Here is a 57671-nt window from a genome sequence, read left to right as displayed (position 1 = left end):
CAAAAAAATAAATACTTCGCTCGCACTTGAAACCATTCGTGTACATGCCCCCATCTCACGCGCCCAAGTCGCTGAGCTTACAGGACTTAATAAAGCAACCGTATCGAATCTTGTAAGCGATCTTCTCGAGCAGCAGCTCGTGACGGAGATCGGCCCAGGGCAATCAAGCGGCGGACGCAAGCCTTTGCTTCTGCTGTTTAATCGCAATGCTGGATACTCGATTGGCATTCATCTTGACGTACGCACTTTCTCCATTGCCCTTTGTGATTTATCTGGGCAGATTGTTCTAGAGAAGCTGGATCAACGCTTGTCCAGTTCTGATCCTGAACAGGTCACCGATCAGCTAGCGCTTGCCATTCAAGATCTGACCGATCAAGCGCCGCCTTCTCCATATGGAGTGATCGGCATCGGGATTGGAGCTCCCGGCATGGTTGATGAGCAGGGATGCGTGTTGTTCGCGCCTAACCTTGGATGGGAGCAGATTCCCCTTCAGCAGTGGCTGCAGAATCGTTTCCCAACCATCCCCATTCTTGTAGACAACGAAGCGAATGCAGGAGCCTTAGGCGAGTATGAATATGGGGCAGGCAAAAATGTACAGCATCTTATCTATGTAAGTGCAGGTGCCGGAATCGGTGCGGGCATGATGATTCATGGAGAGATTTATCGCGGGGCAGCCGGGTATTCCGGAGAAATGGGGCATATGACCATTGATGTGCACGGTCGAAAGTGCAGCTGCGGCAATCGCGGTTGCTTGGAACTGTACGCTTCAGAGAAGGCCATTCTCGATCAGCAGAAGAGCCTTCCCTTTCACAGTCTCCATGAAGCGATACAGCGTGCGGAACAAGATGACGCCGATGCTCTTCATACCCTCCAACAGCTTGGAGAATACTTAGGCATTGGAATAGCCAATCTAGTAAATGGGTTCAATCCTGAGCTTGTCATCATCGGCAATCAATTCGCCCATTTTGAACGATGGATTGGTGCTGCCGTAGAGCGAAGCGTCAAGCAGCGGGCTCTCCGGTCTCATCAGCAAGGATTGCACATCGTGTATGCGCCATTAAAGCAGCGCTCCACCCTGCTTGGAGCAGCCAATCAAGCCATCCGATCATTTGTCGGGCGAGCAAAGGTGACAATGTAGCAACGCGAGTGGTTCGCTTTCGCCAAAAATAAAGCGCCTTGCCTTCTTCCTCACTGCATCCAAGCAGGTTGAGAAAGCAGGCTTGACGCTGTCATCTATTCGACGCAAGCGTAACCAGCTTGCGTATCGTGACCCACCTTCCCGCACCGCCATCCGTGCGGTGAAGGAATTAGAAGGTTGCATTCAGGGCGATAGGTATTGTCAGATCTTTAACTCCCCAAGCTTGATCAGCTCGACTACCGCTTGCGACCGACCCTTCACGTTTAATTTCTGCATCACATTCGTGATGTGTTCTGAAGCGCACATGGTCGTTGATAAGTCGCATACACCTCGACATGCCCGCAACGATCCACGGTTATCCGCTCAATCCAATGTCGGATAAGCCGTTCAGCTTCTTCCGTTGAAGCCCACTGCTGTAGATCAAAGCGCAGCAACCCTTCAAGCTTCCGATGGATATCCGCTTCAAGGCTGCCCTGCTCTTCATGGTCAGCTGCAGGTTGCTGACCTTGTTCCCATTGAAGCTCACAGAGGCGAAGCTCCTCTTCAAACCTTTGCTTCTCATACGCGTACTGCTTGGCATCCATATTGCCCTCCAGTTTGGACTTTCGAAGCAGGTAGAGCGCTTCACGATAGCGGTCGATCTTCGCCTGGAGTGCGTGTTCTTCCTTCAAGCGGCTGCCCCATAGGGCGCTTGGATTATACTCCCCTTCTTTCTGACGATAGTACTCCAATAGCTCTTCAACAGACGCCAATTGCCGCATCATGGAGGATAACCTTTCCCTGATCGCCTGATAGAAGGCATCGTACGAGAGGTAGTAGCCGTTAGAGCAGCCTGCTTCCCCCTGCCGTCTTCGCTTCGAGCATACGAGATAACGGTAGCTCCCGCCGCTCTTATGATTGGACTTCATGTTTACCATCGCAGAGCCGCACTCCTTGCAGGTCATGTACCCTGCAAACACATTCACCTTGCGGCGTACACCGCCTCGTCTGCCTCCGCTGCGCTGATATCTGATTTGCTGTGCCCTTTCAAACACTTCCTCCTCAATGATGGGCTCGTGCGTTGCGCCCATCATAGACTGCTCCCATAGAGCTCGATCCCGCTCCACAAGCCGCTTTTTTCGATGATGCAGATTGTTTAATTGATGGACCTTGATAATCTCGTATTTGCTAAAAAAAGTTACGCCCGTATATACAGCGTTTTGCAACATACGCTGAACCGTGGTAATCCCCCACAGGCCTCGCTTGGGTGATGGAATGGCTCGCTCATTCAAATACTGAACGATCGCCTTTTCGCCGAATTGATGCTCGGTATACAGCCGGAATATTTCTCTGACGACCTCTTTTTTTTCAGGATCTGGAGTCAATGTCTTTCGGCCATTCACGGTTACCTTCCGGTAGCCGTACGGCGCAAGGCTTCCAGTGAAGTTGCCCTTCAAGCCGGATTGGCGAAGCCCTCTTCTAGAGCTTAGACTAATAAGCTCGCTTTGCTTCTGATTCACCGCCGCAAAGATCTGAAACTTGAATTCATCATTATCAATGAAGGAATCAAAGTTCTCGTCGATAGAGATCAAGCGAATGCCAAGGGAATCAACCAGCAACCGCTTAAGCATCAAGGAGTCCATCATATCCCTTGAGAAGCGAGACAACGAGGCGAAGAGAACGGCTTGAAACACTCCCTGCTTCGCGTCATCCATCAACTGCCGTATCGCAGGCCGATCGATAATGCTCGTTCCGGTATCCCGATCCTCATATACGAGTTCATCGGGTTGGTCAAAGTCCAACAGTCTTGTTTTCTCCCGACAGATGCCAAGCTGATGCTCAGGACTGTCGCGCTGGCTTTCCTTCGTCGTGCTGACTCTGACATACACCGCAGCCTGCACTTGATGAAGCTGCTCATGCTTGCTCATCTCCAGCGAACCTCCTTTATGATGCAATTCATGATGAATGAAATAAGGATGCTTGGAAATCCAAATCTATTTCCCCTTACGCCGATTGCCCTTTGATTCATGGACAGCTCGCTTAATCATTGTTTTGGCTAACTCGTGCAGTAGTTTCCTTGCATCCTGTGTGCCTTCATGCACCTGAATCGTAAATGGAGGCTTTCCCTTCGCCATGTTCATCCCTCCTTGGTTGTTTCTACAACCTATTCGAGGGTGAGCTTGGCCTATGCGATTCCAGATACTTTGCATCTGTTTTGATCCTTATTGCTGCGGCTAACAGATCATAATATAAAAAGCTGCTCTATTAGAGAGCAGCTTTCCATCCAATCTCTGATATTCCATTGTCACATTGCGGAAGCGCTGCTTCCCTCTTCCTTATAATAATACACGTCCTCTGTGACAGAGCCCTTCCATGGCGTCCACCATTGACTGTCCAAATGAACAACGATCAGCATCGTTTCTCCGCCAATTTGCTGAAGCGCTTGAAACATGTTTTTCGACTTGTAGCAATCGTGCACGTCTTCCCGGTTGTCGTATACTTGAACAATTTTACGGAAAATATGCTTTGCACTATTCATGGAAGTGACCGGAGAATGCTGATACGAATCACACAAAGTTAGATTTTTGAGCTTCTTAGGCTTCATGTCCATCCCCCTCAACTTTGTCCCTCATCGCTCAGATATATTTTTCGATCTTAACGCCTTTCATCTCCAACCAGCCAATGAGGAAGGAGAAGCCGTCCATGGACAGCTGAATACTTTCCTTCTGATCATCGCCTGTCATCATGTCGATCCGAATGGTGCCGTCGAACTCATTGTAAATCACCGAATAATTGACGTCCTGATTGTCGAGTTGGTCATTCCATTTGCACATAATGCTGCTTTCGACGTTCCTCATCTTTTTACGCTTCAGTTCAAGTTCAAGCTCCTGATTGATTCGTAAAGGGTCATTGGTAAATGACCGTTCTTGATTCGACGCAGTCTGTACAGATGCTGTCATGTTCATCCCCCTCGCATAATGTTCATCCTTGCTTTCATGGATAAAGTCCTGCGCCGATCGACCGCCATGATCAACCGTGCTATTCATTCTTGCAGGATTCGCGCTCCGTGATTCGATTAGCGGTTCCATCATTGTCGCAGCGGCTTGACTGGAAGCCGTCATAAGCTCTGTTTCTTCATCGTCATGATAAGCTTCTTCCGACGAGAACAGTTGAAGCGTCTGCTGTTCATTCAGCCTCTGATCGGTGCCGCCATTTGTCGGATGCATGCGTGTTTCAACAGCTAACCATTCCTCTTGATCACCATGTACCTGCTTGTCACTCGACTTTCCTGATGCTAACGGAGCCGAATTCTCGCCGCCTATTGTTGCAGCATATATGCCAGAAGCAGCCTCTGCTTGCACCGTGCTGAGTTCAAGCTCAGCTGCCAACGGCTCTGTATGAAGCTCATCCATCGACATCGAGATCGTGCTAGCACCAACAGCATTTTCTTCCACGCTGGCGAGAAGCTGTTGAAGCTCCTCTGAGGTTAGGGGCTTTGCCCAATCTGAAGCATCTTCATATGACGCCTCATGCTCAATTCGAACATTACCATCGCCAAAGCGAGGTAAGAACGTCTCGGCTTCAGTCCGCTGATCCTCACCAAATGCTGCCGCAGCCGGGTTCTCTAATTTTGGCTGTTGTTCAAGGAGAGAACCGAATTCCTCCTCTGCTGCAGGCTTGGCCTCCTCATTTCCTGCTAGCAGCGTCTGCTCCACATCCAACTCAAACTTATGCCCAGACTCCGACTGTTGAACACCCGTACGATGAAGCCCATCTCCTGTCTGATCCACAACCGAAGCTCTAGAAGGTTGATCTACTGAAGAATCCTGCCTTACCGAGTAATGCTGATCAGCTTGTGAGCTATGTATGGCTTCAGTCTCCTGTCGTTCAGCACTTCTTGTGAACAATCGCTCCTCCTGCTGATTCCTTGTTTCGAGCACCGCCTGGTCAACCATCGCAGCCTTTCGCTCCGCCGCTTCCCTATCCTCTTGCTCCTTCCGCACAAGCTCCTGACTGTTGCGAATCAAAGGCATGACCTCATCAATGACTTCATTTACACGTTCAGGCTCAAATGGCTTCATCACATATTGATTAGCCCCCGCCTTAAGCGCCTTGGAGATTAGATCCCGTTGACTCATAGCCGAGCAGATCAGAATGACGGAATGGGGATTAATTCCACGAATTTCTTTTAATGCTGTAATACCATCCATCTCCGGCATGGTGATATCCATGATGACAAGATCCGGCCTTAGATCACGGTACATCTCTACACCGATAAGTCCATTCTCTGCCTGACCTACAACCTCATAACCGGATTTTGTTAAAATATCCGTAAGCATTAGACGCAAAAACTTGGTATCATCAACGATTAAAATGCGAAGTGACATCGCAGATTCACCCTCCCTCTTTAAGGTTCTGATGGATTGCTCACAGGTATAGCGGAACGAATAGGAACCTTCTTGCCGCTAGGTGCTGGGAATATGCCGGGCGGCAGTTGCTCTTCGATTCCTTGGAACGCTGGCACAAAGAATGTCGTAAAGGATAGTGAATACTTATTCTTCGTGTCATCAAATGAGATGGAGTCCACCTTGATGATCCGCTCCATCGCCTCTATCGACTTTAAAAAGCTGTTGAACTTTACATAGCTTGGGGCTTCAACTTCCAGATTGACACCAAGCTTGATCACTTCCAATGCAGGAAGGGCAGCCGCTTGCGATGGCTGAGACCCATCTCCACCCGCTGACGGTTCGGCCTGTGATTCACCAGCTGCTTGTTCTTGCTCCGTATTCGCGGCTGGAGCAGAAGATGCTGGCGCACTTCCACCTTGTGCAGCCTCCGCTTCTGGATCACCGATCACTTGGTACAGCTCTGTCGTGGTCGTTGGAGTTGTGGCAAAGGAGTAGTTTGTTATCACGCTGCTTGTATCCTGCTCTCTTATGCGCAGCTCCATGATTAGAAGATCCGTGAAGGCTTCTACGGGTATCTTTTTTTGGAGCTCAACAAGATCCTCTTCGCTTTGTTGATTGGTATGGGTCTGCACTTGAAGCGTCTCCAATATTTTTTGATTCGTCTTAAGCTCTTCCTTTTTAGCGGTAATACTTTTCTTGATAGGCTGAATGCCGTACATGTAATAGAGGGACAGCCCTAATACGATCACTATGGAAGCCGCGATTAGAATCACCATTCGCAGCTGCTTCGCATTCATCATCGGACATCCTCCCCTCTAAGCAAGAATGCCTCGCGATTCACTTCGACCAAGAAGGTACCTTCATATTCGCCTTGGCTTGCTTCTGTACGTTCCTGCTTCACAAGTGAGCTGATCTCAACCTTGTCTACCCACTCGGCGTACGTTAAGTGATGCACATATTGGGCGGCCTCTGCCGAATTATCGAACTTCACCACAATGTTTATGACGCCTGGCTCAACATAGGAGTACGATTTAAAAAATCCATTCGTAGGCAGCATGCTGGATATTTGGTCAATGATGAGTCCGGTATTCAGCGGAAGCCGTTCTACCGCCTCTACAATCTGCCCATATTGATCCATGATTGAAGCACTGACTCCCAACAGAAGCTTCGATGTTGCAACTTCAATTTGCTTCTGCAGCTGTTTCGCCTCCTGCTCGACTCGTCCCTGTTCTTGCTTTAGAACATATTGATAGACTATCAAGCATGATGACCCTAGCACGACAATCGCAGCAAGAATAAGGACTGCGATGACGAAAAAGAAGCTTCGCTGTTCTCGTTGGGGCAGCAGGTTAATATCGCTTAGCACTTTACACTCCCCCCTTAAGCGCAAGACCTAAGGCAAGGTAATACTTGGGCTCAATCAAGTCCTTTGACTGTGTCTCAAAGAGCTCTTTCGAAAAGGTAATGGGGAGCTTGCCGAAGCTCTCCTGCATGGTAAGCGCCAGATCATCAAGATACGGATAGTCCCCCGTTAGAATAATTTTATCGATCTCATCCTCATGTTGATGAGTCACCGAGCGATAGAAGCTGATCACACGCTGAATCTCACTAATCATGACGTTAATTTCATAGTTTAAATAGCTCTCATCGCCAGTCCATACGGGAGTTAGAACCCCTCGCTTATTGAGCTCTCTTTCCCAGTTGTCAATTGACAAGTTCATCTTGAACTGTCGGAGCAGCATCACCTTATGCTTGTGAATGATGCTCACCATAACCGTCTGCAGATCGAACTGGATCGACAGCATGGGAGCTGCTGCATCCTGTTCCTGATCCAAGCGATCATTGACCTTGTAGAGCAATCGATAGACAGCGAGAGAAGATACATCGGCTGCAGCAGGCTTGAGTCCTGCGCTTGTCAGCATTTGTGCATATTCCTTGACGACCTGCTCTGGTGCGGCAAACAGCAGGATCTCATGCTTGTCTTCATGACGCTCGATGTAATCGATATCAAATACTGGATCGTCAAAAGGAAGATGAATGCTCGTCCCAAGCTCCAAATACAAGTAGCCCTTTATCTCTTCATCCGGGATTTCAGCTGGAATTTCGAGCTTGCGTACAATGACGACCGAATCCGGGACGATGAATTGTACTTCCCGATCCTTGAGCTTCCACTTCTGTACGCTTTCCTTGAGCAATGTGCGGAATCTCTCCGGCTCAGCAATGCGCCCATCCTGTACCATGCCTGATGGAAGATAGATCTCTCCAAAGGCAGTTGCCCCATATAAACTAGGTCTCTTGGCATCGATATACCGAATGACATGATCTTTAATGACAAGGCTGACCATTTTCTTTTTAGGCGCTTTGCGTTCAGCAAGCTTCAGCCCCTTGCCACGGCGATCCTGACGATGCTTGCCTCCAACATCCGGCCAAACTGCTTTCATCCCCTCACCCCCCTATCATGAGATAACCTCTAGTTGGCCTCTCGATGATGAGTGACCGTGGTTAGAGGCTGGTTTATCGCAAAAAATGTTTAATATTCCCCGTACGAAATTACATAAATTCTTATTTGCTTACAAAAGCTGAAAATACCACATCAGCAGTCGATCTCCCCACAAGTAGGACGTCATGGTGCCTAGAGCAATCGCTGGACCGAACGGCATCGGCTGTCCTTTTCGGACTTTGCCGATGACCATGCCACCAACACCAATGAGCGTTCCATAGCATGCAGAAAATAAAAAGGCGAGCAATACTCCCTTCCAGCCTAAAACAAGGCCGAGCACGGCAAAGAGCTTGATATCTCCGCCGCCCATTCCATTTTTGCTTACGATTGCAATAAGGAGCAGCAAGGAAAAGCCCACAGCGGCACCAAGGGGAATGTCCCACCAAGGGCCTGAAGGAATCACTATCCGTAACGCAACAAACAAGATCGCAAATACAAGCAGGATCTTGTCTGGGATAAGCATATACTGTAGATCTGTAATGCAAATGAGAATAAGCAGCGAAATTAACGCCCATGCCACGATTACCTCAGGCTTCCAGCCAATAAGCATCGGCATGGACACAAACATAGCCGCGGTTCCGATCTCCGTCAGTGGATACAGGATGGAGATGGATGTGCCGCATCCTTTACAGGTTCCCTTTTGGACAAGATAAGAAAAAAAAGGGACCAGCTCGCCTGCCCCTAATGTCCGTTGACATGTCGTGCAATGCGAGCGTGGCCGAATGATCGATTCACCTATCGGAACACGTAAACCTACCACATTATAAAAGGAGCCCAGCAATAAGCCTGCTATTGCAGCATAGATGAAGTACAGTGTGGTCATGGTTTAGCCTCCTGTGGAAATGTCTAGCCCCCGAAAGGGGGCGCTTATAAAACTCTGCTTATTAACAAGATTTATTTAACATTTTCTCTTGTGACGCTTGCCTCAGCCGTAAAAGCTTTAAACCCTCTAGTAGCGTTAGCCAATAGCACCTCATAAGTGAGGGCACCATTGTTTGAAGCTGTTACCTTTACTCCTGCTGAGGTAATAGCTGTAGAACTAGGATCTGCAGATCCACTAGGAGGAGTAGTAGGAACACCAGCATAAGTACCCCCGTCTGGATCGCGTAATGTATCGATATAGCCTTTTTCAATTAACCATTCTGCCGAAATGTAGAGTGTCCCATTTGCTGCAGGGCGTGCTTTTGCATCACCAGCAGTTGCAATTTTTGCTGAGTGAATCAATTGCATAGCATTTGCAACGTGCGCATCCTTCTTGCTGTTGTCGATAATTCCACCAATCGCAGGAATCGCGATTGCCGCTATGATGCCGAGAATAACAACGACCGCGAGCAGCTCGATCAAGGTTAAACCCTTTTCATTTTTGACCTTCTTCATGACCATCTGTACCATCTTTTTTGTTTCCTCCCTTGAACATGCAATTATTTATTATAGTGTTGCACTATAACCTACTTGACGTGGTTGAAGATGTCGAACATCGGCACGATGATCGAGAGCACGATAAATCCTACGATGCCTGCAAGCGTAATGATCATGATCGGCTCTATCAACCCTTTCAACGAATCCGCCGTCGCATCGACTTCCTTCTCATAGAAGTCGGCGATCTTCTCAAGCATGTAGTCGAGGGAGCCTGACTGCTCCCCGATCGAGATCATCTGCGTAACGAGCGGAGGAAATATCCAATGATCCTTCATCGGACCCGACAGCGTTTTTCCATCCTGCAAGGAGGTTCTGGATTCACGCAGCACACGGGACATGACCTCGTTCATCACGACCTTTTCCACGATAGTGAGCGCGTCCAGTATGGGGACAGAGCTCTTGAACAGAGAGCTCAGCGTACGCGTCAGCCTTGCGATCATCGACTTTTGGACCAGCTTGCCGAAGATCGGAATGCGCAGAATCGCGTGATCAAGCACATATTTGCTCGTCGGATTGCGCCTTGCAGCAACAAATCCAGCTACGATGCCTATCAAAATGAGTATGATCAGCCACCAGAACGACTGCATCCAATCGCTGATTGCAAGCACCATCTTCGTAATCCACGGCAGCTCGGCATCGAACTGCATGAACATGGATGCAAAGGTCGGCACGATATTTGTCAATAAGAAGATGACAACCCCGATCGCCACGATCGTAATCGCAATCGGATAGGTGAGCGCAGACTTTACTTTTTGAACCGTATAATGCTGCTTCTCAAAATAAGTCGCGAGGCGATCCAGCGTCTCGTCCAGATCTCCTGTCGCTTCCCCTGCCTGTACCAGATTGATAAACATCGGAGGGAAAATCTTCGAATGCTCCGCTGCTGCAACAGATAGCGGCTTGCCAGAGCGTATCTCTTCCTCGACCTGAAGCAGCGCCTTCTTCAGCGCTTTGCTTGCGGTCTGCTGCCCAAGAATTCGCGTCGCTTCCGCAACCGAAACGCCTGCAACAATAAGCGTGGAGAACTGCCGCAGATAGATGACGAAGTCCTGTGTCTTTACGGGACTTCCGATAGAGATATCTTGATTCAAAAAGCTGGTCTCAATCTCGACGATATCTGAGACCGCGATTCCTTTTTCCCGAAGCGCCAGGACCACTTCCTTGCGGGTCGCCCCTGTTGCCTTGCCCTTGCGAGCCTTGCCCAGCCGGTCTCGCCCCACATATTCAAACTGAGCCATTAACTCATCTCCCTAAAGTATGGTGCGGCAACCTCTCTCGTAATGATCTTCTTGTCGATAAGCTCGTTCATCGACATCTCGAGCGTATGCATACCGAACGATTTGCCCGTCTGCATAAAGTTGAAGATCTGATGCACCTTCTCGTTGCGAATGAGATTCGCGACCGCGTGGTTATTGATGAGAAGTTCCGTCGCCACTCTTCTCGACCGGTTATCGATCGTGGGGAATAAGCGCTGAGACAGAATCGCAATGAGCACCGATGCCAGCTGAATGCGGATTTGTCCCTGTTGGTTCGCAGGAAACACGTCCAATATTCGGTCGATCGTCGCAGGCGCATTCGGCGTATGCAGTGTCCCGAATACCAGGTGGCCGGTCTCTGCAGCGGTAATCGCAATCGAAATGGTCTCCAAATCCCGAAGCTCGCCTACAAGGATCACGTCCGGGTCCTGCCGAAGCGCAGCCCTTAAGCCGTTCGCAAAGCTATGGGAGTCTTGTCCAATCTCCCGCTGGTTGATGACCGAAAAATGATTTTGATGCAAATACTCGATTGGGTCTTCCAGCGTAATGATATGCTTGCGCATCTTCTTGTTCATATGGTTGATCAACGAAGCCAATGTCGTTGACTTCCCGCTTCCCGTCGGCCCAGTGACAAGAATCAGTCCTTGAGCCTTTGTGCAGAGCTGCTGCAGCGTATCCGGCACATGCAAGGAATCAAGCTCTGGAATCCGTGTTGGGATCAAGCGCAGTGCTATCCCAATATTGGACCGCTGATGATACACATTGACGCGAAACCTCGTAAGGTCTTTAATCCCAAAGGAGAAATCCAGCTCCTTCTTTTCGAGCAGAGCCTCCCACTGATCCTTTGTCATGATGCTTTTGGCCATTCGCACCGTATCCTCCGGTGTTAGTGGCACCTCGCCGTGCTGCTTCAAATCACCATTGATGCGAATCATTGGAGGGACCCCAACGGTCAAATGCACGTCCGATGCTTTTTGCTCAAAGGCGAGTTGAAGCAGTTGATCCAAGCGTTCCATCATTTCCCTCCTAATCATCTATGGCAACGCGCAATACTTCCTCTGTGGTCGTAAATCCATCCTTAACCTTCATCAGCCCGTCATCGATCAAGAAGATTGTCCCTTTGCTTAGCGCCACCTGCTTGATCTGCTCGATCGAACGGTTGTCCATAATCATTCTCCGAATCTCTTCATCTATGATCAGGATTTCATGAACGGCAATCCTGCCCTTGTAGCCGGTCATATTGCACGTTCCGCAGCCTTTGCCTCTGGCAATGACGTCAAGCGTCATGCCTCTCTTCTCAAATATTTCCCGCTCGCGCTGCGAAGGCGCCTCCATCTGCTTGCACTCTGGACATATCCTCCGAACAAGCCGCTGAGCCACGATGCCTGATAGCGAAGCAGCAACGAGAAACGGCTCAATTCCCATATCCGTCAAGCGGGTAATCGTGCTAATCGCATCATTGGTATGAATCGTGCTCAGTACCAAATGACCTGTAAGGGAAGCGCGAACCGCGATCTCTGCGGTTTCCGTGTCCCGAATCTCCCCGACCATGACGATGTTCGGGTCCTGCCGGAGGATGGCCCGAAGACCCTTCGCGAAAGTCATGCCTGTGCTCGTGTTCACCTGCACCTGATTGATTCCCTCTAAGCGGTACTCCACCGGATCTTCAACGGTAATGATGTTCACCTCGGGCGAGTTTAGCTCGCTAAGCGCTGAATACAGCGTGGAAGATTTGCCTGAACCCGTAGGACCTGTAATGAGCACGATCCCCGTTGGCTTCCCAATCATCTGAAGGAAGCGCTCATAGTTTGTGGGATGAAAGTTCATCCGCTTTAAGTCTATGGCCGAGCTTCCCAGATCAAGGATACGCATAACGACCTTTTCTCCGTACACCGTAGGCAAGGTAGACACGCGAAGGTCGACTGGATTGCCATCCAGGATAATCTTGATTCGGCCGTCCTGCGGCACTCTGAATTCCGTAATATTCAAGTTCGAAATGATTTTGATGCGGGCAACAAGCATGCTGAGCATATTCCTAGGGAATTTGCGTTCGGTCCGTAGTATTCCGTCTACCCGGTAACGAACCACAACTTCGCCTTCGCGCGGGTCGATATGAATGTCGCTCGCCCGCTGCTGATAGGCAGCAAGAATAAGCTGATTGACAAGCTTCACAATCGGCGAGTCCTCATCGATCACCGTGTCTTCTTCTTTGCCCTTGCCCTTTTTAAAATCCTCGCCAATCAGGTCTTCCATGTTCTCAACGAGACTGTAGTACTTGCTGATCGCCTTGTGGATATCTTCCTTCGTCGCTATGGACACTTCGATTTGGAAGCCTGTGGATAATCTCAAATCGTCAATCGCGTAGAAATCCATCGGATCTGCCATCGCGACATACAGCTTGCTGCCCTCTTTCTTGAGCGGAATGCATTTATTCCGTTCTGCGATCTCCTTCGGAATCATGCTTAATAGCTTCGTATCGATCGGATACTTGAACAAACTGACGTATGGAATGCCAAGCTGGAACTCCAGCACCTCAATCAAGCGCTGTTCTGTTATAAAGCCAAGCTGCATCAGTGTTTCTCCAAGGCGCTGATTCGGCTTTTTTTCCTTCAGGGCAAGCTGAAGCTGTTCTTCTGTAATGAGTCCATGCTCTACTAACAAATCTCCAATTCTTTTGCGAGATTTATTGATCATTTCATCACCCATATCCGCTTATGATGGTTCGAGCTTTGGTTCATGATTTCAAGGTGCTGACTTATAGGCAATGGCCGTAAAGGATGTTGAGCCATCCGTAGTCATGGAGATGTTCTTAAGCTGCATATTGAGCAGCGTGATGTCGGATGTAACGTTGAAGCGTTGATCGTCAAGATCGCTCGTGATGGTGTAGGTTAATCGGTTAAGATCCTGTTGTTGAAAATTCATGTGGTAGGTCATGGTGCGAGTAGGCTTTGTGGTTAGTAAAGGCACAGTCTGATAGGCTGTCCCACTTAAAAAGGTGTGCTGGATCGTATCATGAGCAGCACTTGTGCAAATGTATTCAAATCCATTTGTCGGTGTGATTGGGCAGGCGCTGAGCAGTGTTACCTCGTCAGCATAACGAAGCTTGTCTGTGATGATTTGCGATGCAAGTCGTACCTGATCCTGCAGCTCGCTTTGCTGATCGGCTCTCTGAAAGGATTGAATGCCAAAGGAGTACGCCATAAAGGCCAAGGCTAGAAAGATCATCAATAATGTCATGGAGGCCAGCAATTCGATAATCGTAAAGCCTCTCTGATCAAGCCTCAAACGCATCACACTATTGCACTCCCATCCTTAACGTATTGGCTTGCTTTAATTAAAGCGCATTAATCGATTAGGGCGACAGCACACTCCACTCTTTGCCGATACCCGGAGCATTGCCGGCATTAGCGGTATGTGGAATCTTGCAAATATAATTGACCTGGTTGTATCTCACCTTATCGTCAAGCGTATAAGACGTTCCACTTATCCATAAGGGAGGCGTCGGAATAAAGAGCGTAATCTTGCTGCTCATTGTAGCATTGATATGCGCTTCAACTTTCTCGCCTGATATGCTCAGGCTGTCCGCGCCATTTCGATTAGGCACCAATAAGGTCTCTGTCATACCGCTTGCCGCTCGCTCAACCGTTGTGCGTGTGGCGTGCATATTCTCGCTTCGTACGCCCATCTTCGTAATCGAGCTATAGCCGTTCAGAAAGATGCCAATCACGAGTGTGGCCATCATCGCGAGCAGAACAAAAGCAGCAAGCACTTCTAGCAGGGTAAACCCTCGCTCGGATTTTAAAAATCGCAGTGCTATCCCCTCCTTAAGCCGAGCTCCAATGATGTCGTTCATACCTTCTCGTTTCTTTGATCAGGTTGGCGAATTCGGCATCGTAGTGGATAGAGATACTTCCCTTAAGTTCTGTAATATCCCCGATGACCATTGCCCCTCTCTGAATCTGCAAGGTGCCGACCACATTGGAATAATTGACGCTCGGAGCGAAGATTAACACGCCATGCAGCGTGCCGCTCCCACTTAAATTAATCGATGAGCTGACATGAAGAATGACCTTCTTGTAGCTCGAATTCATGATATTGAAGGAGGATAAGTCGAGCTTGTCCATATACAAATGAACGATGCCGTCGCCTGGTCCTGAGACATTGATCGTCAAAAGCCCTTGATTCAAGCTGCCAGCCATTTTTCCTACTACGTTTTTGAATACAATATGCATCTCACGATGATCGTTTACTACAATATTAAAGGATTGGGAACCTGCAACTTCAATCGAATCATATCGACCCGATTGGCTCATGCTCATGCCGTTCTTAAAGCCAAGAACGGGCCACTCGCTGACATCCGGTGCAGGCAGCGGACTTGGAAAGTCAACGGTTGATGAGGCCTCTTTAGACCCGCCACCTGAGAAATGAATGGGTGGATTGTCATTGATATGATTCTTGGCTGCGACATCTCCGCCGTTATGAATCACGATAGATGCATTGGTATTGATATTATTGCCTGATAGAATCGCATGGGTCATCGTCTCTGCTGGAGCATCCATTGCAAGTGTCAGTGCTGTTTGGTTTTTGACGCTGCCTACTTGTCCAATAGATAAAATCTTTACTTCTTCGGTGTTTAAGTCTTTCGTAATCGTTGCGCTAAAGGTGCCTGAGCCTAGAGGTATGTTCTTCAGATAATTCTGATTGAGGTTATGTATGGAGGTCTGATTCAAGGTGACTGGGTTATAACGATCGATGATGTGTGAAGCAACAGCATCTGCACCTGACTTGGCCAGGTAGAAGGCTTGCTCTCGCTTCTCTTGCTGAACGGTTCGGGTCGCTTGATTGACACTAACGCCGAGTAAGGTGATGCCTAATAGCGTAAGGGCCGTAGCGAATATCAGCACCATAGGCAGTGCGAATCCACGTTCATTCTTTAACATGTCTATCCCTCATCTACAGCTATTACCCCATATATATCAACTATGGTTACCGCGATTATAGCAGACAAATTCTAGAAGCGAAATATCAAAAATAACATTTTGTTAAATAATGACTAAAAAAGAAGGAAATTCTCGCCGCTATTCGTCACATTTCGGACAAAACGAAGTGAGCCTCGCCGTGTGCTTCAAACCACATGACATTCGAGATATGATTGCGCACAGTTTTTTCACTGATGAAGAGCTGCTGCGCGATGTCGCGGGTCGTCTTGTCTTGTACTAAGAGTTCGAAGACCTCACGCTCACGGTTAGTCAACAGGAATTTGCTTTTATGATCGCTACCCTTCAAGTGTCACCCCTCCTTGCCCAAGTTTTTGTTATATAACAAGGTTAAGGGATACAGTCAAGGTTATACTATGAAAGGCGCAGGCACTTGGTGCGATGCATCAGAAAAATAGGCTAGCGCACCTGTCGATATACCCGGTCGTGCTTAAGGGCAAGGGCTCAGGCAGACTAGCCTATTCGTTACCAGTAACAATTATCTATTCATTGGTGCTCGATTGTTTGCTGCGTTTGTTGGGAACAAACGACTGACCATATCTTGGAATCCATGAAGAGGACGACCTTCGCGAACAAATCCTGCGTACTCGTTCATACGATCTACGAAGTTAGCGTCAGCTGACACGTAGATGTTTCTCACGCTTGGGTCCGCCTTTTTGACGATGCCTGCGATCTTAGACTTCAGGTTTGCAGGGAGATTGTCATTTTGCGTTCTTGTATTTTTTGCGTTCAGATACGTACGGTCATTTCCTGCATACTTCATCTTTGTGTTCATTTTCGATTCTGTCGTAACCGCAACATAGGCATTGTTATCGGTAATCAACACATTAGCTGTGTTAACTCCATTAATCTTAGAGATTTGGTCTGCAATTTTTTGGCTCATATGCATGTTGCCGCGATCCATCCCATTGCGGTCAGTACTATTGGTATTGTAATTGTTCATTCCAAGGCCGTTTGTTCCATTCATACCGTTAGTGCCGTTCATTCCGTTCATGCCATTTGCACCAAAATTATTCACGCCGCCCATACGGTTTGTATTATAACCGTACGTATCAACGGGATACCGACCATTCATACGGTCACGATCCTGCATGGAATAGATGCCGCGGTCATTTACATTGTAGGTGTTCGCATTGCCTGTGCCATAACGGTTCAGACGTCCATCGTAAGTCACGTTGTTTGTACGAACTCCCTTGGCTGTCATATCTCTGTTCGTACATGCTGTAAACATGGATGTCATCATCAATGCTGCAGAAACAACGAGGAAAGCGGATTTAATCTTCATAATGGCCTCCTTCAAGATGATCAAATTTGTCATGACTTCATCCCTTAGAATGCTCGGGGCCAAATGATCTTATCCTTCATCATCCTTCCTCTCCATGCACCTTCCTCCTGCTTATTGACTTGTCCTTTCTATGGGGTAAAATGGAAGGGATTTGGGAAATTGTATACTAACCAAAAGGAGCGTGTTTCATGTTATCGAAGCTGCATACGAAAGCCCATATCACAGCTTTTGGCATGTATGTGCCTGACCAGCGAATCACCAATGAAGATCTGTCAAAGCTTGTGGATACGAACGATGAATGGATCGTTCAGCGTACAGGAATGAAAGAGCGAAGACAAGCAGCAGCCGGGCAATATGCCAGTGATCTTGCCGTAGAAGCGGTACGCAGCATGGAATCACGTTACCCAGGATCTCTCGATGGTATTGATGCGATCCTTGTCGCAACGACGACACCCGATACCTTCTTTCCAAATACAGCGGCCTTAGTGCAAGCGAAGCTTGAACTTCACAACAGTATGGCGCTCGATGTATCCAATGCCTGCGCAGGCTTTGTCAGTGCCATGCAGCTTGCTATTGGGCTCCTTGATGCAGGCATGCACCGCAAGCTGCTTATTATCGGTACAGAAGTACTGACGAAGACGGTCGATTACACAGATCGTTCCACATGCATCTTATTTGGGGATGGAGCCGGTGCCGTTATAATGGAGAATAAATTCGATTCAGAACCATCCTTTATTGCATCATATTCCTTAACAGAAGGCGATATCGGCGGGTCTTTATACCGAGCTGCTGTCAGCCCTGTGATTGGAGATATTACATTGAAGTCGGATTCCCTTCTATATCAAAATGGACGAGAAGTGATGAAGTGGGCGCTTCGCAAAATCCCTGAGGGCATTGATCGCATCCTCTCCTTTATGGATTATAAGCCTGAGGATATAGACATCTTTGTTCCGCACAGCGCAAACCTCCGCATGATCGAAAGCATTTCGGAGCGTTCTAATATTCCCGTGGAACGCATTCTAACGAGTGTGGAATATTTCGGCAATACGTCTGCCGCAAGCATCCCGCTTGCCATTGAAAATGGATTGTGCGCAGGTTCGCTTAATAAGGGAAATATGACCCTGTTGTACGGCTTCGGGGGAGGCTTGTCTCAAGCAGCTCTTCTTATGCGCTGGACCTTGTAAGCTGATACATTTTATACATCATCATAAAAAGCTCCCTTTTCAGCCACACTACATCATGTAGTACGGGAAAGGGAGCTTTCTGCAATCATTCCAGTTGGGAACATTCGAATCTAAACCCACAACCATCTTGAATCGAACGAATCGTCTGGACCTAAGAAGCGCTTATTCGGTTAGTGTCCACGGCTGAACCTTAGGATCAGGAAGCTGCAAGGCTTCTATCTTGGCCTTGCCCGCATCCGATAAGCCAACTGCCCACTTGGTAAAGAACTCCGTGAGATCTTCTTGTGCAAGCTTTGAAGCCGTGACGGCAAACAAATCGATTTGCTCTTGATTATTTTTAGGCAATGCTGTTTTTGGCATCTCACGATAAGTGGTAAATAGGTCTGTATACAGCTCCCAGCCATAAGCTAGTTGAAGCTGCTTAAAGAGAACAAGGCGATCGTAATTGTCAATCTGACCATAGCGCTTGCTCGGATCATTGCTATTCAAGAACTCCATTGCCCGTTCGTAGTAGGTCTTGCCGTCCTTTTCTTTTAGTAGCTCTGATGGATTGCCGAACTTCTCCTGAAGAAATAATGAGAAAATGTTAACGGTCACTTCACCGACGTCGCCCCAAGTCCATGCGCTTTGCTGATATTCATGACCAAGCTCATGCCAGTACCCCCATGCCTTCGTCTTCACGTATTCCACATTCACAAGATCCTTCCCTGCGCCGAGTGGCGCCATGATAGGATAACCTGCGTGAAGCGCGCCTGAAGTAATCTGGCGATCCACGACATAATAGCGTTGGTAAAGATCAGCAGTATGGGGAAGAGGAGCGTTTAACGATTGACCAGATAATCGATCGGAATCATGAACAATCTCATCCCAGGTTTGCATCAGCTCTTCGGGATTCGCCACGTCCTTGATGAAGGAGGATGGCACATTCAGCACGATGCGGTTGCTCTTGAGCTCCGCAATTGGTGCCGAAGGCTTCGACCTCATAACGTCCCATTCCGCTTGAGTGGTCTTTCCTAGCTCATAGTAAGCGGCTTGAACCGCGCCGCTGATGGAGATGTTTACCTTCTCCCCTGGGGTGGGCTTCATTGGGATGAAATAAATCATTCCGCCATATGGACTGCTGACTTGTACGGTTCCTTCGGACAGTTTCTTGAAATGCACGAGCAGCGGCACCCGGTTCCACGTTGATGATCCTCTGAGATCATCATCATGGGAGCCGATCTGAACGGAAACATGCTCCGCCCCTTTCGGAACTTGCAGCGTAATCGTCTCTCCTGGAGGAGCATAAAGCCCTGTGCTTACCCAATTCTTGTTCGGCAGCCGCAAGGAGTAGTTCATATCATAGGGGAAGTCGAGATTAACTTCAACCATGCGATTTATGACCTTCTCCGCAGCGCTCAGAACCGCTCCAGGGAAATCTGAAGCATAGGGTGAGGGCTGCTGATTCGGCTCTAGTGTAAAATGGCTGAATGCAAAGTTAAGCAGTGCATTGCGATATGGCTGCTCATTGCGAACGATCGGGAATGAAACCTGACCGTATTGCTTAACTTCCGCTTCCGTCCAAGCATATAAAGAATTCTCGGGTGTGATGGTTTCAAGGGTTTCAAGCAACAGATCGGTAAGGAGCTGCTTCTTTTTTGTATCGGTTGCGCCCGGCAGCCCAATTGGCAGCTCGCTTAACGTGATCGTTCCATCCTCTAATGCCTTGCCTTGCTTAAGCCAATAGCGGATCGTGCTGTTCGCAGCTGCTTCCGCACTAAGCTTTGGCGGTGCAGCCTGCGCAGGCACCTCTCTGTTCATAAGGCTAAGACCGGCCTTATTCAAGAGGCGCTGGATCGGGAAATGCTCGCTAATACGGGCTCCCCGCCAATTGCCAATCCGAGCCCGCTCCTCCACCGGTGTGGAGCGGGTAATGCTCTCAAGACTGCGTCCATTCTGAGCGAGTATTATATTTCCCCCGCGCTCCATATAACGCTCTAAGGCCGCTGTGTCTGCTTCTGATGCCCATGCATCCACATAAGCAATCGCAACTTTCTGCGGATTGAGCTTCTGATCCTCCCACTTCTCGATTTTTACAACCTCAATCGGAAGTGTGGGATCAAGATTCAGATCAACCGTTGTCATGATCTGAATCTTTTTCTTTCCTTGACTGGCTAGCGTCTCTTCATACCGACCTGTAAGGCTGTTGCCTTGACCTGCATTATGGTACCCTTCCGCAGTCAGCCACTGGAGTACATTGCGGGCTATTGTCCGATCAGTCTCGCTTGCCCCAGCCTGAAGGTTCACGTATTGCGTGCTGCCAGCAACGATCATGCGTCCCTTCCCGTAACGCGCTGCTCCAATTCCCGCCATGCCCTCAGGAGCAGATATGGCAAATGCCGTGTCGCTCAGGATGCCTACTCCGCCCGTTCCCGAATAGATCGGGATCGTTTCCAAATCTTGATACAGTTGCTTAAGGTCCTGCTGAAGTCGTTGTTGAGCTGCTTGCTGTGCAGGTGAGTCCAAGCTGTTCTGTGCTTCTTCGGCTGCGGTCTGCTGGATCGGAAGCTGCCCTTCGATCTGGCTTTCTTCTGCGAGCACGATGCTGCCCATAAAGGATAGCATCATCGTAACACTTAAACAGGTACACATTGCTTTTTTCCAGCTCATCAGCAAACACCCTCCATGCTCGATTTTAGATTGAGCCTTCGATTTAAACTTGAACCTCTTGGTTCATTAAGGATTCATAATAATCACGAAGCTCAATGGACTTGCCTTTATTCAATCGAGACTCTTCCGCGGCAAAGGCCATAAGATGGCTGCGAACGGACACCGACGCAGATGTGAGGCTCTCGCTGGTACCGTATTGCTTCACTTCCTTCAAGAAGCTCCTCACAATGCCGCTGTCTCCGCCTCCATGACCTGTCGTCTGCGGAGGAATCTTGATCTCTGTCGTCTCATGCGTTAAGAAATCCATGAGTACAATACGCCCTTCCTCGCCGCGCAGCTCGCCATGGGTGCCCATGATCTGAATGCGGCGTTCTTGATGTCTCGTAAAGCCGCTCATGCTGAACATCGCAGTGGCCCCATTTTCAAACTCCATATTGACCACTTGATGATCAACGACATTGTTGTCGCTTTTATACACACAGCGTCCATAGTCTGTTTCCTTCAAGCCTTTCACGATGTTCTCTCTGGTAAGCTCTTCTGTGAAGTGTCTAGCCCAGCCCTTGCCCTCGCCAAAATAAAAGCGAGGTGCGGAATAAGCACAGCTTGCCTCAGCCGGACAGCCGTCAATGCAGTAATCTGTCGCTCCCTCAGGCGCATTGCCGGAGTGAAAGTGCATCAAGGAGCCATAAGAGCTTACACGCACACAGGGCTGATCCATCAGCCAGGAGAGCACATCCATGTCATGGCAGGACTTTGCAAGTATCATCGGGCTGGAGCGGTCCGAATTGTTCCAATTGCCGCGCACAAAGCTGTGGGCAATGTGCCAATAGCCTACATTTTCATTAAGCTGAATAGACACAACTTGACCGATTCGCCCTTCCTGGATCAATTTCTTTAGGGATGACCAGAATGGGGTATAGCGAAGCACGTGGCAGATGGTCAGCTGTCGGTCATGCTGTTTCGCCGCAAGCTCCATCTCTACGCATTCTTTGGGGTCTGGCGACATCGGCTTCTCAAGCAGCACATGGTACTTTTTCTCGAGCGCTTGCACGGTGGGATGATAATGCATGCGGTCCTGCGTACAGATAAAGGCGACATCGGCTAGCTGCGGCTGCCGCAGCAGTTCCTCCCAAGAGGAGTACTGATGCTCCTTCGGAATGCCGTGGGCCTCGGCAAACTTAGCAAGCCGCTCAGGATTCGCCTCGGCCACCGCAACAAACTTCAATTCGTGAGGATAATCAAGTGCATACGGCGCATATCCTCCAGCCCCACGTGCTCCTGCTCCGATCAATACAGCTGTAAATGGCTTCATCGCTTGTTCCCCTTCCTCTTATTCTACATGGCTATAATTTGGATTCTGAATCTCTCTGTATTAGTTGCTAATGGTAGTCTTTCTATCTCTACGAGATAATAGATTCGGGAATGCGGTTGATCGAACGGCTCTACCAATATGGCTTCCAATTCTTATAGACCCGCACCAGTGCTTCAAAATAATAATAATCGCCCCAAATGCAGCACTCATCAATGCCATTCCCTAAAGGTTTGCCATACACGCCATGAAGAAGAATGCCGTTTGATTCAGGCACGGTAATTGTCGTATATTGATTCGCTAAAGATTCAAGCGTGAGCATCGCTGCATTCTCATATCGTCTGCGAGATTCGCTGGATAGCGGCAAATGTCCCGCAAGCTCCAGCAGACCGCAGGCCGCAATCGCTGCAGCTGAGCTGTCGCGTTCTTCCTCCCCATCAGTAAAAATGAGATCCCAGTAGCACACATAATCGTCTGGCAATCGGTTTAAGTAATAATTAGACACCTTCTCTGCCAGTCCTAGAAGCTCTCCATTCGCCGTATAGCGATAGCTGAGCGGCAGCCCATAGATGGCCCATGCCTGTCCTCTTGACCAGCAGGAATCATCGGAGTAGCCTTGAGAGGTCTTCCCGTATCGAGGCAGCCCAGACTCTGTATCCATATAGAACGTATGATAGGTCGATGCATCCTCTCGAATGATATAAGCCGCCGTTTGCTGAATATGGCGTTCAGCTGCTTGATAATAGCGTGAATCCCCTGTCATCTCTGCAGCCCAATACAGGAGCGGCAGATTCATGGCACAATCAATGATCATGCGACCACGCTGATTTGGATTATTGAGATTGCCCCAAGCTTGAATAATGCCCGCCTTCTCAAAGTAGCGCTCCATAAGCAGATCTGCCGCTTGCAGCGCGATATTCTTGGCTTCCACATTCCCTGTGAGCTTGTATGCCGCTACACAGGACAAGGTGTAGAGAAATCCAAGATCATGCGTTTCTGTTGCAATGCGCTTCTCCACTCTCTCCTTATAGCTCTCGAGCTGAAGCTCTGCTTTTTTGCGATACTTTTCGTCTCGTGTCACCTCGTAGGCAAGCCATAGCATGCCTGTCCAGAAGGAAGAGGTCCACTCCGTATTTCCAATGGCCGGATAGATCTGATTCACGCTTGCCGGCGCGGGGAATTGTTCAGTAAATACATCAAGACTTCGATCTAATTGACGAAGCACATAGTTGATTGCCTGCTCACACTTCTCTTTCGACCATATGGAATCCATCAACTGAAAGCGATGCGTCTCTCTTACTGCTTCATGTACAACACTTGCATTCATACTCTAGCCTCCTTATCCTGTTCGCGTGAGGAATGCTGGATACTGATGCGATACTTGCCAGGCGTTACGCCTTCGAGCTTCTTAAAGGCGCGTATAAACACAACATCGTTGGTGTACCCCACCATCTGTGCCAGCTGGGCATTCGTATAGTCGGACTCTCCCATGTATGTCTTTGCCAGCTCAATCCGAGCACGGGTAATGTAGTCCGTCAGATTCTGGTTGCTCGCCTTCTTGAAGAAGCTCGATACATATTGCGGCGTCATGCCAAAATGATCTGCGATCATGACTAGCCCTAGATTCTGATCTCGATTATGAAGATCAATCATATCCATAATGTCTTGCAATAGCTGTTTGCTGTGATCGGTCTGAGAGGTTTGGAAGGAGGCCGTAAGCAGCGCATACAGCCGCTTGGTCTCTCGGTGCATATCTTCAACGGTCTTGCAGTTGAACAGATTTTTAATAGGATCAATGTTCGGGCCTAGCAGCGCATCAAGATCGCTATTCGTGGTGTTGGTAATCTTAAGAAAGGTGCTGATGATATTGAAAAATAGGCAGAGCCCGAGCTCAAGCGTCATTTTTGCCGTATTAAAGTTCATTTCATAAATATTATCTAGAAGCTTGGCGACATTGTCGGCATCTCCGCTCTTCACATGGTTGACAAGCTGCACCTCGAACTCGATCGGATAATAATAGTGCGGTGTCGCATCCTGTATCTCTCCGAAGTGAATAATGGCATTCTGGCCGCGGAACATGCGGTAATCGAAGGCCGCCATCGCTTCCAGATACGCATGCCCAATCTGTGAAGTCCCTCTATGAATATCGCTCGCTGCGATGGTTAACGAGATTTTGAACCGCTCATGCATAATGGCAAGCAGCTGCTCGAGCATATCGTGCAAATCTTTCGAATGCTCTTCTTCCAGCGCAGGATCGAAGTTGCAGAGAAAAGCGATGCGGTCGCGCTCCAGTTCCACGGCATACCCAAGATGACGGGCTTGGATAATGTCCGTGCCGACGTTCGAGATAATAAAGCGAACATGCGTCCATTTGGCTTCAGTAGCCTCTTTGGCATAGCCCGCGATATCCTCAGCCTGAACAATAAATACCGCAAAGGAGTCGGATAGAAATTGAATATTCATGAAATCCATTTGAGAATCAAGCGATTCCTGATCCAGATCAACATACCCTCTGATCAGACGAGATAGGAAATTGCTCTGAATCACCGGAGCTTGCTGCAAAAGTCGATTTCTCAAGTGCCTCTCCTCGAGCAGCGTACCCTCGATCGACTCGGTGATGAACTCATATTCATTGCCTGTCTTACGATGATCGTTTGGCTTGCTCTGAATGATGGCATCGACCATTCTCTTTACCGGACTATAATGGCGGTAGGCCATCCAGCAAGCCGTAGCTCCGCCGCACACGAGCGCAATAACTAGAACCAAGAGTGCGATATGCTTCATGCTTTCTACCCGCTGCATGAACAGATCCTTAGGCATGATGGATACATAATGCCACTCCGCCTGCTTCGAGGCCGTATAGGAGATGATGCTATCGGTACCATCCCATTCATAATCAAACAAGCCGGAAGCGCTCGTCAGCTTCTTCGCCATCTCTTCAGTAAGCGAAACCGAAGGGTCGGTTGACGCAATGATTTGATTGTAACGATCAACGATAAAGATCGTGCTGTCATTGGCCAGCTCAAGCTGCTTGAACATCTCTTGAACTTCCTGCTCGTTGATCAAGATGACCAAGGATCCTCGCGTTTCCGTTACTTCATAGATTGGAAGCGATTGCAAATACGTGATGACCTTAGTCGGGCTAGCACGATTCACGGGGTCCTGCCACAATGTAGCTGACGGCAGAAAGGCCAAGCTGTGATATCCCTCAAGCACATTGGTATGCCAAGTCTCATAGTCCATCGTCTCATAGCTGTAATACTTTTCATAGAAGGTCCTCGCATCCGTTCGCATGCCTGGCTTCAGGATCAGATCGCCAGCCTGCAAATGAATATAAAAATCCTTCATAAATCCGCTTGCGAAGCTTTGATAGCGATTCAAGTAATCCCTCACGAACTCGACCTGTCGATAGGATTCCTCGTCTGTCGTCCCGCTTGAGCTGAGCAGCGTTGCAAGCTTCGGATTAAAGGCAATTTGCTTCGCCAGAATATCCATCTCTTTCAGCTTGTTGTCCACAGAAAGCCGCAGCTGCTCAAGCATGGCAGAGTTCGATCGCTTTGCATTGCCCTCCAGCACATCCTGCACCTTGGTGTAAAGGAACAGCCCCATCGTGACGGGAATGAGGAGTAGAATAAGATTGGAGACGATCATCGCAGACAGCACGCGGCTTAGGCTGCGCTTGCGAAATTTCGGAAGAAGACTCATTATGGATTTCATCATGATCCCCCATTTTGATGAAATTGGAATGAATCATGTATCCTTCGTGATGAAAACTGAATTCCCTTCCTCTTCTCCTCAAATTTTACCCAAAATCATCCTTTTTGCACACGATTCCTCCCAAAGAACTATAGGCAAGCAACCCATTACAAGCTTTCCTTCCTATTTCGACTTCGTCCAAACCCTATTCTTTAATTGCCCCAATTAGCACACCTTTGACAAAATATTTTTGCAGGAACGGATACAAGACAAGGATCGGTAAAGTAGAAACAATAATGGTGGCGTACTTAATCGTCTCTGCGATAGCGATGCGGTCCCCTGCACCAGCGTCGGTCATCATGCTGTCCGTCGAGTTCGTGATCAAGATCTCACGAAGCACGAGCTGCAAAGGGAACAGCTCCCGATCTCTCAAGTAAATGAGTGCGCTAAAGTAAGAATTCCAATGCCCAACGGCATACCACAGAATCATAACGGCAATAACCGGCATGGATAACGGAATAATAATGCGGAATAGAATAACAAGATCATTCGCCCCATCGATGCGTGCTGATTCTTCCAAGCTAATCGGGACCGATTGGAAGCCCGTTCGCATGATAATCATATTGAAGGTGCTGATTGCGCCAGGAATAAGCAGTGCCCACACCGTATTGAGCATTCCTAATTTGTTGATCAACAGGTACGTAGGGATCAGACCGCCGCCAAAGAACATTGTAATGACGATCAAGAGCATCAATATATTTTTAAAATAAAGATTGCGTCGTGATAATACGTAAGCTCCAATTGACGTTAAGAGCAGGTTGATTGCCGTACCACAAACCACATAAATGAGCGTATTGCGATACCCGGTCGTGATCATCGGGTTGTCAAATACCGCTTTATAAGCACTAAAGTTCATATCAAGCGGCAGCAGCAGCAAGCCGCGATGCGCGGCAAGCGAGGCAGGATCACTTAAGGAAGCGAACCCGACATAGATGAACGGATACAGCGTTACGAAACAAAGAAGCAGCATAAATACCGTATTGAATCCTACAAATACTTTTTCACCCACGGATATTCTCATCGGAGCGCCTCCTTTCCTACCATAGTTTGTGTTCGCTGACTCGCTTGCTGATCGTATTGGAGGCCACGAGCAGAATAAAGCTGACTACAGAGTTGAACAAGCCTACCGCAGTCGTAAACCCATAATCCGAATCCAATACGCCTCTTCGATAGACGAAGGTCGAGATGACATCTGCTGTCTCATACGTAAGCGGGCTGTACATCAGCAGCACCTTCTCGCTGCCGACACTCATCATGGAGCCCATATTCAAAATGAACATGATGACAATCGTCGGCATGATGCCAGGAATCGTAATGTGCAAGACCTGCTTGAATCGTCCCGCTCCGTCAATCTTGGCCGCCTCATAAAGTGTCGGATCAATGGTAGCGATCGCTGCCAGATATATAATGGAGCCCCAGCCTAGACCCTGCCAGATGCCAGAACCAACGAACAACATCCTGAACCAGCCCGGCTCGGACATAAACGGAATGCTCTCGATCCCAAACCAACCTAAGAGCTGATTGATAAGACCGTCCCGTGCCAAGAAGTCGAACATCATCCCCACAACGACAACGATCGAGATAAAATGAGGCAGGTAAGAGATCGTCTGAACTGCGCGTTTGAAGATGCGCCCTCGAATTTCATTGAGGAGCAGGGCAAGTATAATTGGCGCTGGGAACGCGAATATCAGCTCATAAATATTAATGAGAATCGTGTTGCGAAGCAGCCGTCCAAAGTAATAACTGTTGAAAAAGTTCTCGAAGTGATCGAACCCGATCCACTTGCTGCCCCAGATGCCGTCTGCGATACTGAAATCTTTAAAGGCCATCAACAGCCCATACATCGGACCATAATGGAAGATCGCATAATAGGCGATGATCGGCAGCGCAAGCAAATAAATATATTTATTGCGCTTTAGATCCTTCTTGATCAGTGTCCTCTTCTCAATCTTGCGGCGCTGCTTGGCGTGAATATCAGGCATCGTCTGTGGTGAAGCTGCCATACGTTTCCCCACTTTCCTTGTTGTATGGAAGAAGCGAGAGAGACTCTCCCGCTTCTCGTATTCCTTGCATTATCGCTTGTTGTAGCGCTCAAGCGCGTTCTGCTGAATCTCAATCGCTTCTTGCAGCCCCATGCTCTCAATCGTCTTGACGTATTTATCGAAGTTATCAAGCGGCTCCTGCCCCATAATAAACTTCAGATACATCTCATCCTTGAACGTATTGATATCGTTCATGATCGAGGCATAACGGCTGCTTTCTTGACTGTTCGGCGTTGTGCGCGGCAGCTTCAGATCCAATGTAGGCTCTGCCCAGATCTCTTTGGATGCGAGCTGATCCTGCGAGGTTGTATACTGCTCGTCAAAGCGTATATCCAGCATGAACGGTCCGCTGAACGTGGCGCGGTTATGCTGGGACATCGATTGAATGACAGGCAGGCCGGATGGATTGTTCAGCACCTCTGGCTTAAATACCGGCTTGCCATCCTCCATCGTATAGCTGACGCCTTCTTTACCGAAGTTGAACAGGAGCGTTCCTGCTTCCGAATACGCGTAATCAAGCCATTTTACCGTCTCAATCGGGTTCTTGTTGCTTGTTGTAATAGCAGCGCCTATGCCCGTATATGCAAAGTCCTTGTAACCCCAAATCTGCTTGTCGCCTTTATTCATCACAGGATACGGAGCCGCTACTAAATGGAAATTCGGGTCCTTTTCCTTCATGAGCGTATTGTATTTGCCGATGCCGCTTCCGGTGTACAACACCGCAGAGCCAATCTGCGAGCCGGTAATCTTGGCTTCAAGAAGCTTATCATCAGTCGTGGCAAAGTCGCGATCCAACAAGCCTTCCTGATACCATTTGTTCATGAGCGTGAGGAATTCTTTAAATCTCGGATCGGTTGGCCCGTACTTCACCTTGCCATCCTCTTGATAGAAGCCGGCATTAATGCCAAAGGCTCCTAAAAAGGCTGTCGATGTATCCACATCGCCTTTAGTGACATAGATCGGTATCTCATCGGCTTTGCCATTGCCGTTCATATCGTTCGCTTTAAACGCCTTGAGCACGTTATACCATTCATCAATGGTTGTTGGCATTTCGAGATTCAGCTTATCCAGCCAATCCTGGCGAATCGTTGGTCCAAGGAACACCTTGAGACGGTCATGAGAACGGATAAATGGAAACGCATAGATGCTGCCTTCATCCGTCATAATTTCTTTCTTCCATTCAGGATGCTCGTCCAGGACCTTCTTAAAGTTAGGCGCGTGCTCCTCGATGAGCTCGTTCAAGCGTATGATCTTGCCATCCTTAATCGCTTTTTCCGGTCCGCCTGGATACCCCGTCCACGAATATTCAATGACGTCTGGGAGCTTATCCGAAGTGAGCATTAGATTGAACTGCTCCTTTGCCTGCTGCCCTTCAGGAGGATGCTGGAAGTCTACTTTTACACCTGTAACCTGTTCCAATTCCTTGTAGGCTTCAATCTCGTTATAGCTTTTTAATGTTGCGGAGACTTGGCTGACCATCTGTACCCAATAGGTTAAGTTCGTAAGCTTCTCAGGCGCTTGCCCGTCTTGGCCGCTAGTTGCACTTTGCTCGCTTGATCCCGTGTTGCTGCAAGCTGCCATTGTTATCGATAGAATGACTGCCATCATGATGATGCTTGCGCGTCTTAATGGATGAACCCGCTTCAATTCACATGCCCCCTTAGAATAAGTTCATTCTTCATATCCCATGTAAAAGTAAGTAAAGGTTGTAAGTGCAGGCGGTCAATCCGCGTTTGCCTTACCTTCTTTACAATACCTGAAACTTCCTTTTATTGAACACTCTCGGCTCGCTGAAAACACCATCTTATTTTAAGATTCGAGACTGACTTTTTTTAAAATAGACTGATGATTTTGAAGAAAAGCACCGAAAGAATCCTTGTTAATTGCGCTTAATCAAGAAAGAAGCCATCCTTCTTTATCGAAGAATGGCTCATCGTATAGCTGCTAGGATTGCTTTAATTCAGCGATGATTCTAGTAAATTCAGCTGCGGCTTGCTCATCGATATGCTTGCCGGTCTGGGCACGAATAAAATGTTCAAGCGATTGGTAGGCAGCAGGATCATTCGGATTGCCCTTCTCGATTCCTTTAATGTGACTCTTCAGCGCTTGAAGGATGCCTTGGTTCGTAATCCAGCCTTCGGCTTTTGCATGCTCGACGGCATCATATAAGTCCTGAACGGATGCTGCCTTTACTACGTGGAAACGAACAATCTTCTCACTGACATTCCCAGCATGGTCCTCTGCTGTGATCTTCAGCTCGTGAGTCCCTTTTGCTAAATCGTTTGGGACAATGGTGTACGGCGCGGCAAGGGGAGACCCATCCAATGATACCCGTGCAGACTTCACGCCGCTTAACATGTCCGTCACCTGAACAGGGATCGCAATAGGCGTATCTCCATAGACGCTTTCTGCAACGGTTGCTTCAATGTTCGGTGCGGTCCGATCAATCTTAACCGTCGCCTGCACCTCATCGCTCGTTACGCCAGAGAGCTGTCGGACCCGGGCAAATACTTTCGTTTCGCCCTCTGCTGTAATGGCGACAGGCTCTTTATATTCCGTCCAAGTTCCAGTTTCACCTAGCTTATATTGGTTTCTTAGCCCGCTTCCCTCTTCCACTGGCGTAGGATTCGTGATTGTTACTGTCACCTCAGCACGGCTCCACTCTTGTTCTGAATCTGAATCAAGCACAATGACAGGGGCTTCGATTCCATCCGATTCACGCAGCTGCCATATAGGCTGTGCTGGCTTCGGCAGATTCAAGGCCGCAATTTGAGCTTTTACGGTGCTCGGTGTGTATTTCAAAAACCATTTATCAAAAAATTCCGTTAGATCCTCACCTGCCGTCTTCGATGCCATCACAACAAAGGTATCGATCTCGGCCTGATTGTTCTGCGGCAGCTCAGCTGCTGGAAGCTCGCGATAAGCTCGGTGCAGATCAACATAGAAATCCCAGCCATACGCTAAGGAGAGCTGACGGAACATGACCAGATTGACGAATAGATCCTGACCTGACTTGCCGTAGACCGTCGTGTTCGGGTCACTAGTCGCCATGTATTCAAAGGCGCGGTCATAGAAGTCTTTGCCTTGGGCGTTGCGTGTAAGCAGATTGCTTGGGTTGCCGAACTTCTGCTGAACATACAGCGAGTAAATGTTCACGGTAACTTCGCCCGTCACATCCCAGTTCCATGCACCCTGCTGATATTCATGGCCCGTCTCGTGCCAGAAGCCCCAGCCATTGCGCGTAACTCGTTCAATGTCCACTGCATGGGCAGCTGATGGATCGATCTGGAACATGATCGGATAGCCTGCATGCATGAAGCCAGCGCTTATTTGCCGATCGGCCACATAGCGGAATGGAAGATCGGTGCTGCGGTGCGGCAATGCCGCGTCAGGCGATAAGCCCGCCACTTCATCGGTATAGTCGACAATCTGATCCCATTTCTCGAGCAAGGCCTTCGGATCAGCCAAGCTGCGCACATATTCGGAAGGCAGGGTAAGAATGACTCTTCGGCCTTGCAGCTCAGCCCATGGTGCTGAATGCTTGCTGATTGTGTCTCTCCATTCTTCATTCGTCGTTTGGCCGAGCACATAGTAAGGCGCTTTTACTCCGCCCTTAATCGTAATATTTTTGGATACTCCAGCCTGCGGCTTTGTCGGGATGAGATACAGAAGCCCGCCATATGGACTTCGAATAACATTGTCTCCAGGAACAAGGGTCTTGCGCTGCGTTACGACCGGAATCCGCTTCCATATATTTTGACTCGTCAAATTATCAGTGTGAGCACCGATCTGAACATCAAGCCCTGTGGTTCCTTCTGGAACATGAATCGTCATATATTCTCCTGCCGGTGCATAGAGCCCTGTGCTGATCCAATTCTTAGGCACGGTGCCTTGTCGCAAATAATCAAAGGTGGAATAGTCAAAGTCGACGGTGATGGTTGTGGTCTCTACTCTTGGAGCATCCAAAGGTACAGGACCAGGGAAGTTATCGGCATAAGGGGATTTAGGTGCATCCAGATTGCTGCCAACCAAGCTCAAATTATAAGCAAGCAGCGCGCTGGAATAAGGCGCTAAGGAGCGGTCCAGCGGGAAGGTCAGATGGGTGCCAAGCTCCTCTGCATCCTCCTTGATCTGAGCATACATAGGACTTTCATCAGTTAGGCTGCCGAATGTGCCGCCTGTAACGGCCGCAAGAACTTGCAGCTTCTTCTTCGCATCCGCACCCGCTGGCCCAATTTGCAGCGTACTCGGATCAAGCTGACCTGCCTCCACAAGCTTCGCCTGATCCACAAGCGCAGCAGCATGGTAAGCATTCGACGCTTGGACGCTCAGCTTAGGGAACGTCTCGTTCTTCGTCGTGGCCGTGTTGTTCATGAGCCCAAGTCCCATTCAGCAGGCGCTGAAGCGGATAATCCTCACTGAGCTTAGCGGTGCGGCCTTGATAAGCACTGCCGAGGAATACGTTCGGATACTGCTCCATCACCCAGCCCTTCATTGCGACAACGACGCTGCCGCCTTGCTGAACATAGCTTGCAAGGGCGTCAATCTCATCCTGCTTCATCGTCGCATCCACATAAGCAACTGGATATTTGGCAGGATTAAGCTCTAAGGAGTGAAAAGAATCGCCTTTTACAACTTGAATGGGGAATGGAGAATCTACGGTGAAATTTTTGCTTGTTGCTGCAAGCATGGGAAGGGTTCCGGCGCCATCAAGCGCCTCTCTGTAGGTAATCGGCTCTGCTTGCTCAGTCAGCCATAAGAGGATATTGCGGGCTACCGTCTTGCGGTCATCGGTAATATCAGAGGTGAATTTGAAGTAAGAATCGTCTCCTGCAAGGATGACTCGTCCGGCTCCGTAATGAGCCGCTGCCAGGATCGGGGTCGTATCGGGATTGGTGGCGAGCACGAAGGCTTGATCCCCTATCGCGGCTACACCTCCATTGTAGGTGGCTGATACGGAAGGATACCCTGCAAGATCCTGATAAATGACGTCTAGATCATGCTGGGTAGCGGCTCTAACCGAGTCCTTGGCAGCAAGCTTTGCCGCGATCTCGGTACCAGCCGACACGCTGTCTGCCGCAGCTGCCCAAGACACGGGTTGAACGAGCAGAGCAGACATCGTGAGGATGCATACCCCGTACCGAATGCGCCTGCCTGTATTCTTTTTTCTCAACATCATCCATCTCCTTTGCCGAATAGATTGGTTTACGAGATGAACATACCTCAAGCCTCTGAGGATTGACTACCCACAATATTTAAGATTGAGCTATCGTTTTTATGTTTTCTATGATCCGGTTAATAGACCATGAAAAAGGTGAAGCTCTCGACCCACACCAGGTGAAGTCCGTCCACATATGCTAATAGCAGCATAAACATGCGGGAGCATCGCCTCCCTCTTGTGAAGGAGAATCAGCATGAATATCTTGTTTACCTTCTATGTGCCTAGCGGCGGCATGGAGACCTTGAATCGCCAGCGCTGCAATGCGCTTAGGCGAGTGGGGATTCAGGGCCATGTGCTCTACACGCAGCAGGGCGCTGGACTACAGAATGTGTCCAGTACGCCCACCTACGTGACCAACTATGACGAGGATATCATGCAATTGCTTCATACTCATCAGTATGCTGCCGTTATTGTATCCTCGGATTACACCATGCTTGAGCGCTTGCGAGAATTAGGCTACCAGGGCCCGATTATGTTTGAAGCCCAGGGGCTTGGTTCAAGAGAAAACGCTGAACGTTATATTCAGCAGGCCGCTTCCTCGATCAGCGCGCATACTCAAGGCATTTTATTGCCTTCTACTCCGCACCTCATCGAATTGTTTCGGCGCTACTGCCCTTCTTCTCCCCAATATGCCTTCCATAATGTCGTGGATATTGAGCACTTTCATTATCAATCAGGGCTTGTCCATCCTGTGCCGATCATTGCTTGGATCGGCAGACTGGAACCGAACAAGAATTGGAAGCATTTCTTGGAAATCGGTTACTTTATCCACCGAATCAGACCGCCGATTGAGCTTTGGATGTTCCATGATGCCCATATCTATGTCGAACAGGATCGTGTGCAATTCTATGAGATGATCTATCATCTAGGATTAACTTCATGCCTAAGGCTAAGAAGCAACGTGCCGCATGCGAAGATGAGCGAATTTCTATCCGTCGTCGGAGACTCTCGCGGCTTTCTCCTCTCCACCTCCATCATGGAGGGGTTTGGCTATGCGGTTGCTGAGGCCATGTGCTGCCGCTGCCCTGTAATCAGTACGGATTCGGAAGGCGTGCGGGTGTTCATTACACATAATGTAACAGGCAAATTCTATCCGCAGGGCAATATTCAGCAGGCTGTTAACGAGGGAATCGAATTGATGCATGAGCATGATCTTCGCTCGTCTATTCGCAACAAGGCGGTAAAGCATATCAAGAAGCATTTTTCAGCGGCCCAATACTGCACATCCTTCAAGAGCATGCTACGTGATGTGAACCTCTACTAACGCTATCGATGCCATGTTTCCTAATCATCCGCCTCCTGCATCATGAACCAAATTCGGAGGACGATCGTTGCTGAATCCGTTTTTTTGAGCCGAAAACGGTCGTCCTTTCAATTATGACCTGGCGCCGCAGGATTACACGCTTAAATCGTTGATAATCCCCATGATTGCAGTGTCTGTCTCAATCCCTCGTCAAAAGAGGTGCTAGCCGTCCATCCCAGCGCATCGACAAGCTTCAGCGGGGATAAACGGCTGTGCCGAATGTCGCCATTTCTTGATGGCGCATATTCCCGCTTGATCGATTGGCCTAGTAGATGCTCAAGCCGATCCGTGAGCGCTAATATGGAGATAGCGTCGCCTGTACAGACGTGATACGTCCCCGTCAGATTAGACACTAAGGCAAGAAGGGAGGCTTCGGCTACATCTTTAACATAGATAAAATCTCTTGTCTGTCCCCCATCTCCGTGGATGCGAATGGATTGACCTTCACAGATCCGCTTTGCATACATCGCGATCACGCCACCGTCTCCCTTAGGCAGCTGCCTTGGGCCATAGACATTGGCGAATCGCAGGACAAGCCCCGGAATGCCGTACAGCTTCGCATACAGCTCCACATAGCGCTCTGCCATCAGTTTGGATAAACCATAGCAGGAGGTCGGCTCTGTCGACGTCTCCTCTGTTATATTCCACTTGGACGAAGCCTGCAGTGCCGGCGGCATCCCATATACAGCAGATGACGAGGCCAGCAGCAGCGTCGCTGTTTTCGCCAGCAGGCAGGCCTCTAGCATATGAAGGGTGCCGATCGTATTCACTTGCAGATCGTAGACCGGATTCGCAAGCGAACGGGATACATCTGCCTGCGCAGCGAGATGCACGATGGCGTCAGGCTTAATGCCTGCTGCTAGAGAGATAACCTGCGGGTCCGTAATATCCGCCTCGTACAGATGGGCATCAGGATGAAGCTGCTCCTTTTTACCAGAGACCAAATTATCGATCACATGCACATCATGTCCCTGCTCAATGAACAGCTCGACAAGATGAGAACCGATAAATCCCGCCCCACCCGTTACGACTGCCCTCATCGCTCCCACCCTTTCTCATCATGTTCATCCATTACACTTCGCGACTTACAATCTTAAGCAATCACATCTACTTCCTTGAAGGCATCCGTTTGCAATGTACAGCGAATATTCCGCTCCGCATCCTTCAGCCGAACCGTCAGCTCAATCGGATGATGGCCCGTGATCGTTGTAAAGACTTGAAAGCAAAACGGACCTGAAGCTAGACGCAATTCAGGAATGCGCACCACCGACTGGGACTGGCCCTTCGGGTTTAATTTATACAGATGCTCTGCCGTAACACTGCCATCGCAGATTAACCGGATCAGGACATTCGCGCTATGATCATATAGATTGGTAAGCTGAAGCTCTGCTGCCTTGAGGATCGTTTCTCCTCCTGCAACAGGATTATCATATATTTCGGAGTAGTAGACGCCCATTCGTATCCTCCTTAGAAAAATACCCGCATGGATTCGCTTCTAACATATGCGCTCATCTCCCATTAGGCGAGGGCGTCAGCCTATCACAGCCTACCTTTTCCATGAACACTCTATTCGTCTGTACCCTTCTATGTGCTGCACCATATACTATGTTATCTTTAGCGTTGCTGCATAAAGGAGGGGGAGCATGAAGATTCTGCTTGCCACATACTGGGAAATCCCACATCTGGGAGGCGTGTGGCCGCTGATGCAGCGCCTCGCCCAAACCTTGACTGAAAAAGGGCATGAAGTCGATCTATTTGGCAATCACGAGGCTTACTTTCATCTCTACAATCGCCGAAAAAAATATATGAAATTGGACTACCGCCCATTGCTTGAAGCTCACCTCGGCTCGACCCGTCTTGCCCAATCACCGATCATATACTCGACGGAAATCGACCGCTATATGATGGAGCTTGTCCTCTCTAGGCTTAAGCTTGCCAACTACGATCTCATTCACGTTCATGATGCCATCGCCGGACGGGCTGTCGCGAGGGTAAAGCCTCCTCATGTCCCGCTCCTTGTCAACCCCCATGGCTCCCTTAAGGGGGAGATTCGACTCTTGATCGAATCCCGAAGCCTACCTGATATTCATTTGGATTTACTGTACCAGTACTATGCAAGGATGGAGACGGCGGGGCTCATGTCCGCTACCCATATTACGACCTCCTCGAAGTGGCTGAAGCAGATCTTTGTTCAAGAGCATGGCATTGAGGCAGGGCACATTACCGTGTCTCCCTATGGCATATCGATTCCACCCTTTATCTCAAAAATGCGAATACAAAATGAGGCTGTTCGTCCACCTGGGAAGAAAATCATTACCTTTGCCGGCCGAATCGTCCATCTTAAAGGCGTGGAAATCCTTCTCTATGCCCTTCATTCCTTGCACCAGCATCGACAGGACTGGGAATGCTGGATTATCGGCGATGGAGACAGGAGAGAAGGCTATATGTCGTTGGCAGCCACACTAGGGCTGAAGAATGCCGTTCGTTTTTATGGACCTAGACAGGATATCCCCAGATTACTGGCATTAACGGATATTTATGTACAACCCAGCCTGCAGGACAATCAGCCTCTGTCCGTTATTGAAGCCCAAATTGCTGGCAATGCGGTAATGGTGTCTCCGGCGACTGGACTGCCTGAAATGGTCGAGCACGGAGTAACCGGATGGGTGGTTCCTGCAAACGAGCCGCAGGCGTGGTGTGATCACCTCAATGAGCTGCTTTCGAATCAAGCCCTTCGAACCAAGCTGCAAAACGAAGCCAAACGCAGGGCTGCCGCACAGTGGTCTCTCGATCGGTATCACCGGGAGCTGTTCTCGTTGTACCATAAATTAACGAGGAAACGAGTATAGGCTGATCAGTTCCTGCAAATAAGGGGTTAACTCAAGGCTGCCTCCAAATAGGGAGCGCACTTATTCGAGGAAAGGAGAAGATCTGATGAAAATTCCGGGTCGACTATACAGCAACCTTTTTACAACTCCTCCATCAACAGAGGACGTCCACGTCGAATCCACCATCTGGAATGACCTGATTAAACGGCTGCCGGACTGGTACACGATTCCGGACGAAGAGGTGTTAGCACCGATTGTCGTGCAAATTCCAATTTCATAATCCTTGTGAAGAATGCCTGTGAACGCTCTCTTAGTCGGACTGGATCACAGGCTGTCTCTGTTGCTCTTTTGCTTCTCACCATGTGAAGACAGCTTGTCTCACCTTTCATGGATAGTAGAATCTCACAATCAACCATTGAGAGAGATCCCCTAACCGAAAATAAGAAAAGGCAAGCTTTACGCGATGGTTGTAACAACTTTCTCCCGATTGTACCGGGCGACATCGAAGTAAAGCCAGCCTCATCTACCCAGATAAAGAATGATACTTGCATCTTTCTTCAACCTTATTAGACCAATCTTGAATGACAGATCCTTATCGTTGAATCAGCTGCCCGATAAATTGGGCGAGCCTGCTGTGATAATACTCGACTACCGAGCGCATCTCGTGCTCGACTGCGGGCCGATGGCGAAGGGTTCCCATGCCCTCATGCCATCTGTAAGCCGTTAACGACAAAGGAATATAATGAAAATCCGTCCCCGACAAAATGGTTCGAAACCATAAATCAAGATCATGCGTGTAAGGAAGCTTTTCATTGAACAATCCAATTCGCTTCACTAAATCCTGTCTAAGCATGACTGTACAACCGTTAATGGGGTTATAGGTAAAAAAGGCGTTATAAAACTCAAACACATTCAAAAACTGTTGTGCGGCGTGTGATTGTGTGACGTGGCCCGCGTGATTCATATAATCAAAATTGGTGAAGCTAATCAGGGCCTGCTGCTGCTGCATATAAGCCACCTGCTCACTGACCTTGGTAGGATAGAACTTATCATCTGAGCTAAGCCATGCGATATACTTGCCCGAGGCATACTGAATACCATGATTCAAGGCCGAGGCCGTTCCCCCATTCGCCTTGCCGAGATAATGAATACGAGGACGATAAGGATAAATGCGATCTGCATGCTGACTGGATCCGTCATCGACCACGATAATTTCAATGTTTCGATAGGTTTGCCCTAATGCACTTTCAATGGCTTCAGCAATATAAGGATCGTTGTAAAAAGGGATGATAATCGTAACTAAAGGCTCTATGACCTCACCTCCTTTGCTCACGGTAATAATCCAGAATATCACGGATGGACAGTTCAAACGGAATACTTGTTTGAAATCCAAGATCGGCAGCCGATAACGGCGAGCGGCCTCCAGCCGCCGTCCTTGAAGCGGAGTTCGCTTGTGCTGGACTTGACCCTCTCACTATTCCCTTGCTCGTAACTGCAATCGGCTCTGACATGGGGAGTGGGAGCTGCCAGGATACGGACAAGCGACTTTTTAATTGACTATCAAAGGCTTGAACAACATCTTGAAGCGTTCGTCTTGTACCGCTCGCAATCTCGTATGCGTTCCCTCTCTCCCCGTGCTGCAGCAGCATTTCATAGGCCAAAACCGCATCCCGCACATCCACATAATCGCGGGTCGATTGACTGGCATGCAGGAGGAACGGAGACACCGCTTTACCTAGCTCCTCCTGCACGGCATGCTGAGCGAGAAGCGAGCATATTCCTATGGAGGGCCCCGGACCAATAAGATTGGACGGCTCTGCAAGAATGACATCCAGATCGAACATCTCACTCCATGCAACAGCTGCAAGCTCCTGCAGGCCTTTGCTGAAGGCATATGGATGTGCTGGTGAAAACATCTCGAACAAGCTGCTCTTCAGCTTTGAAGTCACCACGACGCACCGTGAACGCGGACACTCCCGCAGCGCATCCAGCACATGCAGCGTACCAATCATGTTCACCTGTACCGTCTGAAGAGGCTCCTTCCATGATGTTTGAACGGCATTTTGCCCCGCTAGATGAAGGACATAGTCAGGTTGAACTTCCTTAATGGCTTTGCGAATCTGCACGCCATCGTTCAAATCTCCATAGATCGGCGTCCCAGGAAGATCTTCACGCTCCCAATGCTTCGGCTCCCTGGTCATGGCAAGCACCTTCATGCCCTTGGAAACAAAATGAGCACTGGCTTGGCGGCCCGTGAAGCCTGATCCGCCCGTAATGAGCAGCTTCGCTCCATGAAGCCCGCTCATAAGCGTCCCATCCATTCCGCCATCTCTCTTAGCATCACCGGGTAATCCGGCATGGGATAATCGGCGTCTGCTCGCGTATTCCAAAGCGTTCGATCCAAGATAGGCTTCTCTTGTGGAACGATTGTAACATCCTCTCTTCCTAGCACCTCCGCCAGCAGTACAAGGAGCTCATGCTTTGACAGCTTGGAAGGCGCCGTCAAATGAATAAGACCAGGTACAGATCGATCCATATAGTAATGAATTGCTTTAGCCAGCTCTAGCGTCGTTACGCCATTCCACCACACCTGCTTGTATCCCGGAATCTGGCCCGTCTGCTGTTGGAACCATTCTAGAAGTCCAATTCCGTTTGAACGAATCTCAGGACCAATGATGGAGGTTCGGATCGTCAGATGAACCGGATGGTCCTTCAGCTCGCCAAGTGACTTCGTAATCGCGTACATCGATTGACCGTCTGGAGGGTCCTCTTCGCGGTAACTGCCTTTATCGCCCAGAAATACGCAGTCTGTGCTAATATGAATGACTTTGGCATCGATAAGATTGGCACGAAGCTTCAATCGATGCGGCAGCAGGCTGTTCACTTGAAAAGCCTCAACTGGATCCTTCTCGGCTGCTTCATTCAAAATGCCCATCGCATTAATGATCACTTGCGGTCGAATCACTTCAATGACGCGGTCCAACTGCTCGGTGTCTCGTGCATCCAGCATAATGGCATGATCATCGCCTGCATCTCGGCTTGTATAAAACACCGCATGCTCGCGATGACGGCGAAAGTAGCGGACCAGCATATGGCCCGCCATGCCGCTGCCTCCTAGAATGAGCAGCTTCATTATATAAATCCTCCCTCTGCCAGCAGCAGGCGAATCTCATCCTTGCTCATGAGATGGTGCTCGGAGCTGAAGCTTGGGAAGGTCACCTTCGGATAGTGTCCGTATACATCCTTTAGCCCTGGAATATCAAGCGTCGGCAGAATGACCAAATACTGCTCGTCATAGACGACGGTGGTCAGACTCTCATAATCACTCATGAGAATCTCATGAATCTTTTCCCCAGGACGAATTCCTTTTTCAACCAATGAAACAGAGGTCTCTCCTGAGGCTTCAATCAACACCTCTGCCAAGTCCACAATGCGGCAGGTCGGCATTGTCATGACAAAGATCTCCCCGCCAACACTCACTTCCGTTGCCTTGAACAGCAGCTTTATGGCATCCTGAAGCGTGAGGAAGAACCTCGTCATCTCTTTGCTCGTGATGCCAACCTCCTGCTTCTGCTTGATCTGATCCTTAAAAAGATGAACGACGCTTCCGTTTGTCCCAAGTACATTGCCTCCGCGAACACAGACAAATCGCGTATTGCTGCGAAGCAGGTTGGCATATACGATCAGCTTCTCGCCGATCGCCTTCGTCATGCCATAGAAGTTGGATGGATTGGCCGCCTTATCGGTTGAAATATAAATAACCTTTTCCACTTTATTCTCCATTGCCGCCTCGATGACGTTCTGAGTCCCTATCACATTGGTCTTCAGCGCTTCATAGGGCTGCTCTTCACATACTGGCACATGCTTGAGCGCCGCAAGATGAAACACATAATCGACATCTCGGCATGCAAGTTCCAAAGCGCCCTTATCCCTTATATCTCCGATACTGAACGTCAGCCGCGCGTTCTCGAACTCGCGGCTCATCGCAACTTGACTGGATTCATTGCGCGAATAAACAATGATCTCAAGCGGATTCTGCGGAAGCAGCTGGCGCACTAGCTCATGCCCCCAAGATCCCGTACCGCCCGTTACGAGAATGCGCTTGTTATTAAACATCCTTTTTCCCTCCAAGCAAATATTTCACGACGATATATGACACATGCGCTGCTTCATAGCCTTCTGGACAGGACCATTCCCTTGGCGATTGTGTCATGATAACAGCAGCAGACACGATATGAGCGGGATCCAGCCCTGACACCACGTTGCTGCCGCAATCCACCGTCTCCGGGCGCTCCGTGGACTCCCGAATGGTCACGGTCGGCACGCGCAGGATGCAGCATTCCTCCTGTACCGTGCCGCTGTCGGTAATGGCTCCATAGGCGTGCTGCTCCAAATGCACGAAATCAAAGAATCCGAAGGGCTCATAGCATTCCACCAGCGGATGCAGGCTTATCTGCAGCTGTTCAATCTTCTCCCGAGTTCTTGGATGAATGCTGCAGATGAGGCGCATCTTGAATCGCTCCGCGATACGATTCAAGCCTTCTAGAATCTGCTTAAGGTGCTTCGGATCATCAACGTTCTCCGCTCGATGGGCAGTAACGATAAAATATTGCTTTTGCTGCAGGTTTAAACGCTCTAGTACCGAGCTTTGTTCAATCTTTGGCCTAAAGTGCTGCATCACTTCATAGATCGGATTGCCTGTTAGCACAATCCGATGACTAGGCACGCCTTCACGCTCTAAATTCTGCTTGCTGTTCTTGGTATATGGCATATTGATTGACGAAATGGCATCAATCACCTGCCGATTCTTCTCCTCTGGAACCCGCAGGTCAAAGCAACGATTGCCTGCTTCCATGTGAATGACAGGAATGCCCATCCGCTCAATCAGCACCGCACATAATGCACTATTCGTATCACCGAGCAGAAGCACTTTATCCGGCTTCTCTTCTAAGCATATTTGCTCGATTCGGCTAAACATCATTCCAAGCTGTCCACCAAGCGAGCGTTCCTTCAGATACAACATATAATCGGGTTCACGAAGGCCTAGTTCCTGAAAAAAAACATCTCGAAGCGTCGGGGTAAAGTTCTGCCCCGTATGCACAATAATGTGCCGCTCCGCCCATTGGTCCAAAAGCTTCATAATAAGGCTCAATCGGATAATTTCCGGTCGTGTCCCTATGATGGTCATGATCTTCATCTGCACGCACCTCCAATCATCGCTTCATGCTGCGCCGCTGTGAGCGCATCAGGGGACGGCTCTTCGATGAAGATCGCCGGACTGTACGTTTTGCTTTGCTTGTCGCTTGTTTCCCCTTCCGTACAAAAAGCTTATTTCCTGACGCTTTAGAGCGAGAGCTTCTTGAGCGGTTTTTTTTATTTTTCTTTACCAGCTTTTTCGATGAGGAAGCAGGAGCCTTTTTTAACATTCCTCCTGCTTCCTCTCGCTTTGTGCGGTAAGGATGCTTAGGCAGAGCTTGAAGCACGCTATCCACAACTCTTCGAGGCGGGTTGGCATGAAGCCGCATCTGCTCATCAGGACGCATGGGGCGATACGCCTCACCATCAAGGATATACACAAGATTCGAGCTTCCCTGTATGGCTTGAAAGAGATCCTTCCGCTTCAGAATGAACTGATAGAACAAATCATGAAGCCTGGTGCGAAAAGCCTCAATGCCATAAACCTCAATGGCCGCTCTTGCATTGTGCCGTCCTACAAGCTGACGTTCAGTCGGCTGAAGGATGAGGCCCTCTACAATGCGAAGCAATTCCTTCATATCGCCGCTTTCCGCCCCATAGCGGACATTGCCTGTTGCTGCATGTATCTCGGAGAGCCCGCCGGAACGATAAATGACAACGGGCTTGCCGAACACTAGGCCTTCTAGAGCTGTCATGCCGAAGCCCTCTGCTCCAAGGCTTGGGATCACCACGATATCCATAGCGGGGTACAAGGCTTGAATCTTGCTTTCAAAGCCCATGATATGAAAACGATCCATGTGACCGGTATATTGCACCAGCTTCATGCAGCGATCCATATATTCCTGATCATACGGCTCGCCCGCGATTAGAAAATGAGCGGCGGGATAACGCGACAGGAGCGCGAGTCCCATTTGAATAAAATGCTCCAATCCTTTATGCGCATAGATCGCGGAGGAGATATAGCCAATGAGACAGGTGGATTCCTGAACACCTACCTTCATGCGCAGGCTCTCCCGGTAGTAGGACCAAGCAGCGGGTTCCAGCGATTCCATATGCCAAGATGGCGGAAGCTTATAGTGAAAAGAAGAGAAAGGATATTGGTAAGTATGAAAGGGGGTTAGCGTCGTGTCGGAAATGCCGATAACGGCATCCGCATGCCTTTGAATCAACTGAATCGCCTGTTCCGTGGCGGGATAGTTATGAATGAGTTCTGTAATCTGCCAGAGCACGGGAATTTGCAGCTCTTTAGCGGCTATGGCAGGGAGAATATGAACACTCGTATTTACGAACACATAATCAGGCTGGATCTCATGGAGCAGCTTCGTTATCGACTGCCATTCCGGCTGCCCCTTTGCCCTCTCGACCTGTTCGCACAGCGCGGCGGTGGGGTGAACCATTTCGAAGAAGAGCGGGCATGGCTGAACTCGACAACGAATGCCGAGGGCCTCCGCCTGACGGGAAAGCATCCCTTCTGCTGGTACAATCAAGATGCAGGTATAATGATGAGACAGCTCTCGGAGCAAAAATAGCAGCAGTTTCTCCGCTCCCGTAATATACGAGAGATTACATAGGTGAGAGAAACAAGCAATCAATGGTTTCATGCCCTACGGTTCTGTTCCAAGCTTGCGCCCATGAACAGAATGCGGTTCACCTCCTTCGCCAAGGTATTACAATATATTAGTCCACGACGCTTGTCGGCACGACGATTGAACCACCTACAAGCGTACAATTTGCTTTTTACCTTCCCCGATGCACAAAAAAACTGAACTCTTAGTCAGCGCAGGCTGATAAGAATTCAGTTTATCCAGTTTTATAAAGGAAAGGGGTTATGGTGTTCGCCAACAGGCAAATGAAGGAGTAAGCTCTCTTGCGATTAAAAGCGGTCAATGGTTCCATCCTCAATACAGAACGGTTAATCCTCTGCTTTCCTTACTGAGTTCGCCTTGATCAAGTTCACATAAATTCTTTCGTGTACCGCTTGTCCGCCTGCAATCAAATTCAATAGCTGCTCTGACGCAACGGCTCCCCATCTGCGCTTCGAATAATCGATCGACGCAAGCTGCGGCTGAAGATAGCGTGCAGTCTCAATGTTGTCGAAGCCAATAACGGAAAGATTCTTCCCAATGGTATAAGAAGAGGAGTCCTTCAGTTCACGATACAGTCCAATCGCCATTTCATCATTCAGACAGAACACCCCAGCAGGGCCGCTATACTCTGCCATGATCTGCCGAGCAGCACGTACACCTCCCGATTGGTTGAAGTCCCCTTGAATCTCGATATAGTCGAGCGGCTGATTCCGTTCCATCGTTAAACGTACCGCCTTCAGTCTTTGCTCTGCATCGAAGGAGCCTTCAGGTCCAGTAACCACGTATATCTTCCGATAGCCGGATTCAATGAGATACTCTGCAGCAAGCGTGGCGCCAGCCTTATTGTCCAGCAGCACCTGAGATATATTCTTATGATTCAATTCCCGATCGAGCACAACCAGCTTATGGCCCCGATTCGCATATCTAAGCAGTTCGTCACTGTCAAACTTGGCATCCAAAATAATTGCTCCGTCCAGCATGCCTTCCGGAAGCAAGCGATGCGACTGCGTACCGCTGCAAATAATCAAATCGTAGCCCTGCTTGTTCAGCATATCCTTCATGCCTTGAAGCAGCTCGCCATAGAAGGAGCCCTCGAAGCTCGTAATAAAGGCGCCTACAATCATCGTTTGCCTCTTCTTTAGCGTCCTTGCGGCCGCATTAGGCACATAATTCATTTCATTTGCGATTTCAAGGATGCGGCTGCTTGTCTCTGCATTAACCTTAGGATTGCCATTTAGCGCATATGACACCGTGGATATGGAGACCCCGGCCCTTTTCGCAATATCCTTTATACTTACCACCTTATACGCCCCCATCGTTCATCACATTCGTACATTTACTATAACAAATTAGACGGCTACCAAGATAGGGAGCCGTTTACCATTCATAAATGCAGGTTGAGGTACAAGCCACACGATCGAAGCTGCTATTGCGTACTCTGGCTGATAAGAGAAATAGAGAAAAGGGCAGCGTATCCTTAGCTGTCAACAGCACTTTGCTTTTGCATGATCAAGATGACCTTACAGTGACCGACCTTTCATGCTTCAAGTTAAAGCCGTTCAAAGCCAAAGCGTTAGAAGGATACTCTGCCCTTATTGGGTTAAAAGCGTTGTTTCGCGCTACTTTATCATTTTATTTAGTGAGCTTTACGCTCGTGATGTTTGACGATCATGTCAACCAACAGGTAGATCTTCGAATCAGAATCTATCGTTATACACGTTTCAGGAACTCTACAATCGTGAGCAAGCCTTTATCGAAGTTCTCTAAATGGAAATGCTCATTTGGCGCATGCAGATTCTCTGTCGGCAGCCCAAAGCCCATCATAACGACAGGAGCGCCAAGCACGCGTGAGAATGTCTCGACAATTGGGATTGAACCTCCGTCCTTCGTAAAGAGCGCACGTGTACCATATACAGCCTCGTAAGCAACCGCTGCCACCTGAAGCATATGGCTCGATGGGTCCATATTGAAGGCACGTGCCTTCTCGCCTTCAGTGATCGAAAGCGTTGCTCCTGGCTGAACATGCTCCTTCAAGTGCTTGACGATATTGTTCAGCACTTCTTGCGGATCTTGTTCCCCAACAAGGCGGCAAGTAATCTTAGCTGTCGCTTCTTTAGGAATGACCGTCTTCGTTCCCTCGCCCTGGAAGCCTCCATATACTCCGTTAAGCTCCAAGGTTGGTCTTGCCCCTACACGCTCAACGAAGGAATAGCCTTCTTCGCCGAATAGTGCGTTCAATCCGAGATTCTCGCGAAGCTTCTCTTCACTGAAGTTTTGCTTTTGGAACTCTTCACGCATCATGTCAGACAGCTCAGGCACACCGTTGTAGAAGCCTTCTACGGTTACACGGCCCTGTTTGTCATGAAGGGAAGCAAGCAGTTCCACGATAGCATGCAGCGCATTCGGCACGCCGCCTCCATATGTACCGGAGTGAAGATCGGTGTTCGCCGTATGAAGGGTGACTTCCAGCGAACACAAGCCGCGCAAGCCTGTGCTGATCGAAGGCTTGCCTGGTTCAAGCAGCGAAGTATCCGAGATGACAATCGCATCGCAAGCAAGCTTGTCCCGATGGGATTCAAGGAATGGCGGCAGGCTTGCGCTCGCAACCTCTTCCTCGCCTTCAATACAGAGTTTGATATTGACCGGAAGTTCCTTCTCCTGCTTAAGCATCGCTTCTACTGCCAATACATGCAAATAGAGCTGGCCTTTATCGTCTGTCGCGCCGCGAGCGTACAGCTTATGGTCTCGAATATCCGGCTCGAACGGAGGCGTTGTCCACAAATTGAGCGGATCAACCGGCTGGACGTCATAATGACCATATACAAGAATGGTCGGCTTGCCCGGCGCATGCAAATAATCTGCCGTCACGATTGGATGACCATCTGTCTGATTAACTTCGACATGCTCAAGCCCAGCTTGGCGAAGTCGATTGGCAAGCCATTCCGCTGCTCTTGCAACGTCTCCTTTATGCGCGGACAATGCCGAAATACTTGGAATGGATAACCACTCTTTTAGTTCATTAAGATGCTGTTCGCGATGCTGCTCAAAGTAAGTTGCGTAGCTCATATAGGTCCCAGCCTTTCATTTTCAATATTTCAGCAAACCAATAGTTTCGCTTATGTTCATCATTGTACACACTTCTCGCGTCTCCTAACAATCCATGCACAGCGCTTCATTCCATTAGGAGTTGTTGTTTACTGTCCGTTGCAATCAAGTGCTGGACGATGAAGGGTCTTTCGCGTGAATAAGTCCCTACTCGATTCCTTCAAACGTCAGCAGGGAAGAATGCTGGCAGGCCGTCTGCAAATCGCGCCAAATATGGTTCAAACGGTTGCTTTCCATAATCGCGAGAAGTCCCATGTATGGGAATACGCCGTCTGCCATTTCTCTGACCGCTCTTGCCGCAAGCTTCGTATTGCGGCTGACCTCCTCGATCATGTCCTCGCTGATCTCACCCTGTGACAGCATCGTCTCCCATGACTTCGTCACGATCTCATAGAAGCAGGAGGTAATCTCCTTCAGTTGAATCTCCGCATGCTGAAGCACCTTGGTCATGCCTTCCATTCGTTCAGCAGAAGGAGGCGGAAAGCTTTCTTTTTTATCGGCAAGCATGAGATGCGCCTCATCAAGGAAGTGTCTGCCTACGCCAAGGATAAGTGCCGCAAAGGACGTTTCTGCAAATAATGCAAACGGGTAGTGATAGAGAGAATGATCATAGTCCGGATAGGCGTGAAGCAGGCTGAATGTCATCTCTTCAGGAACAAAGACATCCTCGACCTTGATCGTATGGCTGCCCGTCGCCTTCATGCCGAATGCATCCCAATCCTCTATAATGCTCACCTGCTCAGGTTGAAAAATGCACGCTCGAATGATCGGCTCATCCGTCTCTTCGGAAGCCTTCACAAGCACATTTGCCGTAAACATCGTGGCATGATGCGCACCGCTGCAATATTTCCAAGATCCGCTAACGCGATAGCCGCCTTCTACCGGGACGGCTGTTCCCGTCGGCTGTCCGCTGCCGGCAATCACCGCACTCTCCGGGAGGAATTGGCCCTTGCAGATGTCGGGCTTCATAAACGGAACGAAAAAGCCTCCACCAGCACCTATTGTGACCGTCCAGCCCAGTGCTCCGTCTATCCAAGCTGATTCCTCGAATACCTTTAGCGCCTCTGGCAAAGAAGTCATTGTCCCTCCAAGCACTTCTGGCACGAATAGCTTGAATAACTTGTGCTGCACCATATGATTGAGCCATTCCTGATCTACAGCTCCCGCACGCTCCATCCCAAGCGAACGGGCACGAATACGCCCGATCTGCTCTTCCGTCCAATACCTGGCCTTCATGCTTTCACCTCTATATGTATAAGTGATGTCATTCCTATGTGCTCCTACTAGTGTACCACTAAACAGACCTAGTAGATGACTGGAAATTGATATTTTTCGACTTTATCCTACACAAGTCAACTCTTTTCGAACTCCTTGATGCTTCACAACACCATTTCTGAGCCACCTATCCTGTTAAGATTTTTTTATACGCATCGATTGTGATCAGCTTCTCCTAGCGCTTGATTCATGCTCAATCATTATAGTAAAAATCCACCTTCCAGCCAAAGCGATACCATTGGAATGAGTCCCAAGGTCTATGCTTCGGTTTGTAAGGTGGATTCTTCATAAGGCTTGCCATGGCTCTAAATGAACACCTGAGCAAGCTGTACTTCTATCGAACGATTATTTCACGCTCGCTTTGTATTTTTCCAACAACTCTTTTGCCTTGGCAGGATCCGCCTTCAGCTCATTTCCTGTCTTCACAAGCGGGCTAACCGTCGAAACAGCATTGATCTTGTTGCCATTGTAGAAGGCTTTAATCTCTTCTTGGTTAATCGAGTACAATACCGCTTTTCTAAGGTCTTCGCTCTTCGCTACTTCACGGTTCGCCGTATTGAACAGCAGATAAGATACGGCATTGCTCTCAATGGATTGCAGCTTCAGCTTGCTGTCGCCCTTCACGATATCGTACTTCGTCTCAGGAACACCGTAGAAGATATGCGTTTCGCCGCTGCGAAGCGCGGACAAGGAGCTGTCGGAGTCCTTAATGAACTTCACTTCGATGCTGTTGATCTTAGGCTCATGCTCTGTCCCCTTCATATAGCCAGGGTTTTTGTAGAATACTGCCTTGTAGTCATTTTTATAGGACATGATGTACGGGCCGCTTGCATACAGCGTGTTATTGTATTTCGGTCCTTCTGTCACGGTATTTTGATCACCATAAGGAATGTCCTTGTTTACGTCAAAAGTAGCGACGTCATACGTGTTGATGCTCTCAACCTGCTTCTTGGACACGATGCCTGCGGATTGGTGCGCTAGGTAGTTCAAGACTTGCGGGAACGGCTCAGTTGTTGTCAGCTTGATCACTTGATATTTGCCAGCTTTAGTGTCCGCTTGGCCCTTATCTGTCACAAGCTGTGTGATCTTCTGATCCAAGCCTTGCTCCAGCGCTTCCTTCACCGTACCGCTGCCACCGGATTGCTTCTGATCTAATTGCGCAATATCCTTCACAACTTCAACCGTCTTAATATGCTCATGCAAGCTGTATGTGCGGTGATCCGGTACCGAGTTCTTATCCTTCGCACGGTTCAAGGAGAAGATTACGTCATCTGCCCCTACTCGCTCTCCTGTATCCACAGCCGCTTTATCCGTAATCTTCGCAAAGTTTACATCGTCTCTTAGAATGAAGTAGTACTCCGAGTTTCCATCCCCAATGCTGTAGTTGTAGGATAAGGAACCATCAGCCGTAATCTTGTCATCATCCGTCAAGTTGATCAAGCGAACATACATGTTCGTGTTCAGCATGTTGATCGATCCGTCATTCCCTTTGATCGGATCAAGGGAAGTTAATGTGGAATTTGCTTGGCTAAGTACAACGGACTCCTTATCGCGCTTGGATTCATCATTGAAGTCCAAGTCCTCCCATGCGAGTGATCGGGATTTGGATAGACGAACGGAATCCTCCTTCAGCAAGTCTTTATTGAAGGCTTGGCTCTTGTAAGAAGTATATAATGGCGCAATGTACGCTTTATCGAATACTAACAGCTGCTCGAATTGCTTGTACGTATCTGCGTATTGATCAGGCGTTTGCGTTGCTGCCTCATCAATGAGTTTATCCACTTCAGGATCGGAGAGCTTGCTATAGTCTCCACCTGTCTTGAACAAGGAACGTACCGCATAGTCCGGGTTTCCTGTTACTGTCGTCCAACTAGACAAGGAAATATCATAATTGCCTGCATCCTCTTGCGCTTTGAAGCTGCCGTAATCCGGCTGGATGTTCAGCTTCACGTTAAAGCCATTCTTCGTCAGCTGATCTCGGATGATGTTCAGATCCGATTCCCCGCTTGCCATGCCAAGCAGTTCAATATCGACCCCTGTCGTGTTTGCTTTCGACTCTGTCGTCGTCTCGGGCTTAGCATCCGTGGCTTCAGACTTCGTCTTGACGGAGCACGCGCTAATCAATAGGACAAGCGAGAGTAACAGCGATACATAAGCACTTTTTTTCATGATGGACCTCCTAAGATTATGATGTGACAAGTTCGGCCAAGATCATCATTCACAAACGTCGCCCGGTGAAGGACGGGAGGAGCGGCAGATCTTTTAGGGAACGATAACGTTCCAGCCTTCATCCTGCACGATTCTTGCGTTTATACAATAAGAATCCATGCATCCAAGATGACTGCGTTGATCAGATCTGACACTATTCGTCACTTCACCATGCCAACAATGAATACTGATATTGAGCCGTATGATTAGTCTAACTTCGGATCCAGTGCGTCGCGCAAACCGTCACCTAAGAAGTTAAAGGATAACACCAATGCAATAATAGCTAGACCTGGATAAACAGCCAGATAGGAATGAGATTCCAAGTACGCGCTGCCTATCTTCAAAATGTTGCCCCATTCCGGTATGTGCGGTTCTACTCCAAGCCCCAAGTAACTCAAACTGCTCGTCGCGATCACCGCTCCGCCAATCGTTAAAGTGGACTTGACGATCATCGGAGCAAGGGAGTTCGGAACGACATGCTTAAACAAAATGGACAAATGATTGGAGCCAAAGGCTCTAGCGGCATCCACAAATTCATAGGTGGATACCATCATGACATTCGCCCGCATCGTTCTCGCATAGGTCGGAATCGAGCCTACGCTCAGCGCAATGATCAGATTGACCGTATTGGCGCCAAATGCCGCAATAATCGCGATTGCTAGGAGAATGCCTGGAATCGCGTACAGCACGTCGAGTGCGCGCATGATCACATTGTCCGTCAATCGGCCGAAGTAACCGGACAATGCGCCGAGTATGCCCCCGAGGAGAGCCGGAATGATGGTTGTGGCAAGACCAACCAAGAGTGAGATTCTTGCCCCGAATACAATACGGGAGAACAAGTCCCGTCCGAAATTATCGGTACCGAAAGGATAAGCGAGACTGGAATGCTGAAGAATCGCTTCATAATTGTTCTCAACTGCAAAGCTGTACTCAAAGGTAAGCAAGCTGCACACCGACAAGGTAAAGATAAATAAGATAAAGAATAGGCCAAGCATCGAGGTATTGCTTGTTGTAAGCCGCTCCCATATGCTGCTTCGCTTGGCCGTATAGGGATTCAGGCTTTGTCTTCGCTTGGCTATAAGCCTAAGGCCAAGAATAAGGGCGAATAGATTGCCTGTAATCGCCGTTGCAATCAGCACGCCTGCCACTGCATTCGACCAGCTTGGGAATGAATCCATGCCATCCAGCTTGATGACAAGGAATAATCCAATAAGCTGAATGATCGTAATCACGATTAAGATCAGCATGCCGAGCAAAAACGTATCGGACACATAAGGCTTAAAAATGTTGATGGATGATACGGCAGTCACGAATAACTGCGTCAGCACCATATAGACGCCAATTGTGTATTCCGTGCTCTTTCTTGGCTTTACGAGCTCTGCTGCTGCGGTAACCGTGAAAATATTCCCGGTAAAGACGCTTAATAGCTGAACCGCTGCTAAAACTCGAGTAAGCGGCTGAATGCCTCCCCGCTTAATGAGATCACCGCGGATACGAATCGCTATGATCGCCTGCAGGAGCGTGAAGGCGGCATAGGCAAGACCTAGCCCGAAGAATACCGGCCGCACGCTACCTGTTCCGCTGTCAAAGCTGTTCAGCAGCAGGATTAACGTGAGCACAAGAGTGACGATCCAGGCAAAGTGGGCTTGACCGTACTCTCGCGCTGATTTGATTTGAAATGATATGTCTTGAGCCGTAAGGTTCCTCTTCTCCATGGCGCACACCTGCTTCAGTATTGTTTCATCTTGGATCGAATACGCGGATCGAAAAAGGCGTACAGGATATCGATGATGACATTAATGATCGAGATCGTAATCGCGGTGTAGACGACGCCCCCCATTATTGCCGGAATATCCGGAATAAACTGCTTGTCTACAATGTAGCTGCCGATCCCGCTAATATTAAATACTTTCTCCGTAACGGCTGCTCCCCCCAGGATGCTGCCGAATTGTAGCCCAACCACTGTAATAATCGGGATCATCGCATTGCTCGCCGCATGCTTGAACAATACGCCTTTTCGCTTAAGACCCTTCGCTCTTGCTGTAAGAATATAGTCTTCATTAATGACCTCAAGCATCGAAGATCGCGTCATTCTGGCAACAGCAGCCGTGAGTCCCGTACCCAGCACTATGACCGGCATAATCATGGACAGCCAGTTCTGCGGGTTGAACGTAGCCGGCAGCCAGTGGAGCTTAATCGAGAAATTCAGGATAAAGATTAGCCCCTGCCAGAAGTTTGGTATCGATAAGCCCAGCAACGCAATAAACATAAACGTATAATCGAAAAAGGAATTAGGCCGCGTAGCCGAGATCATCCCAACCGGAATCGCAATGATCAGCGCAACAAACAGCGAAATGACAGATAAGGTAAGAGTTATCGGAAACTTATTCGCTATCGCTGTCGTAACCTGCTCGTTGCCTGCAAAGGAGTTGCCTAGATCAAAGGTCAGGATGCCTTTGAGATTGTTCCACAACTGCACGAGATAAGGCTGGTCAAGTCCATAGATCTGATTGAAATTGTCGATCTGTTCCTTCGTTGCCGTCTCTCCTAATATATTCGCTGCTGGATTAAGCGGCGAGAGATGCAAGATGGTAAATACAACGACCGCTACGCCCAATATAACAAGCAGCGTCATCACAAGGCGTTCCATCAAGTACTTCAGATAAGGACTGTTATAAAGCAAGATCAGGATGTACATCGGCAACCCAAGAACAATAGAGACGACCCAGAACCACGGCTTCTCCATCAGAGCAGCAAAGGTATCCCCATACCTGCTTCTCTTTCGGCCTTGTTCCTCCAACTGCTGCATGGTGCGTTCCTGCAAAGTACGGTTGAATTCCTCCTCCGTCCATCGCTTCACCTGCTTCAGCTTCGCCTGCTCGCTGATCTTCTTTCCAAAAAATTGTTCCTTGCGCTCAAGCTGCTCGTTAAAGGAGCAACGGAGCTCTTCCTTATAATCAGAGTCAAGCAGTTCCTGCTTCGTCCTCCTTAGAATCTCAGAGTATGCGTCACTCCGTCTCTCATAGAGGTAGAAGAGGAGTACAACGATATGGATGGGCAAGCCCACTAACAGCACAATCCATCGATAGATAGGATGCAACAGCATCTTCTGATGGGCACTGCTAATGACGTTGGCAAGTCCTGCATTCGAGTGTACGTCTCTTACCCTTAAGACCTCCTTCATTGTCACTACTTCCTCTCGCATTCTATTAAATTGCATAATTCCGATCTGTATAGTATATTATAGACAAACTTTTTAAAAGTCAATAATTTCTATAGCAATCTTTGTAACAATATAAATCCTTCGTTACTAGATTTTCAATGGTTTCTTTGTTATTATGTGGCATTTTGTTGCCGATAACTTTATCCTAGACAGCAGGTGAACCGATGGAAACGATATTGCAGGTCCGTAATCTACATGTCTCCTTTCAAGGAAGAGACCGTGAGGTTAATGCGGTACGCGGAGTAAGCTTCGAGGTGAAAAAGGGAGAGACGCTTGGCATCGTAGGCGAATCCGGGAGCGGCAAGAGTGTAACCGCCCGCTCCATTATGCGCCTTCTTCCCTCCCCTCCTTCTTATGTTAAGGAAGGAGAGATCCTCTTCCTTGGGGAGAATATTGCCCATAAGAGCGAGAAAGAGATGGAAAGCATTCGTGGCCGTGACATCGGCATGATCTTTCAGGATCCGATGACTTCCTTGAACCCGACCATGAAGATCGGAAAGCAAATTGCAGAGAGCCTAGTCAAGCATCAGAAGCTGTCCCGTGAAGAGGCGAAGAAGGAAGCGATCGAGATGCTGAAGCTCGTCGGCATTCGCGACAGTGAGGCCCGCTATGAGCAGTATCCGCATGAATTCTCTGGCGGCATGCGCCAGCGGGTCATGATTGCTATCGCGCTCGCCTGCCGTCCACAGCTATTGATCGCAGATGAGCCAACCACTGCGCTTGATGTTACGATTCAAGCGCAAATTCTGAATGTGATGAAGAGCATGCAGGAGCGGCTCGGCATCTCCATCATTCTGATTACACACGATCTCGGCGTTGTCGCCGGCATGTGTGATCGTGTGGTGGTCATGAAGGAGGGCGAGGTCGTTGAGACGGGGACGACAGAGGACATATTTGAGCGGCCGCAGCATCCTTATACGCTCAAGCTGCTGAATGCTCTTCCGAAGCTTCATGAGAAGAAGAAGCCGAAGGAAGCACCGCTTATTATTACGCCGAATGCCGCAGAGCCTCTGATCGAGGTTCAAGGCTTGAAGCGCTACTTCCAGCTTGGAAAAGGCCAAGTATTGAAAGCTGTCGATGATATCAGCTTCCATATTAAGCAAGGGGAAACCTTGGGTGTCGTTGGCGAATCCGGCTCCGGCAAGTCGACGACGGGACGCACGATTCTTCGCCTTCATGAGCCGACAGCTGGCGATGTCCGTTATCAAGGCATGTCCATTAACCGCATGAACAGCAAAGAAATGAAGATGATGCGCCGCTATATGCAGATGATCTTCCAGGATCCATATGCATCGCTGAATCCGCGCTATAAGGTGCTTGATATTATTGGGGAAGCCCTTGACGTGCAGAAGCTCTCGCTAAGCAAGCAGGAGCGCAGGAAGCGCGTAGAGGAGCTTCTTGAAATGGTGGGGCTTGATGCCTCCTATGCCCTTCGCTATCCTCACGAATTCTCTGGCGGACAGCGTCAGCGCATCGGCATCGCAAGGGCGCTGGCGGTCGATCCCAAGTTCATCGTGTGTGATGAACCACTGTCTGCCCTTGATGTCTCGATTCAAGCGCAGATTGTCAAGCTGCTTGGGGAGCTGCAGCAGCGGCTTCAGCTGACCTATCTGTTCATCGCCCATGACCTGTCTATGGTGAAGCATATCAGCGACCGTGTAGCAGTCATGTATATGGGCAAAATCGTCGAGCTGGCGGAAAGCGAGGAGCTGTATGCGAATCCGCAGCATGAATATACGAAATCGCTGCTGTCCGCGATACCGATTCCCGATCCGAAGATTGAGGCACAAAAGAGCCGCAAGCTGATGGATGACTCTTCCTTGCAGGACAAGTACAATGTGGCCAATTCCCAGTTGGTTGAAGTGAGCAAGGGACACTGGGTGGCTGTATAATCGTTTCATATACAACAATCCCCCTATTCATAAGGAACAGCTAGCCTTCCTTTGAATAGGGGGAACTTTGTTTGATTAAGCTTGCTCCGTGCGGCTGATTGTCTTCTGGAGCAGATCCGTCAGCAGGAAAGATACATTATCGGACTGGGTATATACAACCATATCACAGCCAAGCAGACGGTAAATCGAGCGCGGATAATGATTTCTAGTGATCAGTACAATACGCTCGCTGGTACAAGGCCTAACTAGCTGCAGCAAACGACACGTCAGCGTAAAGCTTGACTCGAACAAGTAAATGCGGCCGAGCGGCTTCTCTGGCGGAAGTGCCTTGCTGTTCGTGGTGCGAATCTTCCAAATATTCTTGATGCCAAGCTTCTCCATTCTCTTTCCTGCACGCAGATTGTTCACAATAGCCGCTACTGGCAAGCCGGCTCCTCTCAGCTGACGGATAAAATCCTCGCCCATCCCATTCGGAGCGAATATCGTAATCATTCGATCCGTCTCTTGCATAATATGAGTTCCTCCCTATCCCGTTTCATACATTCATTCGGGTAAGAGGCATTGCTTATTCATGTGAGATCGAAAGCATCGATCACCACGCCTCTCCTCGGACGCTTACGAGGTTAGCTGTCGGGTTCGGAATCGAAGAGTCGCCCTACTGGTTCATCGGAGAGAGCCAAGCGCTAGCATGGCTTTATTCTCCTTCACCAGATTCACCCCATTATCAGGCCTGAGCGAGCTGCTGCTCGCAAGCCTGAATACATTCATTGGTTCCCCCGTTTCCGCATATATGCGGAACTCAGCGATGAAGACGATAACGGTTGTTCGTGTTGATGAAGTGAATCTTACTCTATCCTAATATTCATGTAAATGGGGATGAGCGCTCATTTAACCGCATGCTGCAACTTTCCGCCTATAGAATCCTATTGAATCTTCATTTCTCTCTTCATTATCTCGGCCAATCTCTGTCTCTCGTTTTAATCTACTATCCCGCTAGAAAGATCTTGATAATGAAAGAATAATAAGGTTGTAATCGCTTCAACAGCCCATAATCGCTGCTATTCCTTGATAGGCTTTCTTCTTCCTTTTTCATAATAAAAAACCGCCCCGTTCTAGTGACCAACGCAAGCGGTGTGAAGCGATGTTCATGTTTCTTACAGATTAAGACACTCCCTCTCCTAACCAAATATTGTGCCCAGCAACTGATTGAGCCGGTTCGCATAAGTATGCTCGCGAAGCGTACGCTCCAGACCCCGCAAGGCGATGTTGCGCCGCTCCTCCTCATGCTTGAGATAGTAATCGATCTTTGTCATCATCTCGTCGGGCGAGCTGTAGGTCTCAATCTCAACGCCTGGCGTATAGAAGCGGCCAAGATCGCTTCGAATATCCGTAAGCTGCAGCGTTCCGCACAGCATGATCTCAAAGGTTCTTGGGTTCGGCGATGACGCCGTAATTCTTGTTGCGTTGGTATTGACCGATTCATCCTCAGGAGAGCGGTGCATGTTGATGACGATCTTGGTCGTGTTGTAGGTATCGGCTGTTTCCTGCGGACTCATCCACTTGCCAAGGTCAATCCTCGACTGGTAATAGTGATAGCCCGACAGCCGATCCCACCAGAGTCCTGACAGGTGGGCATTGTATTTCATCATTCGGTCAATGATCGGTTCGAAAAATCGAATTCGATTCCAGTACCCAGAGCCAACAAAGCCCACATCACGCTGTCCTGGCGAAGGTGTCGTCTTCGGTCTGAAATGCCCCGGATAGCCTGCAAAAGGCAAATAATACACCTGCGGACAACCTAACGATTGATAGAAGCCAACACTGTTTAGCTCTAATGTAAAAACATAATGATAATGCGTCACAACCCGTGCCATGGTATCAGTATAATAAGGATCGTCCGTGATCCATACC

47 protein-coding genes, 2 pseudogenes and 1 riboswitch (1 of these 50 cut by a window edge) are annotated in these 57671 nt (G+C 48.9%); of the genes and pseudogenes, 6 read left to right on the top strand and 43 right to left on the bottom strand.

What is annotated here, in order from left to right:
* Positions 1-1138: the 3' portion of an ROK family transcriptional regulator gene (locus I2H74_RS05330; RefSeq protein ID WP_195573367.1), read on the top strand. It extends 32 nt beyond the left edge of the window; only the last 1138 of its 1170 coding nucleotides appear in the window; its start codon lies off the left edge, out of view; its stop codon occupies positions 1136-1138.
* 201 nt (positions 1139-1339) lie between these two features.
* Here the strand turns inward: I2H74_RS05330 and I2H74_RS05325 are convergent.
* From I2H74_RS05325 to I2H74_RS05240, 18 genes and pseudogenes are all read right to left on the bottom strand, one after another.
* Positions 1340-1429 (bottom strand): annotated as a pseudogene (locus I2H74_RS05325) (DNA-binding response regulator); the annotation flags it as partial.
* A complete protein-coding gene (locus I2H74_RS05320; protein ID WP_195572220.1) occupies positions 1414-3045 on the bottom strand; it encodes a recombinase family protein in 1632 nt (543 codons plus the stop codon). The gene I2H74_RS05320 and the pseudogene I2H74_RS05325, both read right to left, overlap by 16 nt.
* Positions 3046-3111: 66 nt before the next feature.
* A complete protein-coding gene (locus I2H74_RS05315; protein WP_195572218.1) occupies positions 3112-3252 on the bottom strand; it encodes a hypothetical protein in 141 nt (46 codons plus the stop codon).
* 170 nt (positions 3253-3422) lie between these two features.
* The gene (locus tag I2H74_RS05310) at positions 3423-3722 is read right to left on the bottom strand and encodes a hypothetical protein (protein ID WP_195572216.1); all 300 of its coding nucleotides are present in this window, start codon (positions 3720-3722) and stop codon (positions 3423-3425) included.
* A 1426-nt stretch (positions 3723-5148) separates the two neighbouring features.
* Positions 5149-5505 (bottom strand): annotated as a pseudogene (locus I2H74_RS24500) (response regulator); the annotation flags it as partial.
* 20 nt (positions 5506-5525) lie between these two features.
* Positions 5526-6326, bottom strand: coding sequence for a hypothetical protein (locus I2H74_RS05300; protein ID WP_195572212.1), 801 nt, complete (start codon positions 6324-6326; stop codon positions 5526-5528).
* Positions 6323-6892 carry a PilN domain-containing protein gene (locus tag I2H74_RS05295; protein ID WP_195572210.1) on the bottom strand — a complete coding sequence of 190 codons (570 nt, stop codon included), beginning with the start codon at positions 6890-6892 and terminating at the stop codon, positions 6323-6325. The genes I2H74_RS05300 and I2H74_RS05295 overlap by 4 nt, the downstream gene beginning before the upstream one ends.
* Position 6893: 1 nt before the next feature.
* Positions 6894-7967 carry a type IV pilus biogenesis protein PilM gene (gene pilM / locus I2H74_RS05290; protein ID WP_195572207.1) on the bottom strand — a complete coding sequence of 358 codons (1074 nt, stop codon included), beginning with the start codon at positions 7965-7967 and terminating at the stop codon, positions 6894-6896.
* A 129-nt stretch (positions 7968-8096) separates the two neighbouring features.
* Entirely contained in the window at positions 8097-8849 is a 753-nt protein-coding gene (locus tag I2H74_RS05285) for a prepilin peptidase (RefSeq protein ID WP_195572205.1), read from the bottom strand.
* A gap of 71 nt (positions 8850-8920) precedes the next feature.
* A complete protein-coding gene (locus tag I2H74_RS05280; RefSeq protein WP_324254011.1) occupies positions 8921-9418 on the bottom strand; it encodes a prepilin-type N-terminal cleavage/methylation domain-containing protein in 498 nt (165 codons plus the stop codon).
* Between the two features lie 56 nt (positions 9419-9474).
* Entirely contained in the window at positions 9475-10683 is a 1209-nt protein-coding gene (locus tag I2H74_RS05275; RefSeq protein WP_195572204.1) for a type II secretion system F family protein, read from the bottom strand.
* Positions 10683-11720: a type IV pilus twitching motility protein PilT gene (locus I2H74_RS05270; protein ID WP_195572201.1), complete on the bottom strand. Its 1038-nt coding sequence runs from the start codon at positions 11718-11720 to the stop codon at positions 10683-10685. The genes I2H74_RS05275 and I2H74_RS05270 overlap by 1 nt, the downstream gene beginning before the upstream one ends.
* Before the next feature lie 7 nt (positions 11721-11727).
* Positions 11728-13395 carry a GspE/PulE family protein gene (locus I2H74_RS05265; protein ID WP_195572199.1) on the bottom strand — a complete coding sequence of 556 codons (1668 nt, stop codon included), beginning with the start codon at positions 13393-13395 and terminating at the stop codon, positions 11728-11730.
* Between the two features lie 48 nt (positions 13396-13443).
* Positions 13444-13992, bottom strand: coding sequence for a PilW family protein (locus I2H74_RS05260; RefSeq protein ID WP_229106464.1), 549 nt, complete (start codon positions 13990-13992; stop codon positions 13444-13446).
* A gap of 61 nt (positions 13993-14053) precedes the next feature.
* Complete coding sequence (locus I2H74_RS05255) at positions 14054-14554, bottom strand: carbohydrate-binding protein (protein WP_195572195.1); 501 nt, start codon at positions 14552-14554, stop codon at positions 14054-14056.
* Positions 14526-15641 (bottom strand): hypothetical protein, encoded by a 1116-nt coding sequence (locus I2H74_RS05250; protein ID WP_195572193.1) that lies wholly within the window; start codon positions 15639-15641, stop codon positions 14526-14528. The genes I2H74_RS05255 and I2H74_RS05250 overlap by 29 nt, the downstream gene beginning before the upstream one ends.
* A 145-nt stretch (positions 15642-15786) precedes the next feature.
* A complete protein-coding gene (locus I2H74_RS05245) occupies positions 15787-15987 on the bottom strand; it encodes a helix-turn-helix domain-containing protein (protein WP_195572191.1) in 201 nt (66 codons plus the stop codon).
* 189 nt (positions 15988-16176) lie between these two features.
* A complete protein-coding gene (locus I2H74_RS05240) occupies positions 16177-16983 on the bottom strand; it encodes a YhcN/YlaJ family sporulation lipoprotein (protein ID WP_195572189.1) in 807 nt (268 codons plus the stop codon).
* A gap of 188 nt (positions 16984-17171) precedes the next feature.
* Between I2H74_RS05240 and I2H74_RS05235 the strand changes: the two genes are divergently transcribed.
* Entirely contained in the window at positions 17172-18167 is a 996-nt protein-coding gene (locus I2H74_RS05235; protein WP_195572188.1) for a ketoacyl-ACP synthase III, read from the top strand.
* A 162-nt stretch (positions 18168-18329) separates the two neighbouring features.
* On the opposite strand, the gene I2H74_RS05230 is transcribed toward I2H74_RS05235, so the two are convergent.
* From I2H74_RS05230 to I2H74_RS24495, 9 genes are all read right to left on the bottom strand, one after another.
* The gene (locus tag I2H74_RS05230; protein WP_195572187.1) at positions 18330-20816 is read right to left on the bottom strand and encodes a M60 family metallopeptidase; all 2487 of its coding nucleotides are present in this window, start codon (positions 20814-20816) and stop codon (positions 18330-18332) included.
* Between the two features lie 43 nt (positions 20817-20859).
* Positions 20860-22128 (bottom strand): Gfo/Idh/MocA family protein, encoded by a 1269-nt coding sequence (locus I2H74_RS05225; protein WP_195572186.1) that lies wholly within the window; start codon positions 22126-22128, stop codon positions 20860-20862.
* Between the two features lie 130 nt (positions 22129-22258).
* Positions 22259-23452, bottom strand: a complete 1194-nt coding sequence (locus I2H74_RS05220) for a glycoside hydrolase family 88 protein (protein WP_195572185.1) — start codon at positions 23450-23452, stop codon at positions 22259-22261.
* Complete coding sequence (locus I2H74_RS05215) at positions 23449-25845, bottom strand: helix-turn-helix domain-containing protein (RefSeq protein WP_229106417.1); 2397 nt, start codon at positions 25843-25845, stop codon at positions 23449-23451. The genes I2H74_RS05220 and I2H74_RS05215 overlap by 4 nt, the downstream gene beginning before the upstream one ends.
* Positions 25846-26026: 181 nt before the next feature.
* On the bottom strand, positions 26027-26902 hold the full coding sequence (locus tag I2H74_RS05210) for a carbohydrate ABC transporter permease (RefSeq protein WP_195572184.1): 876 nt from the start codon (positions 26900-26902) through the stop codon (positions 26027-26029).
* Positions 26903-26918: 16 nt separating this feature from the next.
* The gene (locus I2H74_RS05205; RefSeq protein ID WP_420707424.1) at positions 26919-27863 is read right to left on the bottom strand and encodes an ABC transporter permease; all 945 of its coding nucleotides are present in this window, start codon (positions 27861-27863) and stop codon (positions 26919-26921) included.
* A gap of 90 nt (positions 27864-27953) precedes the next feature.
* On the bottom strand, positions 27954-29531 hold the full coding sequence (locus I2H74_RS05200) for an extracellular solute-binding protein (RefSeq protein WP_195573361.1): 1578 nt from the start codon (positions 29529-29531) through the stop codon (positions 27954-27956).
* A 336-nt stretch (positions 29532-29867) separates the two neighbouring features.
* Entirely contained in the window at positions 29868-32297 is a 2430-nt protein-coding gene (locus tag I2H74_RS05195) for a M60 family metallopeptidase (RefSeq protein WP_229106416.1), read from the bottom strand.
* Positions 32257-33099: a hypothetical protein gene (locus tag I2H74_RS24495; RefSeq protein WP_229106415.1), complete on the bottom strand. Its 843-nt coding sequence runs from the start codon at positions 33097-33099 to the stop codon at positions 32257-32259. Before I2H74_RS24495 ends, I2H74_RS05195 begins: the two co-directional genes overlap by 41 nt.
* A 238-nt stretch (positions 33100-33337) precedes the next feature.
* On the opposite strand from I2H74_RS24495, the gene I2H74_RS05190 reads away from it, so the two are divergent.
* Entirely contained in the window at positions 33338-34408 is a 1071-nt protein-coding gene (locus I2H74_RS05190) for a glycosyltransferase family 4 protein (protein WP_195572182.1), read from the top strand.
* A 140-nt stretch (positions 34409-34548) separates the two neighbouring features.
* Here I2H74_RS05190 and I2H74_RS05185 read toward each other — a convergent pair whose 3' ends face one another.
* On the bottom strand, positions 34549-35487 hold the full coding sequence (locus I2H74_RS05185; RefSeq protein WP_195573359.1) for an NAD-dependent epimerase/dehydratase family protein: 939 nt from the start codon (positions 35485-35487) through the stop codon (positions 34549-34551).
* A 53-nt stretch (positions 35488-35540) separates the two neighbouring features.
* Complete coding sequence (locus I2H74_RS05180) at positions 35541-35903, bottom strand: hypothetical protein (protein WP_195572181.1); 363 nt, start codon at positions 35901-35903, stop codon at positions 35541-35543.
* Positions 35904-36090: 187 nt separating this feature from the next.
* Here I2H74_RS05180 and I2H74_RS05175 point away from each other — a divergent pair, with 187 nt between their 5' ends.
* Positions 36091-37296: a glycosyltransferase family 4 protein gene (locus I2H74_RS05175; RefSeq protein ID WP_195572180.1), complete on the top strand. Its 1206-nt coding sequence runs from the start codon at positions 36091-36093 to the stop codon at positions 37294-37296.
* Between the two features lie 85 nt (positions 37297-37381).
* Positions 37382-37555 (top strand): hypothetical protein, encoded by a 174-nt coding sequence (locus I2H74_RS05170; RefSeq protein WP_195572179.1) that lies wholly within the window; start codon positions 37382-37384, stop codon positions 37553-37555.
* Between the two features lie 312 nt (positions 37556-37867).
* On the opposite strand, the gene I2H74_RS05165 is transcribed toward I2H74_RS05170, so the two are convergent.
* The 12 genes from I2H74_RS05165 to I2H74_RS05110 all read right to left on the bottom strand — a co-directional run bounded on the left by I2H74_RS05165 (position 37868) and on the right by I2H74_RS05110 (position 53829).
* Positions 37868-38587: a glycosyltransferase gene (locus tag I2H74_RS05165; protein WP_195573357.1), complete on the bottom strand. Its 720-nt coding sequence runs from the start codon at positions 38585-38587 to the stop codon at positions 37868-37870.
* A 4-nt stretch (positions 38588-38591) separates the two neighbouring features.
* Positions 38592-39596 (bottom strand): NAD-dependent epimerase/dehydratase family protein, encoded by a 1005-nt coding sequence (locus tag I2H74_RS05160; protein WP_195572178.1) that lies wholly within the window; start codon positions 39594-39596, stop codon positions 38592-38594.
* Positions 39578-40408: a dTDP-4-dehydrorhamnose reductase family protein gene (locus I2H74_RS05155; RefSeq protein ID WP_195572177.1), complete on the bottom strand. Its 831-nt coding sequence runs from the start codon at positions 40406-40408 to the stop codon at positions 39578-39580. Before I2H74_RS05155 ends, I2H74_RS05160 begins: the two co-directional genes overlap by 19 nt.
* Entirely contained in the window at positions 40408-41391 is a 984-nt protein-coding gene (locus tag I2H74_RS05150; protein ID WP_195572176.1) for a polysaccharide biosynthesis protein, read from the bottom strand. The genes I2H74_RS05155 and I2H74_RS05150 overlap by 1 nt, the downstream gene beginning before the upstream one ends.
* The gene (gene wecB, locus I2H74_RS05145; RefSeq protein ID WP_195572175.1) at positions 41384-42472 is read right to left on the bottom strand and encodes a non-hydrolyzing UDP-N-acetylglucosamine 2-epimerase; all 1089 of its coding nucleotides are present in this window, start codon (positions 42470-42472) and stop codon (positions 41384-41386) included. The genes I2H74_RS05150 and wecB overlap by 8 nt, the downstream gene beginning before the upstream one ends.
* Before the next feature lie 16 nt (positions 42473-42488).
* Entirely contained in the window at positions 42489-44072 is a 1584-nt protein-coding gene (locus I2H74_RS05140) for a glycosyltransferase family 4 protein (protein ID WP_195572174.1), read from the bottom strand.
* Positions 44073-44383: 311 nt separating this feature from the next.
* Positions 44384-45358, bottom strand: coding sequence for a LacI family DNA-binding transcriptional regulator (locus I2H74_RS05135; RefSeq protein ID WP_195572173.1), 975 nt, complete (start codon positions 45356-45358; stop codon positions 44384-44386).
* 409 nt (positions 45359-45767) lie between these two features.
* Positions 45768-47123, bottom strand: a complete 1356-nt coding sequence (locus I2H74_RS05130) for a dipeptidase (RefSeq protein WP_195572172.1) — start codon at positions 47121-47123, stop codon at positions 45768-45770.
* Positions 47124-47309: 186 nt separating this feature from the next.
* Positions 47310-48398, bottom strand: coding sequence for an acyl-CoA dehydrogenase (locus tag I2H74_RS05125; RefSeq protein ID WP_195572171.1), 1089 nt, complete (start codon positions 48396-48398; stop codon positions 47310-47312).
* A gap of 384 nt (positions 48399-48782) precedes the next feature.
* Positions 48783-50606 (bottom strand): ABC transporter substrate-binding protein, encoded by a 1824-nt coding sequence (locus I2H74_RS05120; protein WP_195572170.1) that lies wholly within the window; start codon positions 50604-50606, stop codon positions 48783-48785.
* A 245-nt stretch (positions 50607-50851) separates the two neighbouring features.
* Entirely contained in the window at positions 50852-52360 is a 1509-nt protein-coding gene (locus tag I2H74_RS05115) for an ABC transporter permease (protein ID WP_195572169.1), read from the bottom strand.
* Between the two features lie 14 nt (positions 52361-52374).
* Positions 52375-53829 carry an ABC transporter permease gene (locus I2H74_RS05110; protein ID WP_229106414.1) on the bottom strand — a complete coding sequence of 485 codons (1455 nt, stop codon included), beginning with the start codon at positions 53827-53829 and terminating at the stop codon, positions 52375-52377.
* Between the two features lie 203 nt (positions 53830-54032).
* Here I2H74_RS05110 and I2H74_RS05105 point away from each other — a divergent pair, with 203 nt between their 5' ends.
* Entirely contained in the window at positions 54033-55760 is a 1728-nt protein-coding gene (locus I2H74_RS05105) for an ABC transporter ATP-binding protein (protein ID WP_195572168.1), read from the top strand.
* A gap of 75 nt (positions 55761-55835) precedes the next feature.
* On the opposite strand, the gene I2H74_RS05100 is transcribed toward I2H74_RS05105, so the two are convergent.
* Together I2H74_RS05100 and I2H74_RS24490 are read right to left on the bottom strand one after the other, a co-directional pair.
* Positions 55836-56270: a hypothetical protein gene (locus tag I2H74_RS05100; protein ID WP_195572167.1), complete on the bottom strand. Its 435-nt coding sequence runs from the start codon at positions 56268-56270 to the stop codon at positions 55836-55838.
* An 86-nt stretch (positions 56271-56356) separates the two neighbouring features.
* Positions 56357-56575: riboswitch (cyclic di-AMP (ydaO/yuaA leader) on the bottom strand.
* Positions 56576-56938: 363 nt separating this feature from the next.
* Positions 56939-57671: CgeB family protein (locus I2H74_RS24490; RefSeq protein ID WP_229106413.1), on the bottom strand; the 733-nt coding region annotated here is incomplete at its 5' end.

Source organism: Paenibacillus sp. 1001270B_150601_E10 (genome assembly GCF_015558675.1).
In the GTDB taxonomy this organism is placed as follows: Bacteria; Bacillota; Bacilli; order Paenibacillales; family Paenibacillaceae; genus Paenibacillus_B.
This window is presented reverse-complemented; position numbering and strand designations above follow the sequence as displayed.

What these genes read in the sequence shown, in the direction of transcription:
- I2H74_RS05320 (WP_195572220.1), bottom strand. Translation starts at nt 3,045, where the DNA reads ATGAGCAAGCATGAGCAGCTTCATCAAGTGCAGGCTGCGGTGTATGTC.
- I2H74_RS05315 (WP_195572218.1), bottom strand. Translation starts at nt 3,252, where the DNA reads ATGGCGAAGGGAAAGCCTCCATTTACGATTCAGGTGCATGAAGGCACA.
- I2H74_RS05310 (WP_195572216.1), bottom strand. Translation starts at nt 3,722, where the DNA reads ATGAAGCCTAAGAAGCTCAAAAATCTAACTTTGTGTGATTCGTATCAG.
- I2H74_RS05300 (WP_195572212.1), bottom strand. Translation starts at nt 6,326, where the DNA reads ATGATGAATGCGAAGCAGCTGCGAATGGTGATTCTAATCGCGGCTTCC.
- pilM (WP_195572207.1), bottom strand. Translation starts at nt 7,967, where the DNA reads ATGAAAGCAGTTTGGCCGGATGTTGGAGGCAAGCATCGTCAGGATCGC.
- I2H74_RS05285 (WP_195572205.1), bottom strand. Translation starts at nt 8,849, where the DNA reads ATGACCACACTGTACTTCATCTATGCTGCAATAGCAGGCTTATTGCTG.
- I2H74_RS05280 (WP_324254011.1), bottom strand. Translation starts at nt 9,418, where the DNA reads ATGGTACAGATGGTCATGAAGAAGGTCAAAAATGAAAAGGGTTTAACC.
- I2H74_RS05275 (WP_195572204.1), bottom strand. Translation starts at nt 10,683, where the DNA reads ATGGCTCAGTTTGAATATGTGGGGCGAGACCGGCTGGGCAAGGCTCGC.
- I2H74_RS05270 (WP_195572201.1), bottom strand. Translation starts at nt 11,720, where the DNA reads ATGATGGAACGCTTGGATCAACTGCTTCAACTCGCCTTTGAGCAAAAA.
- I2H74_RS05265 (WP_195572199.1), bottom strand. Translation starts at nt 13,395, where the DNA reads ATGATCAATAAATCTCGCAAAAGAATTGGAGATTTGTTAGTAGAGCAT.
- I2H74_RS05260 (WP_229106464.1), bottom strand. Translation starts at nt 13,992, where the DNA reads ATGCGTTTGAGGCTTGATCAGAGAGGCTTTACGATTATCGAATTGCTG.
- I2H74_RS05255 (WP_195572195.1), bottom strand. Translation starts at nt 14,554, where the DNA reads ATGAACGACATCATTGGAGCTCGGCTTAAGGAGGGGATAGCACTGCGA.
- I2H74_RS05250 (WP_195572193.1), bottom strand. Translation starts at nt 15,641, where the DNA reads ATGTTAAAGAATGAACGTGGATTCGCACTGCCTATGGTGCTGATATTC.
- I2H74_RS05240 (WP_195572189.1), bottom strand. Translation starts at nt 16,983, where the DNA reads ATGAAGATTAAATCCGCTTTCCTCGTTGTTTCTGCAGCATTGATGATG.
- I2H74_RS05235 (WP_195572188.1), top strand. Translation starts at nt 17,172, where the DNA reads ATGTTATCGAAGCTGCATACGAAAGCCCATATCACAGCTTTTGGCATG.
- I2H74_RS05230 (WP_195572187.1), bottom strand. Translation starts at nt 20,816, where the DNA reads ATGAGCTGGAAAAAAGCAATGTGTACCTGTTTAAGTGTTACGATGATG.
- I2H74_RS05225 (WP_195572186.1), bottom strand. Translation starts at nt 22,128, where the DNA reads ATGAAGCCATTTACAGCTGTATTGATCGGAGCAGGAGCACGTGGGGCT.
- I2H74_RS05220 (WP_195572185.1), bottom strand. Translation starts at nt 23,452, where the DNA reads ATGAATGCAAGTGTTGTACATGAAGCAGTAAGAGAGACGCATCGCTTT.
- I2H74_RS05215 (WP_229106417.1), bottom strand. Translation starts at nt 25,845, where the DNA reads ATGATGAAATCCATAATGAGTCTTCTTCCGAAATTTCGCAAGCGCAGC.
- I2H74_RS05210 (WP_195572184.1), bottom strand. Translation starts at nt 26,902, where the DNA reads ATGAGAATATCCGTGGGTGAAAAAGTATTTGTAGGATTCAATACGGTA.
- I2H74_RS05205 (WP_420707424.1), bottom strand. Translation starts at nt 27,863, where the DNA reads ATGCCTGATATTCACGCCAAGCAGCGCCGCAAGATTGAGAAGAGGACA.
- I2H74_RS05200 (WP_195573361.1), bottom strand. Translation starts at nt 29,531, where the DNA reads ATGATGGCAGTCATTCTATCGATAACAATGGCAGCTTGCAGCAACACG.
- I2H74_RS05195 (WP_229106416.1), bottom strand. Translation starts at nt 32,297, where the DNA reads ATGAACAACACGGCCACGACGAAGAACGAGACGTTCCCTAAGCTGAGC.
- I2H74_RS24495 (WP_229106415.1), bottom strand. Translation starts at nt 33,099, where the DNA reads ATGTTGAGAAAAAAGAATACAGGCAGGCGCATTCGGTACGGGGTATGC.
- I2H74_RS05190 (WP_195572182.1), top strand. Translation starts at nt 33,338, where the DNA reads ATGAATATCTTGTTTACCTTCTATGTGCCTAGCGGCGGCATGGAGACC.
- I2H74_RS05185 (WP_195573359.1), bottom strand. Translation starts at nt 35,487, where the DNA reads ATGAGGGCAGTCGTAACGGGTGGGGCGGGATTTATCGGTTCTCATCTT.
- I2H74_RS05180 (WP_195572181.1), bottom strand. Translation starts at nt 35,903, where the DNA reads ATGGGCGTCTACTACTCCGAAATATATGATAATCCTGTTGCAGGAGGA.
- I2H74_RS05175 (WP_195572180.1), top strand. Translation starts at nt 36,091, where the DNA reads ATGAAGATTCTGCTTGCCACATACTGGGAAATCCCACATCTGGGAGGC.
- I2H74_RS05170 (WP_195572179.1), top strand. Translation starts at nt 37,382, where the DNA reads ATGAAAATTCCGGGTCGACTATACAGCAACCTTTTTACAACTCCTCCA.
- I2H74_RS05160 (WP_195572178.1), bottom strand. Translation starts at nt 39,596, where the DNA reads ATGGATGGGACGCTTATGAGCGGGCTTCATGGAGCGAAGCTGCTCATT.
- I2H74_RS05155 (WP_195572177.1), bottom strand. Translation starts at nt 40,408, where the DNA reads ATGAAGCTGCTCATTCTAGGAGGCAGCGGCATGGCGGGCCATATGCTG.
- I2H74_RS05150 (WP_195572176.1), bottom strand. Translation starts at nt 41,391, where the DNA reads ATGTTTAATAACAAGCGCATTCTCGTAACGGGCGGTACGGGATCTTGG.
- wecB (WP_195572175.1), bottom strand. Translation starts at nt 42,472, where the DNA reads ATGAAGATCATGACCATCATAGGGACACGACCGGAAATTATCCGATTG.
- I2H74_RS05140 (WP_195572174.1), bottom strand. Translation starts at nt 44,072, where the DNA reads ATGAAACCATTGATTGCTTGTTTCTCTCACCTATGTAATCTCTCGTAT.
- I2H74_RS05130 (WP_195572172.1), bottom strand. Translation starts at nt 47,123, where the DNA reads ATGAGCTACGCAACTTACTTTGAGCAGCATCGCGAACAGCATCTTAAT.
- I2H74_RS05125 (WP_195572171.1), bottom strand. Translation starts at nt 48,398, where the DNA reads ATGAAGGCCAGGTATTGGACGGAAGAGCAGATCGGGCGTATTCGTGCC.
- I2H74_RS05120 (WP_195572170.1), bottom strand. Translation starts at nt 50,606, where the DNA reads ATGAAAAAAAGTGCTTATGTATCGCTGTTACTCTCGCTTGTCCTATTG.
- I2H74_RS05115 (WP_195572169.1), bottom strand. Translation starts at nt 52,360, where the DNA reads ATGGAGAAGAGGAACCTTACGGCTCAAGACATATCATTTCAAATCAAA.
- I2H74_RS05110 (WP_229106414.1), bottom strand. Translation starts at nt 53,829, where the DNA reads ATGAAGGAGGTCTTAAGGGTAAGAGACGTACACTCGAATGCAGGACTT.
- I2H74_RS05105 (WP_195572168.1), top strand. Translation starts at nt 54,033, where the DNA reads ATGGAAACGATATTGCAGGTCCGTAATCTACATGTCTCCTTTCAAGGA.
- I2H74_RS05100 (WP_195572167.1), bottom strand. Translation starts at nt 56,270, where the DNA reads ATGCAAGAGACGGATCGAATGATTACGATATTCGCTCCGAATGGGATG.